At 72.1% G+C, this 56,550-nt stretch carries 53 protein-coding genes, 2 tRNA genes and 3 pseudogenes; 11 read left to right on the top strand and 47 right to left on the bottom strand.

Going from position 1 to position 56,550, the window contains the following annotated elements:
- The first annotated feature begins 39 nt into the window (after positions 1-39).
- Positions 40-471 carry a transcriptional repressor gene (locus AB0B01_RS07145; protein ID WP_361713757.1) on the top strand — a complete coding sequence of 144 codons (432 nt, stop codon included), beginning with the start codon at positions 40-42 and terminating at the stop codon, positions 469-471.
- Here AB0B01_RS07145 and AB0B01_RS07140 read toward each other — a convergent pair.
- The 6 genes from AB0B01_RS07140 to leuA all read right to left on the bottom strand — a co-directional run bounded on the left by AB0B01_RS07140 (position 468) and on the right by leuA (position 7,593).
- Positions 468-629 carry a YcxB family protein gene (locus AB0B01_RS07140; RefSeq protein WP_361713755.1) on the bottom strand — a complete coding sequence of 54 codons (162 nt, stop codon included), beginning with the start codon at positions 627-629 and terminating at the stop codon, positions 468-470. The two genes, AB0B01_RS07145 and AB0B01_RS07140, sit on opposite strands and share 4 nt — an antisense overlap.
- A gap of 399 nt (positions 630-1,028) precedes the next feature.
- A complete protein-coding gene (locus AB0B01_RS07135; protein WP_361713753.1) occupies positions 1,029-1,850 on the bottom strand; it encodes an isoprenyl transferase in 822 nt (273 codons plus the stop codon).
- A gap of 11 nt (positions 1,851-1,861) precedes the next feature.
- Positions 1,862-2,608: a DNA repair protein RecO gene (gene recO, locus AB0B01_RS07130; protein WP_361713751.1), complete on the bottom strand. Its 747-nt coding sequence runs from the start codon at positions 2,606-2,608 to the stop codon at positions 1,862-1,864.
- 85 nt (positions 2,609-2,693) lie between these two features.
- Positions 2,694-4,364 (bottom strand): nucleobase:cation symporter-2 family protein, encoded by a 1,671-nt coding sequence (locus AB0B01_RS07125; protein ID WP_361713750.1) that lies wholly within the window; start codon positions 4,362-4,364, stop codon positions 2,694-2,696.
- 580 nt (positions 4,365-4,944) lie between these two features.
- Complete coding sequence (locus AB0B01_RS07120) at positions 4,945-5,640, bottom strand: TerB family tellurite resistance protein (protein WP_361713748.1); 696 nt, start codon at positions 5,638-5,640, stop codon at positions 4,945-4,947.
- A 189-nt stretch (positions 5,641-5,829) separates the two neighbouring features.
- Entirely contained in the window at positions 5,830-7,593 is a 1,764-nt protein-coding gene (gene leuA, locus AB0B01_RS07115) for a 2-isopropylmalate synthase (protein WP_361713746.1), read from the bottom strand.
- Positions 7,594-7,958: 365 nt separating this feature from the next.
- Between leuA and AB0B01_RS07110 the strand changes: the two genes are divergently transcribed.
- From AB0B01_RS07110 to AB0B01_RS07100, 3 genes are all read left to right on the top strand, one after another.
- Complete coding sequence (locus tag AB0B01_RS07110) at positions 7,959-9,026, top strand: M4 family metallopeptidase (RefSeq protein ID WP_361713744.1); 1,068 nt, start codon at positions 7,959-7,961, stop codon at positions 9,024-9,026.
- Positions 9,027-9,036: 10 nt separating this feature from the next.
- On the top strand, positions 9,037-9,306 hold the full coding sequence (locus AB0B01_RS07105) for a protealysin inhibitor emfourin (protein ID WP_361713742.1): 270 nt from the start codon (positions 9,037-9,039) through the stop codon (positions 9,304-9,306).
- 109 nt (positions 9,307-9,415) lie between these two features.
- Complete coding sequence (locus AB0B01_RS07100; protein ID WP_361713740.1) at positions 9,416-10,105, top strand: methyltransferase domain-containing protein; 690 nt, start codon at positions 9,416-9,418, stop codon at positions 10,103-10,105.
- A gap of 37 nt (positions 10,106-10,142) precedes the next feature.
- Here the strand turns inward: AB0B01_RS07100 and era are convergent, their stop codons facing one another.
- Positions 10,143-11,084, bottom strand: coding sequence for a GTPase Era (gene era / locus AB0B01_RS07095; RefSeq protein ID WP_361713738.1), 942 nt, complete (start codon positions 11,082-11,084; stop codon positions 10,143-10,145).
- 355 nt (positions 11,085-11,439) lie between these two features.
- Complete coding sequence (locus AB0B01_RS07090; protein ID WP_361713737.1) at positions 11,440-12,459, bottom strand: helix-turn-helix domain-containing protein; 1,020 nt, start codon at positions 12,457-12,459, stop codon at positions 11,440-11,442.
- Positions 12,460-12,595: 136 nt separating this feature from the next.
- Here AB0B01_RS07090 and AB0B01_RS07085 point away from each other — a divergent pair, with 136 nt between their 5' ends.
- Positions 12,596-13,837, top strand: coding sequence for an MFS transporter (locus AB0B01_RS07085; protein ID WP_361713900.1), 1,242 nt, complete (start codon positions 12,596-12,598; stop codon positions 13,835-13,837).
- A 57-nt stretch (positions 13,838-13,894) separates the two neighbouring features.
- Here AB0B01_RS07085 and AB0B01_RS07080 read toward each other — a convergent pair whose 3' ends face one another.
- The 12 genes from AB0B01_RS07080 to hrcA form a co-directional block, all read right to left on the bottom strand.
- Positions 13,895-14,251, bottom strand: coding sequence for a cytidine deaminase (locus tag AB0B01_RS07080; RefSeq protein WP_361713735.1), 357 nt, complete (start codon positions 14,249-14,251; stop codon positions 13,895-13,897).
- 243 nt (positions 14,252-14,494) lie between these two features.
- The gene (locus tag AB0B01_RS07075; protein ID WP_361713733.1) at positions 14,495-14,848 is read right to left on the bottom strand and encodes an MmcQ/YjbR family DNA-binding protein; all 354 of its coding nucleotides are present in this window, start codon (positions 14,846-14,848) and stop codon (positions 14,495-14,497) included.
- Positions 14,845-16,149 (bottom strand): hemolysin family protein, encoded by a 1,305-nt coding sequence (locus AB0B01_RS07070; protein WP_361713731.1) that lies wholly within the window; start codon positions 16,147-16,149, stop codon positions 14,845-14,847. The genes AB0B01_RS07075 and AB0B01_RS07070 overlap by 4 nt, the downstream gene beginning before the upstream one ends.
- The gene (gene ybeY, locus AB0B01_RS07065; protein WP_361713729.1) at positions 16,146-16,643 is read right to left on the bottom strand and encodes an rRNA maturation RNase YbeY; all 498 of its coding nucleotides are present in this window, start codon (positions 16,641-16,643) and stop codon (positions 16,146-16,148) included. The genes AB0B01_RS07070 and ybeY overlap by 4 nt, the downstream gene beginning before the upstream one ends.
- A gap of 13 nt (positions 16,644-16,656) precedes the next feature.
- On the bottom strand, positions 16,657-17,703 hold the full coding sequence (locus AB0B01_RS07060; protein ID WP_356852206.1) for a PhoH family protein: 1,047 nt from the start codon (positions 17,701-17,703) through the stop codon (positions 16,657-16,659).
- Between the two features lie 212 nt (positions 17,704-17,915).
- Entirely contained in the window at positions 17,916-19,013 is a 1,098-nt protein-coding gene (locus tag AB0B01_RS07055; RefSeq protein ID WP_361713727.1) for a PfkB family carbohydrate kinase, read from the bottom strand.
- A 144-nt stretch (positions 19,014-19,157) separates the two neighbouring features.
- Positions 19,158-20,063, bottom strand: a complete 906-nt coding sequence (locus tag AB0B01_RS07050) for a ribonuclease Z (protein WP_361713725.1) — start codon at positions 20,061-20,063, stop codon at positions 19,158-19,160.
- Between the two features lie 3 nt (positions 20,064-20,066).
- On the bottom strand, positions 20,067-20,426 hold the full coding sequence (locus tag AB0B01_RS07045; protein ID WP_361713723.1) for a histidine triad nucleotide-binding protein: 360 nt from the start codon (positions 20,424-20,426) through the stop codon (positions 20,067-20,069).
- 83 nt (positions 20,427-20,509) lie between these two features.
- Positions 20,510-21,253, bottom strand: coding sequence for a 16S rRNA (uracil(1498)-N(3))-methyltransferase (locus AB0B01_RS07040; protein ID WP_361713721.1), 744 nt, complete (start codon positions 21,251-21,253; stop codon positions 20,510-20,512).
- Positions 21,250-22,341, bottom strand: a complete 1,092-nt coding sequence (locus AB0B01_RS07035) for a nitronate monooxygenase (protein ID WP_361713719.1) — start codon at positions 22,339-22,341, stop codon at positions 21,250-21,252. The genes AB0B01_RS07040 and AB0B01_RS07035 overlap by 4 nt, the downstream gene beginning before the upstream one ends.
- Before the next feature lie 169 nt (positions 22,342-22,510).
- Entirely contained in the window at positions 22,511-23,650 is a 1,140-nt protein-coding gene (dnaJ, locus tag AB0B01_RS07030) for a molecular chaperone DnaJ (RefSeq protein ID WP_361713718.1), read from the bottom strand.
- The gene (gene hrcA / locus AB0B01_RS07025; protein ID WP_361713716.1) at positions 23,651-24,667 is read right to left on the bottom strand and encodes a heat-inducible transcriptional repressor HrcA; all 1,017 of its coding nucleotides are present in this window, start codon (positions 24,665-24,667) and stop codon (positions 23,651-23,653) included. It lies immediately after the preceding gene.
- 136 nt (positions 24,668-24,803) lie between these two features.
- Here hrcA and AB0B01_RS07020 point away from each other — a divergent pair, with 136 nt between their 5' ends.
- Together AB0B01_RS07020 and AB0B01_RS07015 are read left to right on the top strand one after the other, a co-directional pair.
- The gene (locus tag AB0B01_RS07020; RefSeq protein WP_361713714.1) at positions 24,804-25,529 is read left to right on the top strand and encodes an MBL fold metallo-hydrolase; all 726 of its coding nucleotides are present in this window, start codon (positions 24,804-24,806) and stop codon (positions 25,527-25,529) included.
- 28 nt (positions 25,530-25,557) lie between these two features.
- A complete protein-coding gene (locus AB0B01_RS07015; RefSeq protein WP_361713712.1) occupies positions 25,558-26,358 on the top strand; it encodes a DUF3097 domain-containing protein in 801 nt (266 codons plus the stop codon).
- 6 nt (positions 26,359-26,364) lie between these two features.
- Here the strand turns inward: AB0B01_RS07015 and AB0B01_RS07010 are convergent, their stop codons facing one another.
- The 4 genes from AB0B01_RS07010 to lepA form a co-directional block, all read right to left on the bottom strand.
- Positions 26,365-26,502 (bottom strand): hypothetical protein, encoded by a 138-nt coding sequence (locus tag AB0B01_RS07010; protein ID WP_361713710.1) that lies wholly within the window; start codon positions 26,500-26,502, stop codon positions 26,365-26,367.
- Between the two features lie 110 nt (positions 26,503-26,612).
- Positions 26,613-27,845, bottom strand: a complete 1,233-nt coding sequence (gene hemW / locus AB0B01_RS07005; protein WP_361713709.1) for a radical SAM family heme chaperone HemW — start codon at positions 27,843-27,845, stop codon at positions 26,613-26,615.
- Between the two features lie 116 nt (positions 27,846-27,961).
- The gene (locus AB0B01_RS07000) at positions 27,962-29,854 is read right to left on the bottom strand and encodes a long-chain fatty acid--CoA ligase (RefSeq protein ID WP_361713707.1); all 1,893 of its coding nucleotides are present in this window, start codon (positions 29,852-29,854) and stop codon (positions 27,962-27,964) included.
- Between the two features lie 251 nt (positions 29,855-30,105).
- Positions 30,106-31,971 carry a translation elongation factor 4 gene (gene lepA, locus AB0B01_RS06995; RefSeq protein WP_361713705.1) on the bottom strand — a complete coding sequence of 622 codons (1,866 nt, stop codon included), beginning with the start codon at positions 31,969-31,971 and terminating at the stop codon, positions 30,106-30,108.
- A 226-nt stretch (positions 31,972-32,197) separates the two neighbouring features.
- On the opposite strand from lepA, the gene rpsT reads away from it, so the two are divergent.
- Positions 32,198-32,464, top strand: coding sequence for a 30S ribosomal protein S20 (gene rpsT, locus AB0B01_RS06990; protein WP_356852183.1), 267 nt, complete (start codon positions 32,198-32,200; stop codon positions 32,462-32,464).
- A 318-nt stretch (positions 32,465-32,782) separates the two neighbouring features.
- Here rpsT and holA read toward each other — a convergent pair whose 3' ends face one another.
- Positions 32,783-33,781, bottom strand: coding sequence for a DNA polymerase III subunit delta (gene holA / locus AB0B01_RS06985; RefSeq protein ID WP_361713703.1), 999 nt, complete (start codon positions 33,779-33,781; stop codon positions 32,783-32,785).
- A gap of 76 nt (positions 33,782-33,857) precedes the next feature.
- On the opposite strand from holA, the gene AB0B01_RS06980 reads away from it, so the two are divergent.
- Entirely contained in the window at positions 33,858-34,100 is a 243-nt protein-coding gene (locus AB0B01_RS06980; RefSeq protein ID WP_361713701.1) for a hypothetical protein, read from the top strand.
- A 29-nt stretch (positions 34,101-34,129) separates the two neighbouring features.
- Here the strand turns inward: AB0B01_RS06980 and AB0B01_RS06975 are convergent, their stop codons facing one another.
- The 14 genes and pseudogenes from AB0B01_RS06975 to AB0B01_RS06910 form a co-directional block, all read right to left on the bottom strand.
- Positions 34,130-35,011: a YceI family protein gene (locus AB0B01_RS06975; protein ID WP_361713699.1), complete on the bottom strand. Its 882-nt coding sequence runs from the start codon at positions 35,009-35,011 to the stop codon at positions 34,130-34,132.
- A 136-nt stretch (positions 35,012-35,147) separates the two neighbouring features.
- Positions 35,148-37,520, bottom strand: a pseudogene (locus tag AB0B01_RS06970) (ComEC/Rec2 family competence protein); the annotation flags it as partial.
- Positions 37,517-38,494: a ComEA family DNA-binding protein gene (locus AB0B01_RS06965; RefSeq protein ID WP_361713697.1), complete on the bottom strand. Its 978-nt coding sequence runs from the start codon at positions 38,492-38,494 to the stop codon at positions 37,517-37,519. The pseudogene AB0B01_RS06970 and the gene AB0B01_RS06965, both read right to left, overlap by 4 nt.
- A 154-nt stretch (positions 38,495-38,648) precedes the next feature.
- Positions 38,649-39,494: a DegV family protein gene (locus tag AB0B01_RS06960; protein ID WP_361713695.1), complete on the bottom strand. Its 846-nt coding sequence runs from the start codon at positions 39,492-39,494 to the stop codon at positions 38,649-38,651.
- A 201-nt stretch (positions 39,495-39,695) separates the two neighbouring features.
- Positions 39,696-40,439: a hypothetical protein gene (locus tag AB0B01_RS06955; protein ID WP_361713693.1), complete on the bottom strand. Its 744-nt coding sequence runs from the start codon at positions 40,437-40,439 to the stop codon at positions 39,696-39,698.
- Positions 40,440-40,568: 129 nt separating this feature from the next.
- Complete coding sequence (leuS, locus tag AB0B01_RS06950; protein ID WP_361713691.1) at positions 40,569-43,442, bottom strand: leucine--tRNA ligase; 2,874 nt, start codon at positions 43,440-43,442, stop codon at positions 40,569-40,571.
- Between the two features lie 248 nt (positions 43,443-43,690).
- Positions 43,691-43,763, bottom strand: a tRNA-Ala gene (locus AB0B01_RS06945).
- Positions 43,764-43,979: 216 nt separating this feature from the next.
- Complete coding sequence (locus AB0B01_RS06940; RefSeq protein ID WP_007264019.1) at positions 43,980-44,213, bottom strand: hypothetical protein; 234 nt, start codon at positions 44,211-44,213, stop codon at positions 43,980-43,982.
- A 150-nt stretch (positions 44,214-44,363) separates the two neighbouring features.
- Positions 44,364-44,436: transfer RNA gene (locus tag AB0B01_RS06935), tRNA-Ala, on the bottom strand.
- 179 nt (positions 44,437-44,615) lie between these two features.
- On the bottom strand, positions 44,616-45,299 hold the full coding sequence (locus AB0B01_RS06930; RefSeq protein ID WP_361713898.1) for a histidine phosphatase family protein: 684 nt from the start codon (positions 45,297-45,299) through the stop codon (positions 44,616-44,618).
- A complete protein-coding gene (gene rsfS / locus AB0B01_RS06925) occupies positions 45,296-45,742 on the bottom strand; it encodes a ribosome silencing factor (RefSeq protein ID WP_361713689.1) in 447 nt (148 codons plus the stop codon). Before rsfS ends, AB0B01_RS06930 begins: the two co-directional genes overlap by 4 nt.
- A 108-nt stretch (positions 45,743-45,850) precedes the next feature.
- Positions 45,851-47,557, bottom strand: a complete 1,707-nt coding sequence (locus tag AB0B01_RS06920; protein WP_361713687.1) for a LytR C-terminal domain-containing protein — start codon at positions 47,555-47,557, stop codon at positions 45,851-45,853.
- Positions 47,558-47,580: 23 nt separating this feature from the next.
- Entirely contained in the window at positions 47,581-48,198 is a 618-nt protein-coding gene (gene nadD, locus AB0B01_RS06915; protein ID WP_361713685.1) for a nicotinate-nucleotide adenylyltransferase, read from the bottom strand.
- An 89-nt stretch (positions 48,199-48,287) separates the two neighbouring features.
- The gene (locus AB0B01_RS06910; protein WP_361713684.1) at positions 48,288-48,455 is read right to left on the bottom strand and encodes a hypothetical protein; all 168 of its coding nucleotides are present in this window, start codon (positions 48,453-48,455) and stop codon (positions 48,288-48,290) included.
- A gap of 141 nt (positions 48,456-48,596) precedes the next feature.
- Between AB0B01_RS06910 and AB0B01_RS06905 the strand changes: the two genes are divergently transcribed.
- On the top strand, positions 48,597-49,691 hold the full coding sequence (locus tag AB0B01_RS06905) for a M48 family metallopeptidase (RefSeq protein ID WP_361713682.1): 1,095 nt from the start codon (positions 48,597-48,599) through the stop codon (positions 49,689-49,691).
- On the opposite strand, the gene AB0B01_RS06900 is transcribed toward AB0B01_RS06905, so the two are convergent.
- The 7 genes from AB0B01_RS06900 to AB0B01_RS06870 form a co-directional block, all read right to left on the bottom strand.
- Positions 49,675-50,826, bottom strand: coding sequence for a hypothetical protein (locus AB0B01_RS06900; RefSeq protein WP_361713681.1), 1,152 nt, complete (start codon positions 50,824-50,826; stop codon positions 49,675-49,677). The two genes, AB0B01_RS06905 and AB0B01_RS06900, sit on opposite strands and share 17 nt — an antisense overlap.
- Positions 50,827-50,896: 70 nt before the next feature.
- Positions 50,897-51,448: a hypothetical protein gene (locus AB0B01_RS06895; protein ID WP_361713679.1), complete on the bottom strand. Its 552-nt coding sequence runs from the start codon at positions 51,446-51,448 to the stop codon at positions 50,897-50,899.
- Between the two features lie 76 nt (positions 51,449-51,524).
- Entirely contained in the window at positions 51,525-52,802 is a 1,278-nt protein-coding gene (locus AB0B01_RS06890) for a glutamate-5-semialdehyde dehydrogenase (RefSeq protein WP_361713677.1), read from the bottom strand.
- Positions 52,803-52,950: 148 nt separating this feature from the next.
- On the bottom strand, positions 52,951-53,367 hold the full coding sequence (locus AB0B01_RS06885; protein ID WP_361713675.1) for a hypothetical protein: 417 nt from the start codon (positions 53,365-53,367) through the stop codon (positions 52,951-52,953).
- A gap of 61 nt (positions 53,368-53,428) precedes the next feature.
- Positions 53,429-54,556 (bottom strand): glutamate 5-kinase, encoded by a 1,128-nt coding sequence (gene proB, locus AB0B01_RS06880; protein WP_361713673.1) that lies wholly within the window; start codon positions 54,554-54,556, stop codon positions 53,429-53,431.
- Positions 54,557-54,651: 95 nt separating this feature from the next.
- Positions 54,652-55,074 (bottom strand): GtrA family protein, encoded by a 423-nt coding sequence (locus tag AB0B01_RS06875; RefSeq protein WP_361713671.1) that lies wholly within the window; start codon positions 55,072-55,074, stop codon positions 54,652-54,654.
- Positions 55,075-55,077: 3 nt separating this feature from the next.
- Positions 55,078-56,106, bottom strand: coding sequence for a glycosyltransferase family 2 protein (locus tag AB0B01_RS06870; protein ID WP_361713670.1), 1,029 nt, complete (start codon positions 56,104-56,106; stop codon positions 55,078-55,080).
- A 158-nt stretch (positions 56,107-56,264) separates the two neighbouring features.
- On the opposite strand from AB0B01_RS06870, the pseudogene AB0B01_RS06865 reads away from it, so the two are divergent.
- A pseudogene (locus AB0B01_RS06865) lies at positions 56,265-56,465 on the top strand (glycosyltransferase); the annotation flags it as partial.
- Here the strand turns inward: AB0B01_RS06865 and AB0B01_RS06860 are convergent.
- A pseudogene (locus AB0B01_RS06860) lies at positions 56,457-56,550 on the bottom strand (small secreted protein); the annotation flags it as partial. The pseudogenes AB0B01_RS06865 and AB0B01_RS06860 overlap by 9 nt on opposite strands.

Raw genomic sequence — 56,550 nt, 5'->3', positions numbered from 1 at the left:
CCTGGCACAATGGGCCGAGGCCGATACGAGGAGGAACCGGTGGCGACTGCGCCTGGCGAGACGAATACCGCGCCAGTACGAGGACGATCCACCCGGCAGCGGGCAGCCGTGGCGGCGGCGCTGGACGAGGTGGACGAGTTCCGCAGCGCCCAGGAGCTGCACGACATGCTCAAGCACCGCGGGGATTCCGTGGGCCTGACCACCGTGTACCGCACCCTCCAGTCCCTCGCCGACGCGGGCGAGGTCGATGTGCTGCGCACCAGCGACGGCGAGTCGGTCTACCGACGGTGCTCCACCGGGGACCACCACCACCACCTGGTCTGCCGCAAGTGCGGCAAGGCCGTCGAGGTGGAGGGCCCGGCGGTGGAGAAGTGGGCGGAGGCCATCGCGGCCGAGCACGGCTATGTGAACGTCGCCCACACGGTGGAAATCTTCGGCACCTGTGCCGACTGCGCGGCCGCCGCCTCCTAGCGCCTTCGCAGGTTCCGGTCGATCAGGGCCCGTACCCGCTCCAGCTCGGCGGGGGTCAGGGCGCCCCGCTTGGGCAGCCAGGCCAGGTCGCCGGTCCCGTGGTACGCGAAGACGAAGAGGCCGCGGGTCTCGGCCCAGCCGGTCAGCTGGTGCCACACGGTGCGGCGGCGGTCCCGTCGGGCCGGTGGTTCACCATTCCCGTCTCGGAGACGGTGCAGCGGTACCCGGGGTAGTGCGAGGCACGGGCGCGCATCCGGCGCGTCGTCCGCCACCACTCCAGCGCCAGGCAGACGCCGCCGAGGCAGTTCCCACCCCGGCCGCGAAGGCCAGCCCGGCCGGGTCCGTCTCCCGGCCGTGCCGGACCGCGATCACCGCGCACACCACCAGCGGGAGCAGCAGCAGCCGCAGCAGCAGCCGCCTGCGGCCCCGCGGCGACCCGACAGCGAGCCACCGCAGCACCTCGCGCACGTCACCGCGGTCGCTCCGCAGTGCAGCTCCACCGCCTCGGCGCTTCCCGGGGCCTCCCTCATGTCCATGACGGCAGGGCGTAACCGGCGTCAGCCGGCCGGGGACTCGGGCTGGTTCGGCACCGCGCCGCCGAAGCGGCGGTCGCGCTGGGCGTACTCCAGGCAGGCCTGCCAGAGGTTGCGGCGGTCGAAGTCGGGCCACAGCACGTCCTGGAAGACCATCTCGGCGTACGCGCTCTGCCAGAGCAGGTAGTTGGAGGTGCGCTGCTCGCCGCTCGGGCGCAGGAAGAGGTCCACGTCCGGCATGTCCGGGTAGTACATGTACTTCGCGAAGGTCTTCTCGTTGACCTTCGACGGGTCCAGCCTGCCCGCGGCGACATCGCGTGCGATCGCCTGAGCCGCGTCCGCGATCTCCGCGCGGCCGCCGTAGTTCACGCAGAAGTACAGCGTCATCGCGTCGTTGTCGACGGTCTGCTCCTGGGCGACCTGGAGCTCCTGGACGACCGACTTCCACATCTTCGGCATGCGGCCGACCCAGCGGATGCGGATGCCCAGCTCGTTCATCTCGTCGCGGCGGCGCCGGATGACATCGCGGTTGAAGTTCATCAGGAAGCGGACCTCGTCGGGCGAGCGCTTCCAGTTCTCCGTCGAGAAGGCGTACAGGGAGAGGTTCTTGACGCCCATCTCCAGGCAGCCCTTGAGCACGTCCAGTACGACGCCCTCGCCGACCTTGTGTCCCTCGGTGCGCGGCAGTCCGCGTTCCTTGGCCCAGCGGCCGTTGCCGTCCATGACCACCGCGACGTGGTTCGGGACGAGCTCGCTCGGGATCTTCGGCGGGCGCTCACCGGACGGGTGCGGCTCGGGAACCTTGTACTCCCTGCGAGAGCGTCCCAGAATCCCGCGTCGTGCCATGTGCCCAGCTCCTATTTCTCGACGTATCGCAGGGAGCGTAGCCCGCGCTCCAGATGCCAGTGCAAGTAGGCGGAAACGAGCCCGCTGCCCTCCCGCACGTACCGCGCCTCGCACGCGTCCGCATGCCCCCAGTCGCCCGTCAGCAGGGCGCTGAGCAGGGCGATGGCCTCCGACGAGGGTACGACGCTGCCGGCCACCCGGCAGTCCCCGCATATGACCCCGCCCGCGGCGACGGAGAAGTGGCGGTTGGGCCCGTGGATCCCGCACCTCGCACAGTCCGTGAAGCTGGGCGCGTAGCCGTTGACGGCGAGCGAGCGCAGCAGGAAGGCGTCGAGGATGAGGTTCGGCTCGTGTTCCCCGCGGGAAAGCGTGCGCAGGGCGCCGATGAGCAGCAGGTACTGCTGGACGGCGGGCTCGCCCTCGTTCTCGGTGAACCGCTCGGCGGTCTCCAGCATCGCGGTGCCGGCGGTGTAGCGGGCGTAGTCGGTGACGATGCCGTTGCCGTACGGGGCGATGATCTCGGTCTGGGTGCACAGCGGGAGGCTGCGGCCCACCAGTTCGCTGCCGCGGGCGAAGAACTGCACATCGGCGTGGGAGAAAGGTTCCAGCCGGGCGCCGAACTTGGACTTCGTGCGCCGGACCCCGCGGGCGACGGCCCGCACCCTGCCGTGGCCGCGGGTGAGGAGCGTGATGATGCGGTCCGCCTCACCCAGCTTCTGGGTGCGCAGCACGATGCCGTCGTCGCGGAACAGACTCATGGAGCCATTGTCCCCTGTGCGGGCACGGCGTCGGCCCCCCGCCCGGACACGGGTCCGGGCGGGGGACCGACGCCCCTTGGGAGGGTCAGGATGCCGGTGCGGCCTCCTCGTCCGCGTCCGCCTTCGCGGGTCCGACGACGGCTGCGGCCACGGCGGCGCCGACCGTGGCCTCGGCCACCGTCGCGGCTTCGCCGCCGTCCGCCTTCGCCTCGGGTGCCGCGGCCGCCGCGGGCGCCTTGTCGGCCTTGGGCGCCGCGTCCGGTGCGGCAGCCTCGGCCGCCGCCTCGGTCTGCGGCTCGGTCTCGGCCGGAGCCTCTGCACCGGCTTCGGCCTCGGTCTGTGCCGGGGCCGCCGCCTGGGCGGGCACCGCTGCCGCGGCGACCGCGGAGCCGTGCGCATCGTCCTTGGCCAGCCCGTTGAAGACCAGGTTCAGCACGATCGCGGACGTGGCACCGAGCGTCACGCCGCTGTTGAGGAGCGAGGAGAGGTCCGTGTCCATGTGGTCCTTGAAGAGGACCGGGACGGTGGCGGGGAGCAGGGCGAAGGCCAGGGAGACACCCACGACCAGCGCGTTCTTCTCCTCCTTCAGGTCCACCTTGGCCAGGGTCTGGATACCGGCCAGGGCCACCATCGCGAACATGACCGTCGCGGCGCCGCCGAGGACCCCGTGCGGGACGGCGGCGACGATGGCCGCGGCCTTCGGGAGCAGCCCGAGGATGATCATGAACACGCCCGCGGCGACCACGACGAACCGGCTCTTGACCTTGGTCATCCGGACCAGGCCGACGTTCTCGGCGAAGGCGACGTACGGGAAGGAGTTGAGGACGCCGCCGAGCGCGGTCGCGGCCCCGTCGGCACGCAGGGCGCGGGCCACGGTCTCGCTGTCGATGTCCTTGCCGACGATGTCGCCGACCGCGTACGTGTCACCGGTCGTCTCGACCATGGTGATCAGCATCACGATCAGCATCAGGAGGATCGGGAACCAGGCGAACTTCGGGGCTCCGTAGTGGAACGGGGTGGTGACACCGACCCACTCCGCGTGGGTCACGTCCCCGAACGCGGCATCCCCGAGCAGGAAGGCGACGAGCGTGCCGCCGACCAGGCCGAGCAGGATGGAGATGCTGGACAGGAAGGGCTTGCCGAGCTTCATCAGGACGAGGATGAAGAGCATGGTGCCGCCGGCGTAGGCGAAGTTCTTCGGGTCGCCGAAGCCGGGACTCCCGAGGCCGCCCGCGGCGTCGTTCAGGCCGACCGGGATCAGCACGATGCCGAGCACCGTGATCACCGTGCCGGTGACCACCGGCGGGAAGAGCCGCATGACGGTGCGGAACGCCTTGGCGGGCAGCCAGGCGAAGGCGAAGGTGGCGAGGCCGGCCGTGATCACCGCGCCGTAGATGACGAGGAGGCCGGCCGTCCCGCCGCCCGCTCCCAGCCCGATCGCGATCATCGGGGACACCGCGGTGAAGGTCACGCCCTGGATCAGCGGCAGGCGCGCACCGATGCGGCCCATGCCCCAGGCCTGGATGATCGAGGCGATACCGCAGGTGAACAGGTCTGCGTTGATCAGATAGACGAGCTGCTCCGTGGTGAGCCCGAGGGCGCCGCCCACGATGATCGGAACGATCACCGCGCCGGCATAGAACGCGAGTACGTGCTGGAAGCCGTACAGGGCGAGCTTGGGGAGGGGGAGCACCTCGTCGACCGGGTGGGTGCTCTGCTCTCCGTCGGCGGAGAGCCGGGCGGCGACACGTGCCATTGCCTTGCCCTTCAAGAAGTGGGTGATCGAGAGGAATCTGGTTATCCCTGGCCGGAGTGGGTCGCTATCCCGTTGGTCCGCCGGGGTTGTCAGTGCGTTCTCGTGAAGCGAAGCCGCGCTGTGTTACCGGCGGCGTCTCGTCATGTGACCGGAATTGAACGCCTGTGGGAGGGCTCACAGATATCGGAGACTTCGACAAATTGTTGACCTCTGACGGGTCCTGATCTGTGGGTTTCTCCAGTAGCCGTCCCAGCCCCGGAAGGCGTATGGGAAAAGGCGGTCGAACGGACCGGTCACTCGCACGCCGCCGCCCGTTCTACGCGCGGCCAACTGCACGAACGCGCGGCCGCGCCGGTCGGCGGGCTCCCACCCGGGGCCTCGCTCCGGCCGTCCGAGGGGTGGGACGGCCCCCGCGCCCGTCGGGCCCCGGCACGCTCGATTCCGGCCGCGCGAGGCCGGATTGTTACCTCCACTCGGCCCGTTTCGGGCGGATTCGGGCCGCCTTCCTCACGCAGGAGGCCCGGCTCGGGACGCGTGGCACGCATCCCGGGCCGGGCCCGACGCCTCTGAACCGGGAGGGCTACGGCGCACGCACCGCCGACAGCAGGCGGGCCACCTCGTCCGTGCCGAGCCTCAGCGCCGTCCCCACCGTGGCCAGCACCTCGCGCTCCGCCGGGATGTACGGCCCGTCCGCGAGGGCGATCCGGGCGCCCTGCAGCAGGAGCGACTCCCGGCCCGGTCCGGCGAGGTGCGGGGCCAGCGGCTCCAGCGCCTCGTGGAGCTCTATGGCCAGCGCCGCGCCGCAGCATTCGGGGTCGTCGTAGAGCCCGAGCCTGCCCTCGTCGGTGGCCAAGGCCGCCACCAGGGACTCCAACTGCTCCTCCGTGCAGTCCTGGAAGCCCGCCGCCCGTACGGCCGACACGGCGGCCTCCAGGGCGCTGCGCGAGGCCGTACCGCCGGCCGCCAGCACGGCCAGCGCCACGGTGTGCACGGCGTCGCGCAGCATCGCCGAGAAGCGGGTGGTGGTGAGGTGGTCGAGGACCTCCGTGTCGAAGCGCTCGCGGCAGCCGTGGCACTCGACGATCGGCCCGACGTGGCCGCGCGGCAGCAGCGGGACGCCGAGGACGGTGAACCGGCGGCGCCCGGTGCGTCGGCGGTAGTTGCGGTCGCCACCGCAGCCGGGGCAGAAGAACTCCCCGTCACCCACGGTGCTCCAGGTGGTACGGAGGCCCCAGACCCTCACCTTCCGGCCGTCCCCACCCCGAACTGGCAGCACGTCGCACCTCCGTAGCCTTCCGGCAGCATCGCCGGGTTGGCGTGATGTTAGCCACATCGGTGAGGATGCGTCAGTCGTGTGACAGGACAACCTCGCGCCGGACTCGGACTTGGCCGAACTGCGCCCCCGGAAACGGCGGTGCCCCGCCCCGCCCCGGAGGGGCGGCACGGGGCCCGGACGTGCAGGGGGTCAGCGGCCCGCGCGGTTGACGGCGGAGATGACCGCCTTCAGGGAGGCGCGAGTGGTGTTGGCGTCGATGCCGATGCCCCACAGGACGCGGCCGTCGATCGCGCACTCGATGTACGAGGCTGCCACGGCCGAGGCGCCCTCGCTCATCGTGTGCTCGGTGTAGTCCAGCAGTCGGGCGTCGATGCCGATGCCGGCCAGAGCGTCGAAGAACGCGGAGATCGGACCGTTGCCGGTGCCGTTCAGGACCGTTTCCACACCGTCCACGACCGCCTCGACGGTCAGCGTGTCCGTACCGTCCTTGTCGGTGGCCGTCGAGCCCGAGCGCAGCTGGATGCGGCCCCACGGGTTCTCCGGGTTGGGCAGGTACTCGTCCTGGAAGACGGACCAGATCGCCTTCGGCGTGACCTCGCCGCCCTCGGCGTCGGTCTTGGCCTGGATGATGCGCGAGAACTCGATCTGCATGCGGCGCGGCAGGTCCAGCTTGTGGTCGTTCTTCAGGACGTACGCGATGCCGCCCTTGCCGGACTGCGAGTTGACGCGGATGACCGCCTCGTAGGAGCGGCCGACGTCCTTCGGGTCGATCGGCAGGTACGGGACCGCCCACTCGATCTCGTCCACGGTCTTGCCCTGGGCGGCCGCGTCGGCCTCCATGGCGTCGAAGCCCTTCTTGATGGCGTCCTGGTGGGAGCCGGAGAAGGCGGTGTAGACCAGGTCGCCCGCGTAGGGGTGGCGCGGGTGGACCTCCATCTGGTTGCAGTACTCGCTGGTGCGGCGGATCTCGTCGATCTGCGAGAAGTCGATCTGCGGGTCGATGCCCTGGGAGAAGAGGTTCATGCCCAGCGTGATCAGGTCGACGTTGCCCGTGCGCTCGCCCTGCCCGAACAGGCAGCCCTCGATGCGGTCGGCGCCGGCCATCAGGGCCAGCTCGGCGGCCGCCACGGCGGTGCCGCGGTCGTTGTGCGGGTGCACGGAGATGCAGATGTGCTCGCGGCGGGTCAGGTGGCGGGCCATCCACTCGAAGCGGTCCGCGTGCGTGGACGGCGTCGAGCGCTCCACGGTGGCCGGCAGGTTCAGGATGATCTCGCGGCCCGGGCCGGGCTGCCAGACGTCGCAGACGGCCTCGCAGACCTCCAGGGCGAAGTCCAGCTCGGTGTCGGTGAAGATCTCGGGGCTGTACTGGTAGCCGAAGGTGGTCTCCGGGCCCAGCAGCTTGTCGGCGTACTCCATGACCAGGCGGGTGCCGTCGACGGCGATCTGCTTGATCTGCTCCTTGGAGCCGCGGAAGACGACTCGGCGGAAGGTCGGGGCGGTCGCGTTGTACAGGTGCACGGTGGCCCGCTTTGCGCCGACCAGGGACTCCACGGTCCGCTCGATCAGGTCCTCGCGGGCCTGGGTCAGCACGGAGATGGTCACGTCGTCCGGGATCGCGCCCTCTTCGATGATGGAGCGTACGAAGGCGAAGTCGGTCTCACCGGAGGACGGGAAGCCGACCTCGATCTCCTTGTAGCCCATGCGCACCAGCAGGTCGAACATCTCGCGCTTGCGGGCGGGGGTCATGGGGTCGATCAGCGACTGGTTGCCGTCGCGCAGGTCGGTCGACAGCCAGCGGGGAGCCTTGGTGACACGGGCGTCCGGCCAGGTGCGGTCCGGCAGGTCCACCTGCTCGTAGAAGCCGTACTTGTGGATCGGCATGCCGGAGGACCGCTGCGTGTGGGTCGCGTTCGTGATCGGCGTGGGGCGACCGGCGAAAGTGTGCTGGCTCATGGCGTAGGGCTCCTCGCGTGTCCGCGTTAGTTCGCTGGGACGGCCGACGGACGGGTCGTAAAATCCGCAACACCAAACTCCGCGGGGAGGGGGTCGGCCTACGACTACAGGCCCTCGCCGCGGCAGCTAAGGAGAAGCAGCCCGAAACGCATGATGGGCCGAGACTAGCTGAGCCGCGCCGTACGCGGGGACCTGTTTCAGTATGCAAGACCTACGTGTCCGATTTGTACTGAATGTGAGTTACGCCTCCTCTCACCCCGCCAGGTCAGGCGGATCCGTCAATGCGGTGCGACGGCTTTCAGACAACCGAATGAATCATGGTTGCAGGTAGTGACAGCCCTATGACGCACTGCCACATTGCCGGGATGGATGCCTCCCACGTTCTCCGCCACCACCCCGTCTTCTGCACGGTGGTCCCGCCCCACCTGCTCGACAAGATCGCCCAGGCCGGGACCGCCCGGCGCGCGGACGCCGCACAGCGCACCCTGGAACAGGACGCCCTGCTGCGCACCCGCCGCCGTGTCACGGCCGTGCGCGCGCTCGCCGTGACCCCTGCCGAACCCGCCGGCGACGACCCGCGCCGGACCGTCTACGACGCCCAGCACCGCACGCGGCTGCCCGGGAAGAAGGTGCGCGGGGAGGGGGAGGCGGCAAGCAAGGACGCCACCGTCAACCGCGCGTACGCGGGGCTCGGGGCCACGTACGAGCTCTTCCTCAAGGCCTACGGGCGCCGGTCGATCGACGGCTCCGGGCTGGCGCTGGACGCGAGCGTCCACTACGGCGAGGACTACAACAACGCCTTCTGGGACGGGCAGCAGATGGTCTTCGGCGACGGGGACGGCGATCTGTTCGTCGACTTCACCGTCTCGGTGGACGTGATCGGGCACGAGCTCACCCACGGCGTCACGCAGTACACGGCCAACCTCCAGTACCACGGGCAGTCGGGCGCGCTGAACGAGTCGATGTCCGACGTCTTCGGCTCCCTGATCAAGCAGTACTCGCTGGACCAGACGGCCGAGCAGGCCGACTGGCTGATCGGCGCCGGGCTGCTGGGGCCGAGCGTCAGCGGCGTCGCCCTGCGCTCGATGAAGGCGCCGGGGACGGCGTACGACGACGACGAGCTCGGCAAGGACCCGCAGCCGGCCACCATGGACGGCTATGTGCACACCAGCCGGGACAACGGCGGGGTCCACATCAACTCGGGCATCCCCAACCACGCCTTCTACCTCGCGGCCACCGAGCTCGGCGGCAAGGCGTGGGAGCGGGCCGGGAGGATCTGGTACGACACGCTGACCGGAGGCGAGCTCGCCCCGGACGCGGACTTCGCGGACTTCGCCCGGCTGTCGACCGCGACGGCCGTGTCCCTGTACGGCGAGGGCGGTGCGGAGCACCAGGCACTCCAGAAGGCGTGGTCGACGGTCGGCCTGGGGTAGAAGGCCGGGCATGCGGATCGTTGTGGTGCGGACGGGCGGTTTCACCGGCATCGAGCGCCGGGCCGAGGTGGACACCTCGGGCCGGCCCGACGAGGAGGAGTGGCGGGCCCTGGCCCTCGCGGCGCTGGTGCCCGCTCCGCCGGGGCTTCCCGCGGACCGGGTCCGGGACGGGTTCTCGTACCGGATCACGGTGGACGGCCGGGCCGTGCTCTGCCATGACCCGAATCTCTCGGACGCACAGCGGACGCTGATCTCGCGCGTGCTCAAGGAGGGCGCCTGAGTCCGTACGGCGGGGTCCGTTTTTGCCGGAACGGCAAGGTTCCTTGGCGGGGCGCGGGGCGGCGGCGCAGCATCGGGCTGTCCGCTCACCGCACGGGAAGAAGCCCCGCATGACACAGCAGCACCACGACCACGACCAGCACGCCCGCCACGCCGACCGCGTTGCCGAAGGGGGCGCGGGCGAGGAGTACTGGAACGACCGCTACCGCGAGAGCACCCGCGTCTGGAGCGGCAACCCCAACGCCGCTCTGGTCCGGGAGGTTGCGCAGCTCGCCCCGGGCAGGGCGCTCGACCTCGGCTGCGGGGAGGGCGCCGACGCCGTCTGGCTGGCCCGCCAGGGCTGGCGGGTGACCGGCACCGACATCTCCGGCGTCGCCCTGGAACGGGCGGCCGCCCATGCCGCCGAGGCGGGGGTCGCCGACCGCGTCGACTGGCAGCGGCACGACCTCGCGGAGTCCTTCCCGGCCGGGGAGTTCGACCTGGTCTCCGCCTGTTTCCTGCACACGTACGGGGAGTTTCCGCGCGACCGGATCCTGCGGACGGCCGCCGCTGCGGTGGCCCCCGGCGGGGTCCTGCTGGTCGTCGGCCACGCCGGCTGGGCGCCCTGGCAGACCGAGGAACGCCCCGAGGTGCACTTCCCGACCCCGGACGAGGTGCTGGCGCAGCTGGAACTGCCCGACGGCGCCTGGGAGGTCCTGCTCGCGGAGGAACACGTACGGGTCCAGGACCAGCCCGACGGCCGGCCCGGAACCCGTACGGACAACGCGGTGAAGGTACGGCGGCTCGCCCAGGCCTCTTGACCCGTGTCGTCGGACCCGGCGGCCGCGGCGGCTGGGCTCAGAAGCCGAGCTTGCGCAGCTGCTTGGGGTCGCGCTGCCAGTCCTTGGCGACCTTCACGTGCAGGTCCAGGAAGACCGGAGTGCCGAGCAGCGCCTCGATGTGCTTGCGCGACTTCATCCCGACCTCCTTGAGGCGGGAGCCCTTCGGGCCGATGATGATCCCCTTCTGGCTCGGCCGCTCGATGTAGACGTTCGCGTGGATGTCCAGCAGCGGCCGGTCCGCGGGGCGGTTCTCCCGGGGGATCATCTCCTCGACGACCACGGCGATGGAGTGCGGCAGCTCGTCCCGTACGCCTTCCAGCGCGGCCTCGCGGATCAGCTCGGCCACCATCACCATCTCGGGCTCGTCGGTGAGGTCGCCCTCCGGGTAGAGCGGGGGGCTCTCCGGCAGAAGCGGCGCGATCAGGTCCGCGAGCAGCTGGACCTGGTTGTCGCCGACCGCCGAGACGGGGACGATCTCGGCCCACTCGATGCCGAGCTCCGCGCCGAGCTGGTGGATCGCGAGGAGCTGCTCGGCCAGGGCCTTGGAGTCGACCAGGTCGGTCTTGGTCACGATCGCGATCTTGGGGGTCTTCTTGATCCCCGCGAGTTCCTTCGCGATGAACTTGTCACCGGGGCCGAGCTTCTGGTCGGCCGGCAGGCAGAAGCCGATGACGTCGACCTCGGCCCAGGTGGTCCGCACGATGTCGTTGAGCCGCTCGCCGAGGAGCGTGCGCGGCTTGTGCAGGCCGGGCGTGTCCACCAGAACGAGCTGGGCGTCGGGGCGGTGCACGATGCCGCGGACGGTGTGGCGGGTGGTCTGCGGCCGGTTGGAGGTGATCGCGACCTTGGTACCCACGAGTGCGTTGGTCAGGGTCGACTTCCCCGCGTTGGGGCGGCCGACGAAGCAGGCGAAGCCCGCACGGTGCGGGCCGGTGGACTCGGGGGAACGATCGCTCATACGGGCCATTCTCCCCGATGCCGCCCCCGGCGCCGACCAGGCCGCGGCGGCGGGGGCGGGCACGGGCCACGACAGGGTCGGCAGCAGGGTCGCCGTGTACACGCCCGGCTGGGTGCCGGGGCCACCCGGAGCACGCCCGGGCTGCCGGCGGCGCAGCGGCTCGGGCTCCCCGGGGCGGCCGTGCACGAGGGGGCCGGCCGGCGCGCCGCCCGGGGACCGGACGGCGCCGGGTCCGGTGAAGTCCGTCACCCTGCCGGTCAGCGACCACCCCGCGGTCTGCCCCACGCGACCGTGATCGTGACCGTCCCGATCCGGCCGGGGGCCGCTCCCCCTCGGCGGCGGCCGGCGGGAGAGGTCAATGCTCGGATCCACCCTCTCCTGATGGACCGTCAGGAGAGGTCGCGGTGCGGCCCCTGGCGCGGAAGGTGCGCCGGTAGGCCGTCGGGCTCACGCCCAGCGCCGCCTGGACGTGCTTGCGCAGCGACTGCGCCGTCCCGAAGCCGGCCTCCCGCGCCACCTGTTCCATCGGCAGCTCGGTGCGTTCCAGCAGCCGCCGGGCCCGCTCCACCCGCTGCCCGGTGATCCATTCGCCGGGGCTGATCCCCGCCTCCTCGCGGAACCGGCGCGTGAAGGTCCGTACGGACATGGCCTCCTGGCGCGCGAGGTCCACCAGGCGCACCGGCTCGTGCAGCCGGTCCAGCACCCAGGCGCGGGCTGCGGCGGTGCTGGCGAGCTGCGGCTGCGGCACCGGGCGCTCGATGAACTGGGCCTGCCCGCCGTCGCGGTGGGGCGGTACGACCGTGCGCCGGGCCACCTCGTTGGCGACGGCGGCGCCGTGGTCGCGGCGCACGATGTGCAGGCACAGGTCGATGCCCGCGGCGACTCCGGCGGAGGTCAGCACGTCCCCGTCGTCGGTGTAGAGCACGCCGGGATCCACCCGTACGGCCGGGAAGAGGCCCTGGAAGTGCTCGGCGGAGGCCCAGTGGGTGGTGGCGGGGCGGCCGTCGAGGTATCCCGCGGCGGCCAGGACGTAGCCGCCCGTGCAGATGGAGACGAGCCGGGTGCCGGCCCGGATGTGGGTGAGGGCGGCGGCGAGCTCGTCGGTCAGCCGCCCCTTCTCGTACACCGGGCCGAGCTCGTACGAGGCGGGCACGACCACCGTGTCGGCCGTGGCGAGCAGTTCCGGCCCGTGCTCGACGTCGATGGCGAAGTCGGCGTCGGTGCGCACCGGCCCGGGGGCGAGGGCGCAGGTGAGGATCTCGTAGAGCGGCGTCCCGGTGGAATCCCTGGCCCGGCCGAAGATCCGGTGCGGGATGCCGAGCTCGAAGGGCAGCAGCCCGGTCAGTGCGAGGACGACGACACGGTGAGGGACCATGGCCCGATCGTATCGAAGGGTGTCGTTCAGGCCACTGTCGTACGGGGGCGCCCGGCCGGAAGCTGTCGGGGTGACGCAGACAGCCCCCGCCTCCACGCCCGCCCCGGCCCCCGCCCGCACCGCCGGGCCCGGACGTATCCACCGCGCCTGGTTCGTCGCGGTCGTCACCTTCGTGACGATCATCGGAGCCGCGGCCTTCGCCTCCCTGCCCGGTCTGCTCATCGAGCCGCTGCACGAGGAGTTCGACTGGTCGCGCGGGACGATCGGCTTCGCGGTCTCGGTGAACCTCGCGCTGTACGGGCTCACGGCCCCCTTCGCCGCCGCGCTGATGGACCGTTTCGGCATCCGCCGGGTCGTGGCGCTGGCCCTGCTGGTGATCTCCGGAGGGTCCGTCGCCACCGTGTGGATGACCGCGGCCTGGCAGCTGGTGCTGTTCTGGGGCGTGCTCGTGGGGCTCGGCAGCGGCTCGATGGCGCTGGCCTTCGCGGCGACGGTGACCAACCGCTGGTTCACCGCCCGGCGGGGCCTGGTCACCGGGATCCTGACCGCGGCCGGGGCCTCCGGTCAGCTGGTCTTCCTGCCGCTGCTGTCCTGGCTGGTGGAGCACCACGGCTGGCGGCCGGCGGCCGTGACGGTCTCGCTGGCGGCGCTGTCCGTGGCCCCGTTCGTGTGGCTGCTGCTGCGGGACCACCCGGCGGACGTGGGCCTCGCCCCGTACGGGGGTGCGTACGTGCCGAAGCCCGCCCCGGTCCCGGGCGCGGCCCGCCGAGCCGTGACGGTGCTGTTCAAGGCGGCGCGGACGGGGCCGTTCTGGCTGCTGGCGGGCACTTTCGCGATCTGCGGGGCCTCGACCAACGGTCTGGTCAAGACCCACTTCGTGCCGGCTGCCCACGACCACGGCATGCCCGTGACCGCGGCGGCCGGACTGCTCGCGGTGATCGGCGTCTTCGACGTGGTGGGCACCGTGGCCTCCGGCTGGTTCACCGACCGCTTCGAGGCGCGGCGGCTGCTGGCCGTCTACTACGCCCTGCGGGGCGTCTCGCTCCTCTTCCTGCCGCTGCTGCTGGCGCCGTCCGTGCACCCGCCGATGGTCTTCTTCATCGTCTTCTACGGCCTCGACTGGGTCGCGACCGTGCCGCCCACGGTCGCCCTGTGCCGTGAGCACTACGGGGAGGACAGCGCGATCGTCTTCGGCTGGGTCCTGGCCTCGCACCAGGTGGGCGCCGCGCTGGTGGCGTTCCTGGGCGGACTGGCGCGGGACGTGTTCGGCTCGTACGACGTCGTCTGGTACGCCTCGGGCGCGCTGTGCGCGATGGCCGCGCTGATGGCGATGGTCATCCGCCGCCGTCCCGTACCCGCCGCCGCGGCGGCGGCGTAACGGCAGCAGCGGCAGCGGACGGCCGGGGTGGGCGGGGGCGGCGGCGGGCGGGGTGACTCAGCCGCCGGCCGGGGTGGTCGACCTGAGCGTGCCGTCGGGGGAGGCCAGCAGGACCGGGGTCGCCGGGCCGCCGAGGTCGCGGACCGCGGCCCGGTCGGCGTCGGCCACCGTCTGCGCCGCGCTGACGACGGCTGCCGCCTCCAGGGACTCGGCCCCGCTCGCCACGGCCATGGCGACGGCGGTCTGGAGCGCGCTCAGCTTCAGGGACTCCAGCTCCACCGTGCCGGCGACGTACGTACGACCCGTCTCGTCGCGCACCGCCGCCCCCTCGGGCACGCCGTTGCGGGCCCGGGCGCTGCGCGCCAGCGTGATGATCTTGGTGTCCTCGGGGTTGACCCCGGTGCTGTCGGTCATGGCGAAAGCATATGGAGCGCCTCGGCGGGGCCGTTGCACGGCCCCGCCGAGGCGCTCTCCCCTCCATCCCCCGTGCCCCCCGGGTCCACGCACTGTGGGGGACTAAACCTACGGCTTACATAAGGAAATCCCGCGCCCGGAAGGTCACTCGCCTCAGTGACCTTCGTCCCACAGACATTCCGGGCGCCGCACTCAAAGCCGGTAGGGGGTGGGGGCCGGTCGGGGTCACGGCCGCCTCGGGGGTCAGGGCCGGTCCAGCCGCAGCCGCTCCGCCCTCGGCAGGCCCGCGACCACCAGGTCGTACGAGTCCTCGACGAGCTCCCGGACCATCGCCTCCGGCAGTCCGCCCACGGTCACCGTGTTCCAGTGCCGCTTGTTCATGTGCCAGCCCGGCGCGACCGCCTCGTGCTCCGCGCGCAGCCGCACCGCGAGCTCCGGTTCGCACTTCAGGTTCACCCTCAGCGGGTCCCCGTCCAGCGCCGACAGCGCGAACACCTTGCCCAGCACCTTGAAGACGGAGGTCTCGGCGTTGAACGGGAACTCCTCCACCGCCGCGTTGAAACCCAGGCAGAAGGCGCGCAGTTCGGCCGGGGTCACTCCCCCGCCCCGCCCTCTTCCCCGGCCGCGGGGAGCGGCTCCACCAGCACCGTCACGATCTTGTTGCGGCGCCCCGCCGGGGACTCCGCCGTCAGCCGCAGCGGCCGCCCGTCCGGCAGTTCCACCACCGCCGAGGCGCCCGCGATCGGCACCCGCCCCAGGGCCTTGGCGAGCAGGCCGCCGACGGTCTCCACGTCCTCGTCGTCGAAGTCCTCGACCTTGAACAGCTCGCCGAGGTCGGTGATGTCCAGACGCGCCGTGACGCGGTAGTGGTCCTCACCCAGGTCCTCGACGGGGGCGAGCTCGCGGTCGTACTCGTCGGTGATCTCGCCGACGATCTCCTCCAGGATGTCCTCGATGGTGACGATGCCCGCGGTACCGCCGTACTCGTCGATGACGACCGCCACGTGGTTGCGCACCTGCTGCATCTCCCGCAGCAGGTCACCGGCGTTCTTGGTGTCCGGCACGAACACCGCGGGCCGCATCGCCGTCGAGACCAGGTCGCTCTCCGCGTCCCGGCTGACGTGCGTCTTGCGGACCAGGTCCTTCAAGTACACGATCCCGACGATGTCGTCCTCGTTCTCGCCGGTCACCGGGATCCGCGAGAAACCGGACCGCAGAGCCAGCGTGGTCGCCTGACGGATCGTCTTGTACCGCTCGATGCAGATCAGGTCCGTCCGCGGCACCATCACCTCGCGCACCAGGGTGTCCCCCAGCTCGAAGACCTGGTGCACCATCCGGCGCTCCTCGTCCTCGATCAGCGACTCCTTCTCCGCCAGGTCGACCAGGGCCCGCAGCTCCGCCTCGGAGGCGAACGGGCCCTTGCGGAAGCCCTTTCCGGGCGTGAGCGCGTTGCCGATGAGGATCAGCAGCTGCGGGATCGGCCCCATCACGCGGGCGAGCGGGACGAGGACGTACGCGGCGGCCGTCGCCGTGTTGAGGGGGTGCTGGCGGCCGATGGTGCGCGGGGAGACCCCGACGGCCACGAAGGACACGAGCACCATCACCGCGATCGCGACGAGCAGCGCCTTCCAGTTCTCGCCGAACTCGTCCAGGCAGACGTACGTGACGAGCACGCCCGCCGCCATCTCGCAGGTGACCCGGACCAGCAGCGCCACGTTCAGGTAGCGGGTCGGGTCGCCGGCGACCTGGGCGAGCTTCTCGCTGCCCCGCCGGCCCTCGCGTACGGCCTGCTCGGCGCGGAAGCTGGAGACCCGGGCGATCCCGGCCTCGGCGCACGCCGCGAACCAGGCCACGACGACCAGCAGCACCGCGCCGGTGATCAGCTGGGGGGCGGTCACGAGACGGTCGGGGCCGGGGACGGACCGGTCATGCCGCGCTCGGAGCGCCAGCCGTCGACGATGGCCGCCTGGAGGCCGAACATCTCGGCCTTCTCGTCCGGCTCCTCGTGGTCGTACCCGAGCAGGTGCAGCACCCCGTGCACGGTCAGGAGCTGGAGCTCCTCGTCCATGGAGTGCTGCGTCGGGGCGTCCTGGCCCTGCTTCTTCGCGACCTCGGGGCAGAGCACGATGTCGCCGAGGAGCCCCTGCGGGGGCTCCTCGTCGTCCTTCGCCGGCGGACGGAGCTCGTCCATCGGGAAGGACATGACGTCGGTGGGTCCGGGCAGATCCATCCACTGGACGTGCAGCTGCTCCATCGCCGCCTCGTCGACGACGATGACGGAGAGCTCGGAGAGCGGGTGGATCCGCATCCGGGTGAGCGCGTAGCGGGCGATGTCGAGGATCGCCTGCTCGTCGACCTCGGTTCCGGACTCGTTGTTGACGTCGATCGACATGGTGCGCTGGGTTCTACTTCCGCTGGTAGCCGTTCCGGGACGGGTTGGCGTCCTGGCTGTCGTCGTACTTCTCGTACGCGTCGACGATACGGCCGACCAGCTTGTGCCGGACGACATCCTCGGACGTGAGCCGCGAGAAGTGGATGTCCGGAACGCCTTCCAGGATCGACTGGACCTGGCGCAGACCCGACTTGGTGCCGCCGGGAAGGTCGACCTGGGTGATGTCACCCGTGATGACGATCTTCGAATCGAAGCCGAGCCGGGTCAGGAACATCTTCATCTGCTCCGGGCTCGTGTTCTGCGCCTCGTCGAGGACGACGAAGGCCTCGTTGAGGGTGCGGCCGCGCATGTAGGCGAGCGGGGCCACCTCGATGGTCCCGGCGGCCATGAGCCGGGGGATCCGGTCCGGGTCGATCATGTCGTGCAGGGCGTCGTACAGCGGCCGCAGGTACGGGTCGATCTTGTCGAAGAGCGTGCCCGGCAGGAAGCCGAGCCGCTCCCCCGCCTCGACGGCGGGGCGGGTCAGGATGATCCGGCTGACCTGCTTGGACTGCAGGGCCTGGACGGCCTTGGCCATGGCGAGGTAGGTCTTGCCGGTACCGGCGGGGCCGATGCCGAACACGATCGTGTTCTTGTCGATCGCGTCGACGTACCGCTTCTGGTTGAGGGTCTTGGGGCGGATGGTGCGGCCGCGGCTGGAGAGGATGTTCTGGGTGAGCACCTCGGCCGGGGTCTCGTCCGGCCCGTTGCCGTTGTCGCTCGCCTTGAGCATGGCGATCGAGCGTTCCACTGCGTCCTCCGTCATCGGCTGCCCGGTGCGGAGCACCAGCATCATCTCGTCGAACAGGCGCTGGATCAGTGCGACTTCCGCCGCTTCGCCGACCGCGCTGACCTGGTTGCCCCGGACGTGTATGTCGACGTCCGGGAAGGCCCGCTCGATCACGCGCAGCAGGGCGTCGCCGGAGCCGAGCACGGCCACCATCGGGTGCCGGGCCGGAACGGTGAAATGGGCGCGCGCCTGGCCCGGCGCCGGGGTCTGGGCTGTGGGTGTCTGAGTCATGGGCCGGCACTGTGGCCTGCACATACCTCCTGCTGAGGGGCCGCGCCGATCGACGACCTCCGGAGTACCAGGGTACGTCGCCGCCCGCACATCCCCGAGGCCTTTTCCAGGCCCCCCGAAGCCGGGGCGGCGGGGGCGCGGTCCCCGAGCCGGACCGGCGCGTGGTGGGGCGGGGCTCGCCGGGCCACCGGCGGAGCCCGGCCGCCGGCTAGCTAGGCGGTGTGGCGGAAGCCGATCGTGGGGACCGCCCGGCGCCGCGGCGCCGCCTCCGCCCCCGGCGGGATCAGCTCGTCCAGGAAGCGGTACCGCCCCCGCAGGGCCTCCGGGGCCGTGCGCCACCAGTGGGCCACCTCCGGCCACCCCGGGGCCGACAGGGAGCCCCCGAACTCCTGGACCGACAGGGCGGCCGTCAGGCCGGCGAAGGCCAGCCGGTCGGCCAGCGGCCAGCCGGCCAGGGTGCCCGTGACGAAGCCCGCCACGTAGACGTCGCCCGCCCCCGTCGGGTCCAGCGCGTCCACCGCGATCCCCGGCACCTCCGCCGTCTCGCCCGTGCGCCCGTCCACCGCGTACGAGCCCTCCGCCCCCATGGTCACCACCGCCACCGGCACCCGGTCCGCCAGCGCCCGCGCCGCCGCCCTCGGACAGTCGGTCCGCGTGTACCGCATCGCCTCGCCCGCGTTCGGCAGGAAGGCCTCGCAGTGCTCCAGGTCGGCCAGTGCCCCGAGGTCCCACCGCCCGCTCCCGTCCCAGCCCACGTCCGCGAAGACGCGCGCCCCGCGCCGGGCGGCCTCCCCGATCCAGCCGTCCCTGCGGCCCGGCCCCAGCGAGGCCACCGCCGCCCGGGTGCGCACCGGGCACAGCGGGAACGGCCCGGTGCCCGCGGGGGGCGGAGCCTCGTGGCCGTGCGAGACCATCGTGCGCTCGCCCTCGTACGCCATCGAGACGGTGACCGGGCTGTGCCAGCCGGGGATGGTGCGCGATCGGGAGAGGTCGATGCCCTCGCCCTGCTCCAGGACGTCCCAGCAGTACTCGCCGTAGTGGTCGTCCCCGAACGCCGCGGCCAGCGACGTCCGCAGCCCGAGCCGGGCCAGCGCCGTGGCCATGTTGGCCACGCCGCCGGGGCTGGAGCCCATGCCGCGCGCCCAGGACTCCGTACCGCGCACGGGGGCCGAGTCGAGGCCGGTGAAGATGATGTCGAGGAAGACCGTGCCGGTCAGGAAGACGTCGCAGCCGGGTTCCTGCGGGTCGCGCAGCGGACCGAGGGGATCCACGGCTGCGTCGCGGCTGGTGAGGCTGTCCCGACTGGTCACGGTGTACTCCCCGTTGGTGCGAAGGCTCGTTTCTGCAAGCGGGCATCGGTGGAAAGCTGCCAGCCCTGCCCGTCCCCGGGTGGACCAAACCCCAGTGTGGCGCACCTCTCACCGACTGTGCCGTCTCCGTGGCGTCGTCCGCCCTCAGGACCGCTTCGGCAGGGGAACCCGTACGAGGTCCGCGGCGATCGTGAGCTCGCCCTCGAAACCGGCCTCGCGGGCCCGGCGTTCGAACTCCGAGGGATCGGAGTAGCGCTGCGAGAAGTGCGTCAGCACGAGGTGGCGTACGCCCGCGTCGCGCGCGACCCGTGCCGCCTGCCCGGCGGTCAGGTGCCCGTGCTCCACGGCCAGCGGCTCGTCCTCGTCGAGGAACGTCGACTCGATGACCAGCATGTCGCAGCCCTCGGCGAGCTCGGCCACGCCGGAGCAGAGCCGGGTGTCCATGACGAAGGCGAAGCTCTGCCCGGGCCGGTGCTCGCTGACCTCGTCGAGCGCGATCCCGTTCAGGCTCCCCTCGCGCTGGATCCGGCCCACGTCGGGGCCCTTGATCCCGTGCCGCCCGAGCAGTTCGGGCACCATCCGGCGTCCGTCGGGCTCGGTGAGCCGGTAGCCGAAGGACTCCACGGGGTGGGAGAGCCTGCGGGCCTCCAGCCGGTACGAGGCCCCCTGGGCCAGCGTCCCGTCCCCGGCCACGGCCTCCTCGCGCAGCTGCACGGTCTCCCGGTAGGCGGTGGCGTACCGCAGCCGGTCGAAGAACTTCTGCCCGGAGGCCGGGTAGTGCGCGGTGACGGGGTGCGGGACCCGGTCGAGGTTGATGCGCTGGATCACCCCGGCGAGTCCGAGGCTGTGGTCACCGTGGAAGTGGGTGACGCAGATCCGGTGGATGTCGTGCGCGGCCACCCCCGCCCGGACCATCTGGCGCTGGGTGCCCTCGCCCGGGTCGAAGAGGATGCCCTCGCCGTCCCAGCGCAGCAGGTAGCCGTTGTGGTTGCGGTGGCGGGTGGGCACCTGGCTGGCGGTGCCCAGCACCACGAACTCGCGTACGGACACGGCTTATCCCGGGGGCCACTGGAGGCCGCGGCCGCCCAGGAGGTGCGCATGCGTGTGGAAGACCGTCTGGCCCGCCCCGACGCCCGTGTTGAACACGATCCGGTAGCCGTGGTCGTCGATCTTCTCCTCGGCGGCGATCTCCCCGGCCACGCGCAGCAGGTCGGCGGTGATCACCGGTTCGGCGGCGGCGAGCGCGGCGGCGTCCGGGTAGTGCACGCGGGGGATGACGAGCACGTGGGTGGGTGCCTGCGGATTGATGTCGCGGAAGGCGACGGTCGTCTCGGTCTCCTTGACGAGGGTCGCCGGGACCTTTCCCGCGACGATCTTGCAGAACAGGCAGTCCTCCTGCGGTTCCCCGGCCATTGCTTCGCCTTCCGTGACGGTGACGCGTGAAAGTTGATCAGCTCGGGCATCGTATCCGGCGGCGCCCGCGCCCTCACGGGGTTTCAGGACCAGCGCCCCGAGCGGGCCAGCAGCACCGCCGCCGCCGCCGTGCCCGCGGTGGAGGTCCGCAGCACCGAGCGGCCCAGACGGTACGGGTGCGCGCCGACCGCCGCGAAGGCCGCCAGCTCCTCCGGGGAGACGCCCCCCTCGGGGCCGACCACCAGGACGACGGAGCCCTCGGCCGGAAGCTCGGCGGCGGCCAGGGCCTGCGAGGGCGCGTCCCGGTCCTCGTGCAGGACCATCGCCAGGTCCGCCTCGGCCAGCAGCGCCGCCACCTGCTTGGTGGACAGGGCCTCCGCCACCTCGGGGAAGCGGACCCGGCGGGACTGCTTGCCCGCCTCCCGGGCCGTGGCCCGCCACTTGGCGAGGGACTTGGCGCCCCGTTCGCCGCGCCACTGGGTGATGCAGCGCGAGGCCTGCCAGGGGACGATCGCGTCCACGCCGGTCTCGGTCATCGTCTCGACCGCCACCTCGCCCCGGTCTCCCTTGGGGAGGGCCTGCACGACGGTGATGCGCAGGGCCGGCTCCGCCTCCCGGCCCGTGGCGGACACCGAGACGACGAGCCGGTCCTTGCCCTCGGCCGCCTTGACGACGCCCTCCGCCCAGCCGCCGCGGCCGTCCGTGAGGACCACCGCCTCGCCCGGGCCGAGCCGCTTCACGGACACCGCGTGCCGGCCCTCCGGGCCGTCCAGCACGCACTCCGGCCCCGCGGGGACCTCCTCGACCACGAACACGGGGGCGGTCATGACGTACTCCTCTTCTGCATGTCGTTCAACGCACTCTGGGCCTCGGCCAGTTCCGCCGCCAGCACCTCCACCAGCTCCCCGGCCGGCAGCGCCCGGGCCAGCCGGTGGCCCTGGCCCGCCCACAGCGCCATCCCCTGGGGGTCCCCGGCGTCGGCGGCCGCCTTGCGCAGTCCTGCCGTCATGTGGTGGATCTGCGGGTACGCGGCGGGCGCGTACGGCCCGTGCTCGCGCATGAAGCGGTTCACCAGGCCGCGGGCCGGCCGTCCGGAGAAGGCCCGGGTCAGCTCCGTGTGCGCGAACAGCGGGTCGGTGAGCGCCCTCTTGTGCAGCGGGTGCGCCCCCGACTCGGGGCACACCAGGAACGCCGTGCCGAGCTGCGCCGCGTCCGCGCCCGCCGCCAGCAGCGCCGCGATCTGCGAGCCGCGCATCAGACCGCCCGCCGCGATGATCGGCAGGGCCGCGGCCTCGCGTACCTGCGCCACCAGCGCGAGCAGTCCCACGCCCGCCGTGCCGTCGGCCTGCGGGTCGTCGCGGTGGGTGCCCTGGTGGCCGCCGGCCTCGATGCCCTGGACGCACAGGGCGTCGGCACCGGCGGCCTGCACGGCGCGCGCCTCGTCGACCGAGGTCACGGTGACGACGGTGTACGTGCCGACCTTGCGCAGGGAGGCGAAGACCGCGGGGGCGGGGCAGCCGTAGGTGAAGGAGACCACGGGGACCGGGTCTTCGAGGAGGATCGCCAGCTTGGCGTCGTAGCCGTCGTCGCTGGTGCCGATGATGTCCTCGTCGGCGAGGGAGACGCCGTACCAGTTGGCCTCGCCGGCCAGCTGCCCCCGGTACGCCTCCACGGCGGCCGGGTCGACGTAGCCGGTCTGCGGCATGAAGAGGTTCACGCCGAACGGCCGCCGGGTGAGTGCGCGCAGCCGCTTGATCTCCTGGTACATGCCGTCGGCGGTCTTGTAGCCGCCGGCCAGGAAGCCCAGCGCGCCCGCCTCGCACACGGCGGCGGCGAGCGGCGGACAGGAGGCGCCGCCCGCCATGGGAGCCTGCACGATCGGGTATGGGGAGAGACCGTTCGGTGCGGAGGACATGGACTGCATCGTGCCATGTCCCGCTCATGGGGCCGAATCATGGCATTCGCCTGGCATAGTCCGCTTCCCGGCGGCTCTCCGCGCGGCCCCGCGGCCCATGCGCCGAGCCCGGTCCGGGGCACCCCCGGACCGGGCTCGTACGTGCTCTGGCGCGTGGCGCAGCAGCCGGTCAGCGGCCGTTGAAGGCGTCCTTCAGGCGGCTGAAAAGGCCCTGCTGGCCCGGCGCGAACTGGCCCATCGGCCGCTCTTCACCGCGCAGCTTCGCGAGCTGGCGCAGCAGCTCCTCCTGCTGGGCGTCGAGCTTCGCCGGGGTCATGACCTCGACGTGGACGATCAGGTCGCCGCGCCCGCCGCCGCGCAGGTGGGTGACCCCGCGACCGTGCAGCGGGATCGACTGGCCGGACTGGGTGCCGGGCCGGATGTCGATCTCCTCCATGCCGTCCAGGGTCTCCAGCGGGCACTTCGTGCCCAGGGCCGCAGCCGTCATCGGGATCGTCACCGTGCAGTGCAGGTCGTCCCCGCGCCGCTGGAAGACCGGGTGCGGGAGCTCGTGGATCTCCACGTACAGGTCGCCGGCGGGGCCGCCGCCCGGGCCGACCTCGCCCTCGCCCGCGAGCTGGATCCGGGTGCCGTTCTCGACACCGGCCGGGATCTTGACCGTGAGGCTGCGGCGGGAGCGGACCCGGCCGTCGCCCGCACACTCGGGGCACGGGGTCGGGACCACGGTGCCGAAGCCCTGGCACTGCGGGCAGGGGCGCGAGGTCATGACCTGGCCCAGGAAGGACCGAGTGACCTGCGACACCTCACCACGACCACGGCACATGTCACACGTCTGCGCCGAGGTGCCGGGGGCCGCGCCCTCGCCGGAGCAGGTGGTGCACACGACGGCCGTGTCGACCTGGATGTCCTTGGTCGTCCCGAAGGCCGCCTCGTCCAGCTCCAGGTCGAGGCGGATCATGGCGTCCTGGCCGCGGCGGGTCCGCGAGCGCGGGCCGCGCTGCGAGGCCTGGCCGAAGAAGGCGTCCATGATGTCGGAGAAGTTGCCGAAGCCTCCGGCCCCGAACCCGCCCGCGCCGCCGCCACCGCCCGAGGAGGACAGCGGGTCGCCACCGAGGTCGTAGACCTGCTTCTTCTGCGGGTCCGAGAGGACCTCGTAAGCCGCGTTGATCTCCTTGAAGCGCTCCTGCGTCTTCGGGTCCGGATTCACGTCCGGGTGGAGTTCGCGGGCAAGACGGCGGAAGGCCTTCTTGATCTCGTCCTGGGATGCGTCGCGGCGCACGCCGAGAACGGCGTAGTAGTCCGTGGCCACTTACGACTCCGCCAGGATCTGTCCGACGTAACGTGCCACTGCGCGTACCGCTCCCATCGTTCCGGGGTAGTCCATGCGGGTCGGTCCGACCACGCCCATTTTGGCGACAGTTTCGCCGCCCGAACCGTAGCCGACGGAGACGACGGACGTGGAGTTCAGCCCCTCGTAGGCGTTCTCGTGCCCGATCCGTACGGCCATCCCCGACTCGTTGGCCTCGCCCAGCAGCTTGAGGAGCACGACCTGCTCCTCCAGCGCTTCGAGCACCGGCCTGATCGTCAGGGGAAAATCGTGTCCGAAGCGGGTGAGATTGGCGGTGCCGCCGATCATCAGCCGCTCCTCGGCCTCCTCGACCAGGGTCTCCAGCAGGGTCGCGAGCACCGTCGAGACCGTGCCGCGGTCCTCAAGCTCGAAGGACTCCGGGAGGTCCTGTACGAGCTGCGGCACGTCGGTGAACCGGCGGCCGACGACCCGGCTGTTGAGCCGCGCCCGCAGGTCCGCGAGCGAGGTCTCGCCGAAGGGGGCCTGGCAGTCGACGAGCCGCTGCTCGACCCGGCCGGTGTCCGTGATCAGGACCAGCATCAGCCGGGCCGGCGCCAGCGAGAGCAGTTCCACGTGCCGGACGGTGGACCGGGTCAGGCTCGGGTACTGGACGATGGCGACCTGCCGCGTGAGCTGCGCCAGCAGCCGTACGGTGCGCCCCACGACGTCGTCGAGGTCGACGGCCCCGTCGAGGAAGTTCTGGATGGCCCGGCGCTCCGGCGTCGACAGCGGCTTGACCCCCGCCAGCTTGTCGACGAAGAGGCGGTAGCCCTTGTCGGTGGGGATCCGGCCGGCGCTGGTGTGGGGCTGGGCGATGTAGCCCTCCTCCTCCAGCACGGCCATGTCGTTGCGCACGGTGGCGGGCGACACGCCCAGCCGGTGCCGCTCGGTGAGCGCCTTGGAGCCGACCGGCTCCTCCGTCCCGACGTAGTCCTGGACGATGGCGCGCAGCACCTCAAGTCTGCGTTCGCTGAGCATGGCGCACACCTCCAGTGGTCGTCGTCGCTGCTGCCGGCTGGCACTCGCATCGTTCGAGTGCCAGCGATCCCCCGGCCAGTGTACGGCCGGGCGGTACACCCCCGGCAAGGGCGGCCCGCCAGGGTAGCGTCGCGGCATGGAACTGCGATGGGAAGAGGCCGGCTGGGAGCGCTTGACCGGACGGACCGGGCGGCGGCGGCTTCCGGTGTGGGACTGCACGGCGGGGCTGGTGGTGGGCAACGAATCCGTGCTCCTGATCGACCCCGGTTCCTCCGTGCGCGAGGGCGCGCAGCTGCGGGCCGAGGCGGAGCGGCTGACGGGTCGGCGCGTGACCCATATCGCATTCACCCACGGACATTTCGATCACGTCCTGGGCGCCTCCTCCTTCGCCGGGGCCGAGGTCTACGGGGCGGTCGGGCTGGACTCCGCGCTGTCGGCGGGCCGCGCGGAACTGCGGGAGGACGCGGTCCGGCACGGGCTGGCGGAGGCCGACGCGACCGAGGCGGTGGACGTGCTGGTGCTGCCGAAGCACCTGGTGTCGGGCGAGTGGACGCTGGAGCTGGGCGGCTTGCAGGTGCTGCTGGCCAATGTGGGGCCCGGGCACACCCGCTACGACCTGGCGGTCTGCGTGCCGGGCGAGCGCGAAGTGGTCTTCTGCGGGGACCTGGTGGAGGAGTCGGGTGCACCGCAGGCGGGCCGTGACGCCGTGCCCGCGCAGTGGCCGGCGGCGATCGACCGGCTGCTGTCGCTGGGCGGGGAGGACGCACTGTACGTGCCGGGTCACGGAGCGGTGGTCTCCGCCGCCTTCGTCCGTGCGCAACGCGACACACTCCGGGGGCTGTTCGGCGTGTCGGACGGCTGAGCGCGGGGGCTCTTCTACTGTCGGCCGGATGCGTGAGTACTCCCCCGACCTGACCCCGCAGTGGAAGCGCGCCAAGGCCGTGCCCGAGGTGCCGGCCGAGCCCGGCCTGGTGGTCGAGGCGGCGGACACGGACTTCTGCGGCGCGGTGGTGGCCTGCGAGGCCGGCACGGTGACCCTGGAGGACCGCTTCGGCAAGCGGCGGGTGTTCCCGTTGGCGCCCCGGGGGTTCCTGCTGGAGGGCGCGGTGGTGACGCTGACCCGTCCGGTGCGGGCGCCGAAGGGTCCCGGGCGGACCGCGTCGGGCTCGGTGGCGGTGCCGGGGGCGCGGGCGCGGGTGGCCCGGGCCGGGCGGATCTACGTCGAGGGGCGGCACGACGCGGAGCTCGTGGAGCGGGTCTGGGGCGACGACCTGCGGATCGAGGGCGTGGTGGTGGAGTACCTGGAGGGCGTCGACGACCTGCCCTCGGTCGTGGCGGAGTTCGGCCCGGCCCCGGACGCCCGGCTGGGCATCCTGGTCGACCACCTGGTCCCGGGCTCGAAGGAGTCCCGTATCGCGGCCTCGGTCGTCTCGCCGGACGTGCTGGTGGTCGGACACCCGTACGTGGACGTCTGGCAGGCCGTGAAACCGTCCGCGCTGGGCATCGCGGCCTGGCCGGTGGTCCCGCCGGGGCAGGACTGGAAGACGGGCGTCTGCCGGGCCCTGGGCTGGCCGGAGAACACCGGCGCCGCCTGGCAGCACATCCTGTCCCGGGTGCACTCGTACAAGGACCTGGAGCCCGCCCTGCTCGGCCGCGTCGAAGAGCTGATCGACTTCGTGACGGCGCCCTGACGCGGGCTACGGCAGGGTGCCGAACTCCGAGGTGTCGAGCGTGACGCCCAGGACGTCGAGCGGGACCGGCTCTGCGAACTTGCTGGTCCGCTCGGTACGGTAGTCGGCGTCCTCTCCGGCGCCGAAGGGTTCGGTGAGCACCACGCACTTGGCCTGGAAGGGCGGGGATCTGCCGCTGCACGAACATGACGACCAGATAGGGACAGGCCAGGCCGCACCTGCCCCCATCCGCAGCGATTCCCTCCGGGGAGTGATCAGTCGACCAGGTCCCGCACCACCGCATCGGCCAGCAGCCGCCCGCGCAGGGTCAGGACCGCGCGCCCGGCCTCGTACGGGGCCGCCTCCAGCAACCCGTCGGCCAGCGCCTTCCCGGCCGCCTTGAGCCCCGCCGGGGCCAGCAGGGACAGCGGGACGCCGTCCACCAGCCGCAGCTCCAGCAGGATCCGCTCGACGCGGCGGTCCTCCTCCGTGAGGAGTTCGCGGCCCGCCCCGGGGGAGCGCCCTTCCGCCAGCGCGGCGGCATAGGCGCCGGGGTGCTTCACGTTCCACCAGCGCACGCCGCCGACGTGGCTGTGCGCGCCGGGGCCGGCGCCCCACCAGTCGGCGCCGCGCCAGTACAGCTCGTTGTGCAGGCAGCGGCCCGCCTGCGAGGTGGCCCAGTTCGAGACCTCGTACCAGGAGTACCCGGCCTCGGCCATGACCGCGTCGGCGATCAGGTAACGGTCGGCGTGGACGTCGTCGTCCGTCATCGGGACCTCGCCGCGGCGGATCCGCCGCGCCAGCTGCGTGCCCTCCTCGACGATCAGCGCGTACGCCGAGACGTGGTCCGGCCCGGCCGCGAGAGCCGCCTCCAGGGAGTCCCGCCAGTCCTGGTCCGACTCCCCCGGCGTGCCGTAGATCAAGTCCAGGTTGACGTGCTCGAAGCCCGCCGCACGGGCCTCGGCGACGCAGGCCTGCGGGCGTCCGGGGGTGTGGGTGCGGTCCAGCACCTTCAGGACGTGCTGCTTGGCGCTCTGCATGCCGAAGGAGACCCGGTTGAAGCCGCCGGCCCGCAGCTCCGCGAGGTACGCCGGATCGACCGACTCCGGATTCGCCTCCGTGGTGATCTCGGCGTCCTCCGCGAGGCCGAACTCCTCGCGGATCGCCGCCAGCATCCGTACGAGGTCCCCGGCGGGCAGCAGCGTCGGCGTGCCACCGCCCACGAACACCGTCCGCACGGCCCTCGGGTCGTCCCCGAGGACCTTCCGGGCGAGGCGGACCTCCTGGATCAGGGTGTCGGCGTAGTTCTCCCGGGAGGCGAGCACGCCGCCGGTGCCGCGCAGCTCCGAGGCGGTGTACGTGTTGAAGTCGCAGTACCCGCAGCGCGTGGCGCAGTACGGGACGTGCAGGTAGAACCCGAGCGGCCGGTCCCCGGCTCCCGCCAGGGCATGCGACGGCAGGGAGCCGTCTTCGGGCACGGGGACACCGTCGGGCAGTGCGGAAGGCATGCCCCCATTGTCCCGCACCCCGAACCGGGCCCCGGACGCCTGCCCGGGGCCGGCCGGCACGGCGGACCGGGCGCCGGGCCGGGCCCGGCCCCGCCCTGCCGGGCCCGCCGCGGGGGCTACGCCTCGCGCGAGCCCTCGTACATCTCCTCGATCAGGTGCTTGAACTCACGCTCGACCACGGGCCGCTTCAGCTTGAGGCTGGGGGTCAGGTCGCCGTGCTCGACGTCCAGGTCGCGCGGCAGGATCCGGAACTTCTTCACCGTCTGCCACCGCTGCAGGCCCTCGTTCAGGGTCTGTACGTAGGTCTCGACCAGCCGGTTGGTCTCCGGCGCGGCCAGCACCTCCCCGTACGTCCTGCCCTCCAGCCCGTTCTCGGCGGCCCAGCCCAGGATGGCCGGCTCGTCGAGGGCGATCAGGGCGGTGCAGAAGTTCCGGTCGGCGCCGTGCACGACGATGCTCGACACGTAGGGGCAGATCGCCTTGAACTGGCCCTCGATCTCGGCCGGCGCGACGTACTTGCCGCCCGAGGTCTTGATCAGGTCCTTCTTGCGGTCGGTGATGCGCAGGTAGCCGTCGGGCGAGAGCTCGCCGATGTCGCCCGTGTGCAGCCAGCCGTCCTCCTCCAGCACCTCGGCGGTCTTCTCGGGCTGGCCGTGGTAGCCCTGCATGATGCCGGGGCCGCGCAGGAGGATCTCGCCGTCGTCGGCGATGCGGACCTCGGTGCCGGGGAGCGGCTTGCCGACGGTGCCCGTGCGGTAGGCCTCGCCCGGGTTGACGAAGGAGGCGGCGCTGGACTCGGTGAGCCCGTAGCCCTCCAGGATGTTGATGCCGGCGCCGGAGAAGAAGTAGCCGATCTCGGGGGCGAGGGCGGAGGCGCCGGAGACCGCGGCGCGCAGCCGGCCGCCGAAGGCCTCGCGGAGCTTGGAGTAGACGAGCGCGTCGGCGATCTTGTGCTTGGTGGCGAGGCCGAAGGGGACGGTGGCGTTGCCGGTGCGGCGGTGGTTGTCCTGCCTGGTCTTGGCGTACTCGCGGGCGACGCCGACCGACCACTGGAAGATCTTGTACTTGGCGCCGCCGCCGGCCCGGGCCTTGGCCGCGACCCCGTTGTAGACCTTCTCGAAGATGCGCGGGACGGCCGCCATGTAGGTCGGCTGGACCACCGGCAGGTTCTCGATGATCTTGTCGATCCGGCCGTCGACGGCGGTGACGTGTCCGACCTCGATCTGCCCGGAGGTCAGCACCTTGCCGAAGACGTGGGCGAGCGGCAGCCACAGGTACTGGACGTCGTCGCTGGAGATCATGCCGGTGGCCACGGTCGCCTTGGCCATGTAGGACCAGTTGTCGTGGGGCAGCCGTACGCCCTTGGGGCGGCCGGTGGTGCCGGAGGTGTAGATGAGGGTGGCGAGCTGGTCGGCGGTGATGGCCGCGATCCGCTTCTCGACCGCGCCCGGGTGCTGGGCCAGGTAATCCTTGCCGCGCGCCTCCAGGTCGGCGAGGGAGAGCACCCAGCCCTCCGGGTCGCCCTCGGCCGGCACCGCGTCGGCGGCCTCCACGACCACGACGTGGGCGAGCTCGGGCAGGTCGGCGCGCCGCTCGCGGGCCTTGGCCAGCTGGGCGGCGTCCTCGGCGATCAGCACGCGGCTGTCCGAGTCGGCGAGGATGAACGCCGACTCCTCGGCGTTCGTGCTCGGGTAGATCGTCGTGACGGCACCGCCGGCGCACATCACGCCGAGGTCGGCGAGGATCCACTCGACGCGGGTGTTGGAGGCGAGCGCGACCCTGTTCTCCGGCTGGAGGCCGAGGTCGATCAGGCCGGCGGCGATGGCGAAGACCCGCTCGGCCGCCTGGCCCCAGCTCAGCGACTTCCAGTCGTCGGGGCCGCCGTGGCCGTCCGCCGCAGGCACCGGGTACCGGTAGGCCTCGGCGTTCGGCGTGGCGCCGACACGCTCAAGGAAGAGGGCCGCCACGGTGGGCGGGCGGTTCTCGATCAGGGTCTGTGTGTCGCTCACGGACGTCCTCCGGACCACGCGGCAGGGCCTGTCATTCAAGGCGGTGAATGAAGGCTTCCAACAGGGCTTGCAACCAGGGCTGCGACCAAGGTGGCGGCCAAGGCTTGTAACTGGCGAGTAACCAACGGGTGTGATCAGACTAGGGGCCCTCCGGCTGGCGCGTAAGAGCCCCTGAGCCGCCGATTCATAACGAAACAGGCCCCTGCGACGGCGCGCGGAGGCCTGTTTCGTATGCCATGGGGCGGGTGTGGCTACTTCTTCTTGCCACCGGACTCGTCGCTGGACAGGACGGCGATGAAGGCCTCCTGGGGGACCTCCACGGAGCCGACCATCTTCATGCGCTTCTTGCCTTCCTTCTGCTTCTCCAGCAGCTTCCGCTTACGGGAGATGTCACCGCCGTAGCACTTGGCGAGGACGTCCTTGCGGATGGCGCGGATGGTCTCGCGGGCGATGACGCGGGAGCCGACGGCCGCCTGGATCGGCACCTCGAAGGCCTGCCGCGGGATGAGCTCGCGCAGCTTGGCGACCAGGCGCACGCCGTAGGCGTAGGCGGCGTCCTTGTGGCAGACGGCGGAGAAGGCGTCGACCTTGTCGCCGTGCAGCAGGATGTCGACCTTGACCAGGCTGGAGGCCTGCTCGCCGGTGGGCTCGTAGTCGAGGGAGGCGTAACCGCGCGTCTTGGACTTCAGCTGGTCGAAGAAGTCGAAGACGATCTCCGCGAGCGGGAGCGTGTAGCGGATCTCGACCCGGTCCTCGGAGAGGTAGTCCATGCCGAGCAGGGTGCCGCGGCGCTGCTGGCAGAGCTCCATGATGGCGCCGATGAACTCGGTCGGCGCGAGCACGGTGGCCCGTACGACCGGCTCGAACACGTCCTTGATCTTGCCCTCGGGGAACTCGCTCGGGTTGGTGACGGTGACCTCCTTGCCGTCCTCCAGCACCACCCGGTAGACCACGTTGGGCGCGGTGGCGATCAGGTCGAGGCCGAACTCGCGCTCCAGGCGCTCGCGGACCACGTCCAGGTGCAGCAGGCCGAGGAAGCCGACGCGGAAGCCGAAGCCGAGCGCCGCCGAGGTCTCCGGCTCGTAGACGAGCGCGGCGTCGTTGAGCTGGAGCTTGTCCAGGGCCTCGCGCAGGTCCGGGTAGTCCGAACCGTCGAGCGGGTACAGGCCCGAGAAGACCATCGGCTTCGGGTCCTTGTAGCCGCCGAGGGCCTCGGTCGCGCCGTTGTGCAGGCTGGTGATCGTGTCACCGACCTTGGACTGGCGGACGTCCTTCACGCCGGTGATGATGTAGCCCACCTCGCCGACGCCGATGCCGTCGGCCGGGGTCATCTCCGGGGAGGAGACGCCGATCTCCAGCAGCTCGTGGGTGGCGCCGGTGGACATCATCTTGATGCGCTCGCGCTTGTTGAGCTGGCCGTCGACCACACGGACGTACGTCACGACGCCGCGGTACGAGTCGTAGACCGAGTCGAAGATCATCGCGCGGGCGGGGGCGTCCTTGACGCCGACCGGGGCCGGAACGGTGGCGACGACCTTGTCGAGCAGCACGTCCACGCCCAGACCGGTCTTCGCGGACACCCGCAGGACGTCCTCGGGCTGGCAGCCGACCAGGTTCGCGAGCTCCTCGGCGAACTTCTCCGGCTGCGCGGCCGGCAGGTCGATCTTGTTCAGCACGGGGACGATCGCCAGGTCGTTCTCCATCGCCAGGTACAGGTTGGCGAGGGTCTGCGCCTCGATGCCCTGGGCGGCGTCGACCAGGAGGATCGTGCCCTCGCACGCCGCGAGGGAGCGCGAGACCTCGTAGGTGAAGTCGACGTGCCCGGGGGTGTCGATCATGTTCAGGATGTGCGTCTTGCCCTGGTCGTCGCCCGTGGTGGGCGCCCAGGGCAGTCGGACCGCCTGGGACTTGATCGTGATGCCGCGCTCACGCTCGATGTCCATCCGGTCGAGGTACTGGGCGCGCATCTGCCGCTGGTCGACGACACCGGTGAGCTGGAGCATCCGGTCGGCAAGGGTCGACTTGCCGTGGTCGATGTGCGCGATGATGCAGAAGTTGCGGATCAGCGCCGGGTCGGTACGGCTCGGCTCGGGCACGTGGCTGGGGATCGCGGGCACGCAGTGTCCTGATTCTCGGGTCGCAGTCGGAAGCGTTGTCTGAGCGTCGGTCTTCGCGACAGTTCGGGTCTGTAGGCAGGTTCCCATGGTCCCATGAACGAGGCAGTGCGCTCGGTTTGGGCCGGTCGGAGCGCGCCTGGTAGCCTGGGCAGCTGTGTCTCGTATGCCCTCTCAGCTGTCGGGACACAATCCGAAGATCAAACTCTGAACCTGAAAAGGCTCTTTCGTGGCGAACATCAAGTCCCAGATCAAGCGGAACAAGACGAACGAGAAGGCCCGCCTTCGCAACAAGTCCGTCAAGTCCGAGCTCAAGACCTTCATCCGCAAGGCCACCGAGGCCGTTGCCGCCGGTGACGTCGAGAAGGCCACCGCGGCCGTTCGCGTCGCTTCGCGGAAGCTGGACAAGGCCGTCTCGAAGGGTGTCATCCACAAGAACGCCGCCGCCAACAAGAAGTCGGCGCTGGCCTCCAAGGTGGGCTCCCTCCAGGGCTGAGCTACCTGATGTGAAAGCCGGGTAGGGACCCAGCGGGCCCTCTCTTCCGCTCCCGACCGGCACTCCGCGCCGCACGCGGCCTGCGTTCGCCACGCGGGTGCGGCGCACACCAGCAGAAGCCGAAGGCCCCGTTCCCCACCCTTCCCCAGGGCGGAGACCGGGGCCTTCGGCATGGGCTTGCACCGCAGTGCCGGCAGTTGCCGACGGGCCCGGCGGGGCAGGCGGCCGGCCCGGGCCGGCGGGCCGGCGCAAGCGGCCCCGCCCAGGGCGGGGCGTCCGGGGCCGGGGCGGGGCCGGGCGCCGGGCGCCGGGCCGGGCTCAGTGTGCGGAGCGGCGGGGGCGGGCCGCGCGGGCGACGGCTACGACCGCCTTCTCCAGCGCGTACTCGGGGTCGTCGCCCCCGCCCTTGACGCCGGCGTCGGCGTCCGCGACGGCGCGCAGGGCGTCCGCGACGCCGTCCGCCGACCAGCCGCGCATCTGCTGCCGCACCCGGTCGATCTTCCACGGCGGCATGCCGAGGTCCCGGGCGAGATCGCCGGGCCGGGCCCCGCGCGGCGCCGAGGCCAGCTTTCCGATCGCCCGGACCGCCTGCGCCAGGGCGCTGGTGATCAGGACGGGCGCCACTCCCGTGGACAGCGACCACCGCAGGGCTTCGAGCGCCTCCGCCGCCCGCCCCTCGACCGCCCGGTCGGCGACCGTGAAGCTGGAGGCCTCCGCCCGGCCGGTGTAGTAGCGGCCGACCACGGACTCGTCGATGGTCCCCTCGACGTCCGCGCACAGCTGCGCCACCGCGCTCGCCAGCTCCCGCAGGTCGCTGCCGATCGCGTCGACCAGCGTCTGGCACGCCTCCGGGGTCGCCGACCGCCCCAGCGTGCGGAACTCGCCCCGTACGAACGAGAGCCGGTCCGCCGCCTTCGTCATCTTCGGGCAGGCGATCTCCCGCGCCCCCGCCTTGCGCGCCGCGTCGAGCAAGCCCTTGCCCTTGACGCCGCCCGCGTGGAGGAGGACGAGGGCGATCTCCTCGAACGGCGCCGCGAGGTACGCCTTCACCTCCTTGACCGTGTCCGCGGACAGGTCCTGCGCATTGCGCACGACCAGCACCTTGCGCTCGGAGAAGAGCGAAGGGCTGGTCAGCTCGGCGAGCGTGCCGGGCTGGAGCTGCTCGGGGGCGAGATCGCGCACGTCCGTGTCGGGGTCGGCGGCGCGGGCAGCCGCCACCACCTCCCGCACGGCGCGGTCGAGCAGCAGGTCCTCCTGCCCCACCGCGAGGGTGAACGGGGCGAGCGGATCGTCGGTGGAGTTCTTCCTGGTGGCCATCGCCTCCAGCATCCCACGCCGCACTGACAGCCCCCCGCGCCGCGGCCCCCCTCACCGCATACTTGAGAATGGTCGCGTGAATGTGCGACATGTGCTGGTGCTGCCCGACCGCGACGCCGCCGAGGAGGTGGCCCAGGAGGTGACCGACCGCTTCGGCCTCCCGGAGGAACCGCAGTTGGTCCGCGACGCCCTGGCCGGTGAGGACGACGCCGAGGACGCCCAGTGGCTGGTCGTCGTCGAGGACCCCCAGGAGCGGCTCGACGCAGCCCTCCTGGACGGCCTCGCCGGCGCGTACGAGGGCTGGCTGGAGGCCCCGTAGGCCCTCCGCCGGACCTCCGCCGGTCTCCCCTACGCCTTGTGGACGATCTGGACGTCCAGCGTCACGTCCACGCTCGAACCGATCGCCGCGACCCCATGGGCCAGCACCGACTGCCAGTTCAAGGCGAAGTCCTCGCGGTGCAGCTCGGCGGTGGCCCGGCAGGCGGCGCGCGGTTCGCCCTCCAGGCCCGTGCCGAGCCCGAGGTACTCGGTGTCCAGGGTCACGGAGCGGCTGACCCCGTGGAGGGTCAGGGCGCCCGCGACGGCCCAGCGGCTGCCGCTGCGGTGGATGAAGCGCTCGCTGTAGAACTCCACCGTCGGATACCGGGCCGCGTCCAGGAATTCGGCGGAGCGCAGGTGGTCGTCCCGCATCCGCAGACCGGTGTCGATGCTGGCCGCGTCGATGATCACGTGCATGGAGGAGTCCTCCATGCGGTCGGCGATCCGCACCGCGCCCGCAAGGGTGTTGAACCTGCCGCGGATCCGCGCGAAACCGATGTGCCGGGCCGTGAACGCGACGCACGAGTGCGCCGGGTCGAGCTCCCAGTGGCCGGGCTGCGGCAACAGCGGCGGTTCCACCGCGTCCAGGACGATCTCCGCGGTGCCCGCCTGCGCCGGATCCCCCACGAGCGTCGCCCCGTGGAACGGCGCGTAGCCCTCGGCGGTGACGAGGAGCCGGTACTCCCCCTCCGGCACGGCCGCCGTGAACCCGCCGTACGGGTCCGTCTCGCCGCTGACGATGCGCCGGCCTATCGGGTCGGTGACTTCGAACCTCGCCTGCCGGACCGGCTGGTGGACCGTGTCGAGGACGCGGCAGCTGAGCAGGCGTGCCGCATGAGGCAGCGTCAGTGTCACAGTGGAATTCGGGCCGGCACTTCCGGCCGTATCCAACCCCCGTCGGCGACCGAACATGGTTGATGCACCCCCGTGCTGTGTGGACTTGTACCGCTCTGGCGAAAACGCATTCGATCATGCTGTCGGGTTGGGGGCAAACAGAAGCGGGCCGCCCCGTCCGCCCGTGTCGTCGGCGCCGCCGGCCGGACGGGAACGCCCGCAGGAGCGGGCCGCTCCCGCTCACGGCGATCGAGCCGTCGGTGTCCGTGCGCAGAACGGTGGCCCCCCTCGACCGCAGCCGCGCGAGCGTGCCCGCCGCGGGATGCCCGTAGCGGTTGCCCTCGCCGACCGGGACGAGCGCCAGCCGGGGCCGGATCCGGTCCTGCAGGCCCGGATCCTGATGGGCCGAGCCGTGGTGGGCGACCTTCAGGACGTCGACCGGCCCCAGGTCCGGACGGCCGCTCAGGAGCGCCTGCTGCGCAGGGGGTTCGAGGTCGCCGAGCAGCAGCAGGGTGAGGCCGGCGCTGCGCACCAGCAGGGCCACGCTCGCGTCGTTGGGCCCCTCGGGCGGCGGACCCTCCGGCGGCGGCCACAGCACCTCCCATTCCAGCGCTCCGACCCTGCGCCGCTCGCCCGCCTTCGCCGGTACGACGGGCACCCGGGCGGCGGCCGCGGTCCGGCGGACGAACGCGGCCTGCCCGGCCGGCTCCTCCAGTGTGGTGGTCTGGATCACCCCCACGGTCCTGCCCCGCAGCACCCCGGCCAGGCCGCCGACGTGGTCGGCATGGAAGTGCGTCAGCAGGAGCAGCGGCACCCGGTACACCCCCAGGGCGCGCAGGCACGCGTCCACCGGGCCGGGTTCCGGACCGGCGTCCACCACGACGGCCGCACCCGCTCCCGCGGCGAGGACGGCGGCGTCCCCCTGCCCCACCGCGCACTGCACGTAACTCCAGTCGGGCGGGGGCCAGCCGGTGAGCGTACGGGTCAACTGCGGCGGCCGCAGCAGGGTGAGCAGCAGCAGCACCGCCAGGCCCGAGCACACCCACGGCCGGTGCACCAGCCGGGCCCCCAGCACCACGACGGCGAGGGTGACCACGGCCAGCAGCAGGCCCCCGGACACCCCGCCCGGCCAGGCGAACTCGGCTCCGGGCAGCCGGGCCCCGGTCCTGGCGACGGCCGCGATCCACCCGGCGGGCACCCCCGCGCACCGCGCGATCAGCTCGGCGGCGGGCATGCACAGCGGGGCGGCGGCCAGTACCGCAAAGCCGAGCACGGTCGCGGGACCCGCCGCGAGCTCGGCCAGCAGGTTGCACGGCACCGCCACGAGGCTCACCCGCGCCGACAGCACAGCCACCACCGGTGCGCACACCGCCTGCGCCGCGGCGGCTGCCCCCAGCGCCTCCGCGAAGCGCGGCCGCATCCCGCGCCGCCGCAGGGCTTCGCTCCACCGGGGGCCGAGCGTCAGCAGGGCCCCGGTGGCCAGGACCGAGAGCAGGAAGCCGGGGCTGCGGGCCATCCACGGGTCCCAGAGCACCAGCAGCAGCACGGCCGCGGCCAAGGCGGGGACGAGGGATCTGCGCCGCCCGGTGGCCAGGGCCAGCAGGGTCACCGTCCCGCAGGCCGCGGCCCGCAGCACGCTCGGCTCCGCCCGGCACACCACGACGAACGCCAGCGTCAGCGCCGTCCCGCACAGGGCGGTCGCCCGCAGCGAGAGCCCGAGCCGGGGCGCGAGCCCGCTCCGCTCCGCCTGCTGGGCACGGGCCGGCGGGCCGATCAGCAGGAACAGCACCACGGTCAGGTTGGACCCGGAGACGGCCAGCAGATGCAGCAGGTCGGTGGCCCGGAACGCCTCGTCCAGGTCGGGCGGCACCCGCGCGGTGTCCCCGACCACCAGCCCGGGCAGCAGGGCCCTGGCATCCGGCGCGAGCCCCTCGGTGGCTTCGCGCAGCCCGGCCCGCAGCCTCCCGGCGGCCCGCTGGAGGGCGTCGGGCCCGCCGGCCACCCGCGGCGGGGTGTCTTCGGCGGGGCGCAGCAGCGCCACGGCCCGCTCCCCTGCCCGGCCCGGAGCCAGCCGGGCAACCACCTCCACCCGCGTGGAGGGCAGCAGCCGGGCCCACTGCGAGTGCCCGGCCACGACCCGTACGGGGGTCTCGACGCGACTCTGCGTCCCGTCGGGCCCGGTCACCCGGGTCAGTACGGCGTCCAGCACCACCGCGGGCGACCCGCTCCCGCTCCGGGCGGTTCGCGGGTCGGAGCTGACGGTGAGCTCGGCCAGCACCCTGGCCCGCTCTCCGGCGAGTCCCACGACCGGCCCGGCCCGTGCCTCGGCCTGCTGGAGGCCCGCCACCCCGGCCCCCGCCGAGGCGGCGAGCAGAGCCAGGGCCGCGGCGGTACCGAGCTTCCACAGCCGCTCCGGACGCCGGCACCCGCCCAGTACCAACAGTCCGGCGCCGATGACGCCGAGCCCCACCCCGACGGCGGTCCGACCGGCCGGCGCACCGAGCGCGAGGGCGGCCCCCGCCCACGCGGCCAGCGCCGGCACGGCAAGGCGCAGATCCACCGGGCCCGGCGCCTCGGGGCGGTTCACGGCCGCACCAGCTTGCGCAGGTCGGAGAAGCGCCGCTCCCCGATGCCGTCCACCTGGCGGAGCTCCTCCACGGACCGGAAACCGCCGCGGGCGGTCCGGAAGTCCACGATGTGCTGCGCCAGCACCGGCCCGACCCCGGGCAGGCCGTCCAACTGCTCGACGGTGGCCGTGCCCAGGCTCAGCGGGCCGGGAGCCGGACTCGCCCCGGCTCCGCCCGGGAGGGGCTGCGCGGGGGCGCCCACCAGCACCTGTTCGCCGTCCACCAGCACCCGGGCCCGGTTGAGCCCGGTGGTGTCGGTGCCCGGCCGCACGCCCCCGGCGGCGGCCAGCGCATCCTCCACCCGCGAACCGGCGGGCAGCCTGCGCACCCCCGGGTCACGCACCTTGCCGCTGACATCCACCACGACGCCCGCGCCCCCGGTACCGGCCGGCGGTCCAGTAGCCCCCTCGGGCCCGCCCGCCGAGGCCGGTCCCGCCGTCGGCGCGACCACCGCCGGGGCGGTCACCGGCTCCGGTCGGCCCGACCAGTACTGCTGGACCCCGAAGGCCACCGCGGCGGCCAGCACCACCGCCACCGCTGCCACAGCACGCGGCTCCACCCCGCACCGGGCCTGCAACCACATCGGCAGCCGCTCGCGGACGGCAAGCCATCGCAAGGCCGCCCCGGACACCGCACGCGGCGGCTCCGGCCCGGGCCCGGCCACCCGATCCGGCCCGGGATCCGGCGCGGCCCCGGGATCCGCGGCGACCGGCGCCCGGACCGGATCCGGCGGGGGCCCAGGCACGGGCACCTGCGGCGGGCCGCTGCCCCCGAGCAGGGCCTCCGCCCGGCGGCGTACCGCCACGGCCCCCGGCTCGGGGGGCGGGACCGGCCGGCGACCGCGGCGGTGTCGGAGCCGGCCGTCGGAGAGACGGGGACGACCGGGGCCGCTGGTGGCGCCGGCGGGATGCGAACGTCGTGTGCGAAGAGTCATGCCACGACGGTAGGGGCCCCTCCCCCACCCCGCTCGGACCCCTCAATTCCGGTGCATAACCCGTCCGTTGTGGATAACTCCACCACCCGTTCCGGTGCCCGGGGGAGGCAGTGGCGGGCGCCCGCCGCGGGCCGGGCCCGGTACGAAGCCGAGCTCAGTGGGGCGAGACGACCGCCGCCAGCAGCCCCGGTCCGGTGTGCGCGCCGATCACCGCGCCGACCTCGCTGACGTGCAGCTCGACCAGGCCGGGGATGCGTTCACGCAGCCGCTCGGCGAGCTTCTCGGCCCGCTCCGGCGCCGCCAGGTGGTGCACGGCCACGTCGACGCTGCCCGTTCCGGCGCGCTCGACCGCCAGCTCTTCCAGCCGGGCGATGGCCTTGGAGGCCGTACGCACCTTCTCCAGCATCTCGATGCGCCCACCGTCCAGCGTGAGCAGCGGCTTGACGGCGAGAGCCGAGCCGAGGAGGGCCTTCGCGGCGCCGATGCGGCCGCCCCGGCGCAGGTAGTCCAGGGTGTCGACGTAGAAGTAGGCCGACATGTCGGCGGCCCGCTTCTCAGCGGCGGCCACGGCCTCGTCCAGGGTTCCGCCTGCGTCGGCCGTCTCGGCGGCGGCGAGGGCGCAGAAGCCGAGGGCCATCGCGACCATGCCGGTGTCGACCACGCGCACGGGCACCCGCGCGGTCTTGGCGGCGAGCACGGCGGCGTCGTAGGTGCCGGAGAACTCGGCGGACAGGTGCAGGCTGACGATCCCGGTCGCACCGGCCTCCGCAGCCGCCTCGTAGGCGCGGGCGAACTCTTCGGGGCTGGGCCTGGACGTGGTGACCGAGCGGCGCTTCTGGAGGGCCAGGGCGAGGCTGCGGGCCGAGATTTCGGTGCCCTCTTCGAGGGCCTCCCCGCCAAGGACCACGGTCAGCGGGACGGAGGTGATCCCGTGCCGCGTCAGGGCCTGTGGGGGCAGGTAGGCCGTGGAATCGGTGACGATCGCGACATGGCGGGACATGAGCCGGAGGTTACCGCCAGTGGGGGCGGGACGGCACCCTGTGCCCGGGACCCGGATCATGCCTCACCGGCCCGCGCCGTACGGAAGGCACCCCAACTCGCCGCCCCCACACCGCGACCCGTCCCGGCGACCCGGCCCAAAGGGGCCGCGTTCCCGCCCGAATCCCACGACCGAACCCGGCGACGGCCGGACGGCGGCGGCTCAGGTCGTCGATTCCGGGCGCGGGGCCTTCTGCCAGGGGTAGCGAACGGTCGGCGCCGCGGGATCCAGGGCCTGAGGCCGGTCCGCGGACGGAGCCTGTCCCTGCCCCTCCGACGGCGCCCCGCCGCCCTGTCCCTGCGCCTGCGTCGCGTCCCAGGCCGCTGCGGCCGCCGCCAGGTCGTCCACCGGCTCCCGGGACCAGTCCCGCAGCGCGCCCGACTCCATCTTGATCTGCTCCGACAGCACCGACAGCTCGTCCTCCGCGAAGCGGCGGGCGCGGTCCCTGGCGGCCCAGCGCAGGGAGTCCGCCGCCTGCGTGATCTTCCCCACCCGTTCCCGCAGGTCAGGCAGGTTGTCGGCGATGCGCTTGCGGTCCGGCTCCTGCTCCAGCCGCTTCAGCTCGTCGTCCAGCTCGCGCCCGTGGGCACTGAGCCGCTCGAACAGCCCGATCGACTCCTTCAACGAGGCATCCGTCTGAACCCCCTGGTGCAAGGCCTGCTGCGTGGCACGCATGGACGTCCGCAGGTCCAGCCGCAGCTGCGCCAAGGCGCCCGCGACGCCGACCTGGCCGAGGCTCCGAGCCTTCAAGGTGGTGTCCTCCACGGTCCGCCGGGCCTGGTGGATCGTACGGTCCACCCCCCGCTTCGCCGCGCCGACCGCCTTCACGGTGGCCCACAGCCCCAGGCCCATGAAGGCGAACAGCACCAACAGGGCCATGATGATGACCAACGCGCCCGCCTCCATGAGGTTCCCTTCCCCTACTGCTTGCCGTCCCCTCCACCGTAAACGCCACGGGCAGGCCAGGGGTTCCGAACGAACCCCCAACCTGCCCGTACGGGAAGACCCCTAGCCCGGAAGATCCGGTCCGGCGCCTCAGACGACGATGTTCACCAGCTTCGGCGCCCGCACGATCACCTTGCGGATCTCCGCACCGCCCAGCGCCGCCACGACCGCCTCGTCGGTCAGCGCCAGCTGCTCCAGGTCACCCTCGGAGATCGCCGGCGGTACCTCCAGCCGGGCCTTGACCTTGCCCTTGATCTGGACGACGCAGGTCACGCTCTCGTCCACGACGTACGCCGGGTCGGCGACCGGGAAGTCCTGGTGGACGACCGACTCGGTGTGCCCCAGGCGGTGCCACAGCTCCTCCGCGATGTGCGGGGCCAGCGGGGCGATCAGCAGGACCAGGCGCTCCGCGACCGAGCGCTCCAGCGGGCGACCCGCCTTCGTCAGGAAGTTGTTCAGCTCGGTGATCTTGGCGATGGCGGTGTTGAACCGCAGGCCCGCCATGTCCGAGCCGGCCCCGTCGATCGCCTTGTGCAGCGCCCGCAGCGTCTCCTCGCCCGGCTCGGCGTCGACGACGGTGACCTGGCCGGTCTCCTCGTCCACGACGTTGCGCCACAGGCGCTGCAGCAGCCGGTACTGGCCCACCACGGCCCGGGTGTCCCACGGGCGCGAGACGTCCAGCGGGCCCATCGCCATCTCGTACAGACGCAGGGTGTCCGCGCCGTACTCCTCGCAGATCTCGTCCGGGGTGACCGCGTTCTTCAGGGACTTGCCCATCTTGCCGTGCTCGCGCTTGACCGGCTTGTCCTGGTGGAAGTAGCCGCCGTCGCGCTCCTCGACCTCGGCCGCCGGGACGTACACGCCGCGCTCGTCGGTGTAGGCGTACGCCTGGATCATGCCCTGGTTGAACAGCTTGTGGAACGGCTCGGCCGAGGAGACGTGGCCCAGGTCGAACAGCACCTTCGACCAGAAGCGCGCGTACAGCAGGTGCAGCACCGCGTGCTCGGCGCCGCCGACGTACAGGTCGACACCGCCGTGCGGGGCGCCCTCGCGCGGCCCCATCCAGTACTGCTCGATCTCCGGGTCCACCAGGGAGGAGTCGTTGTGCGGGTCCAGGTAGCGCAGCTCGTACCAGCAGGAACCGGCCCAGTTCGGCATGGTGTTGGTCTCGCGGCGGTACGAGCGCACGCCGCGGCCGTCGCCCAGGTCCAGCTCGACGTTGACCCAGTCGGACTTCCGCGACAGCGGGGTCTCGGGCTGGGAGGCGGCGTCGTCCGGCTCGAAGGTGCGCGGCGAGTAGTCCTCGACCTCGGGCAGCTCCAGAGGCAGCATCGACTCGGGCAGCGGGTGGGCGACGCCGTCCTCGTCGTAGACGATGGGGAAGGGCTCGCCCCAGTACCGCTGGCGGCTGAACAGCCAGTCGCGCAGCCGGAAGTTGACGGTGCCCTCACCGATGCCCTGCTCGGCCAGCCACGCCGTGATGGCGGACTTGGCCTCGACGACGCCCAGGCCGTCCAGGGAGATGCCCTCGCCGGTCGAGTTCACGATGGTGCCGTCGTAGGAGGTGAACGCGTCGTCCCACTCCGCCGGGTCGGCGTCGCGGTCGTCCGAGGGCTCCACGACGCAGCGCATCGGCAGCTCGAAGGCCCGCGCGAAGGCGAAGTCGCGGGAGTCGTGCGCCGGGACGGCCATGATCGCGCCGGTGCCGTAGCCCATCAGCACGTAGTCCGCGATGAAGACGGGGACCAGGTCGCCGCTGACCGGGTTGGTGGCGTAGGCGCCGGTGAAGACACCGGTCTTGTCCTTGGCCTCGGCCTGGCGCTCCACGTCCGACTTCTGGGCGGCCTGCTTGCGGTACGCGTCCACGGCTTCGCCCGGGGTCGCCGCGCCGCCGGTCCACACCTGGTGGGTGCCCTCGGGCCACTCGGCGGGGACGATCTTCTCGACCAGCTCGTGCTCGGGCGCCAGCACCATGTACGTGGCGCCGAACAGGGTGTCGGGGCGGGTGGTGAAGACGGTGATCGCGCCGGCGTCGCCGACCTGGAAGTCGACGCGCGCGCCCTCACTGCGGCCGATCCAGTTGCGCTGCTGCAGCTTGATGGCCTCGGGCCAGTCCAGCGCGTCCAGGTCGTCCAGCAGCCGGTCGGCGTAGGCGGTGATCCGCATGTTCCACTGGCTCAGCTTGGCCTTGAAGACCGGGAAGTTGCCGCGCTCGGAGCGGCCGTCCGCGGTGACCTCCTCGTTGGCCAGTACGGTGCCCAGCCCGGGGCACCAGTTCACCGGCGCGTCCGAGGCGTACGCCAGCCGGTACTCGTTCAGTACATCGGCCCGCTCGCCCGCGGTCAGCTCGGCCCACGCGCGCCCGCCGGGCACCTCGCGGGAGCCGTTCTCGAAGGCGGTGACCAGCTCGGCGATGGGCCGGGCCTTGCGCGCGTCGGCGTCGTACCAGGAGTTGTAGATCTGCAGGAAGATCCACTGGGTCCACTTGTAGTAGTCCGGGTCGATCGTCGCGAACGACCGGCGCTTGTCATGGCCCAGACCCAGCCGGCGCAGCTGGACCTTCATGTTCTCGATGTTCGCCTCGGTGGAGACGCGCGGGTGCGTGCCGGTCTGGACGGCGTACTGCTCGGCCGGCAGGCCGAAGGCGTCGAAGCCCAGGGTGTGCAGGACGTTGTGGCCGGTCATCCGCTGGTGGCGGGCGAAGACGTCCGTGGCGATGTAGCCGAGCGGGTGGCCGACGTGCAGGCCCGCACCGGAGGGGTACGGGAACATGTCCATGATGAACTTCTTGGGACGGGCGACGACCGCCGGGTCCCCGGCCAGGTCACCGGTCGGGTTCGGGGCCTCGTAGGTGCCCTGCGCGTCCCATACGTCCTGCCAGCGTGCCTCGATGTCGGCGGCCAGGGCAGCCGTGTAACGGTGCGCCTCGGCCGCCTCGGGGGCCGGGGTGTTCGTCTCGCTCATGATTCCTGAAGCTCCATCGATCGTCTCTGCCGTCTCTGCCTGCCCAAACGAAAAAACCCCTCGCACAGGAGGGGGCGCCGCGCCGATGCCGACCGTCTCGAAGGGTCGGCACTGATCAGCGCGGCTCGGTAAGCAGAAGGCGTACGGCACGCATGGCGTCAGGGTACCGCAGCGGTCCCCGCAGCCGCTCGACCGTTCCGCACAACGAGAAGCGGGCCACCCGATCCGGGTGACCCGCTTCTTCACTGTGGAGCTAAGGAGAATTGAACTCCTGACCTCCTGCATGCCATGCAGGCGCTCTACCAACTGAGCTATAGCCCCTTGCTTCTCTGCCGCCGGGCTCCTGCTCGGTTTCCCTTGCCGGTTCCCCCTGGCGACATCGAGAACATTACACGGTCATGGCCCAGGTCCAAAAATCGGTTTCCGGGCGAGGGGATTTGCCCGATTCGCCCCGTCGCGGCCAGCCCACGTCCCGGACCGCGCCCCGGACCGCGGCCCGGGCCCGACCCGGACACCGCCCGGAGGCGGGAACGCCGTCTAGGCCCTGGCGAACTGGTAGAACCGCTTGAGCGTGCAGTGCTCGTCGAGCAGCCGGCCGTAGATCGGCTCGCCCTCCAGCTCGCGGTACGTCTCGATCGGGTCGCCTTTTATGATCAACGCCCGTGCGCATTCCTCGCACCAGTACTGGTAGTCGGGGTTGACCGGTTCCATGTCCCGCACGATCGGCGTGCCGTTGTTGCACCAGTCGCACCGCCGCCGGTGTGCACCCATCCGTCAGCGACTCCCTCCCACGTCGGGCCGTCGACTCCCCCTTCGGCTGTCCGATTCTGCCACGCGGGCGCGGGGCAGGTCAGCCGGCGCAGAGGACGGAAGGGACAAACAGAAGAATCCCGCCCCCTGTTGGGGACGGGATCCTGATTGTGGAGCTAAGGAGAATTGAACTCCTGACCTCCTGCATGCCATGCAGGCGCTCTACCAACTGAGCTATAGCCCCGCTCTCCGCCGCGCTCCCCCCGTTTCCGGTGTTCCGCGCTGCGAACAAGAAGAACTTTAGCCTGTGACCAGCCGGAAAGTGAAATCCGGGTGGGAACGGCCCCCGGACGGCCGTCAGGCCGCCGTCAGTCGTCCCGCAGCCGTCCGTCCGGTCGTCCGCCGGCCGCCCGTCGGCGTGCGTCAGTCGTCGTCGCCGAGCACCGGTTCCGGCAGCGTGCCGGCGTTGTGCTCCAGCAGGCGCCAGCCGCGCGCGCCCTCACCGAGGACGGACCAGCAGCAGTTGGAGAGCCCGCCCAGGCCCTCCCAGTAGTGCGCCTCCAGGCCGAGCAGCCGCCCGATGGTCGTGCGGATGGTCCCGCCGTGGCTGACCACGACGAGCGTGCCGCTCTGCGGCAGCCGGTCCGCGTGCTCCAGCACCACCGGCGCCGCCCGGTCGGCGACCTCGGTCTCCAGCTCGCCGCCGCCCCGGCGGACGGGCTCGCCGCGCTTCCACGCCGCGTACTGCTCGCCGTACTTCCCGAGGATCTCCTCGTGCGTGAGGCCCTGCCACTCGCCGGCGTACGTCTCGCGCAGCGCCGCGTCGTGCGCCACGGGCAGGCCGGTGACGGAGGCCAGCTCGGCCGCCGTGGCCGAGGCCCGCCGGAGGTCGGAGGCCACGATGGCGTCCGGCTTCAGCGAGGCGAGGAGCCGGGCGGCCCGGCGCGCCTGCGCCCGGCCCGTCTCGGTCAGCTCGATGTCCGTGGAGCCCTGGAAGCGGCGCTCCAGATTCCAGGCCGTCTGCCCGTGCCGCCACAGGACGATCTTGCGGCCGGTCTTCGAACCGTTCGTCGTGCCGCTGGTGCCGCTCGTGCTGGTCGTGCTCAGAACAGATCACCGTCCAGTTCGTCGTCGCCGGCCGCCTCCCGCAGCTTGGCGTGCTCCTCGGCCTTGCCCTTGGTCAGCTTGGCGTCCTCGGGCAGCTCGATCTCGGGGCAGTCCTTCCACAGGCGCTCCAGCGCGTAGAAGACGCGCTCCTCGCTGTGCTGCACGTGGACGACGATGTCGACGTAGTCGAGCAGGATCCAGCGGGCGTCGCGGTCGCCCTCCCGGCGCACCGGCTTGGCCCCGAGCTCCTTCTGCAGGCGCTCCTCGATCTCGTCGACGATCGACTTGACCTGGCGGTCGTTGGGCGCCGAAGCGAGCAGGAAGGCGTCGGTGATCGACAGCACGTCGCTGACGTCGTACGCGATGATGTCGTGCGCGAGCCGGTCGGCCGCGGCCTGGGCGGCGGTCGTGATGAGCTCGATGGAGCGGTCCGTGGCGGTCACTGGCCATGCTTTCGGGTTGGCGGGCAGATCCCTACAAGGGTCTCATGTACCGCCGACACCGCCCGCGCGCAGCGTTCCGCGCGGGCGGTGGCACGGCCGGGGGCCGGCTCAGGACGGTTTGTAGTCCTTGCCCAGGGTGACCACGACGTCGGCGTTCACGGCGTTCTCGGCCTTCTTCACGACCGTCTCCGGCAGGCCCAGCGTCTTGGCGACATCGACCGCCCTGGCCCGCTGTGCGTCGTCCTGGTACGTGATCTGCGTGGTGGACTGCGTCTTGTCGGCCCTGCCGCCGTCCACGAAGGTGTAGCCGCCGTTCAGCAGGGCCGCCTTCGCCGCGATCTGCGTCTTCTCGTCGCCGGTGGCGTCCTTGAGCCCGACGCGGGGGGCGGTGCCGGCCTGGGCGGCCGTGAAGCTGCCGCCGAGCACCTCCTTGACGACGTTCTTGCTGCTGTCGTCGGTGAGCGTGCCGTCCGGCTTCACCGCGAGGACGTCGGTGCGGTACGCGCCCTCCTTGGCGTGCTCGCCGAGTTTGGCGAGCAGGGCCCCGAGGGTCTGGGCGTTCAGGGCCGGGTCGAGGATCTGGCCCATGCTCTCGACGGTGACGGTGGCCGACTTCGGGTCGCCGGGGACCTTGCGCAGCACGCCGTAGAGCACCTTGCCCAGGCGGTCCAGCTGCTTGGCCTCCGGCTCGCCCTGCGCCCGGTAGGTGGCGTACGCGACGGCCATCGCGCCGCTGAGGTGCTGCTTCTGGCCCTGTGCGACGGCCGGGGTCTTGGCGGCCTCGTCAGCCGGGACCGCGGTGTCGGTGTCGGCCTCGATGCCGCCGACCAGCTCGACCAGGTTCTCCAGGAAGGGGGTGTCCAGGCGCCAGGTGCCGCCGATGTGGGTGCCGAGGACCGAGTCGAGGGACTCGCGCACGCCGAGACCGCCGTCCTCGACCGCCTTGCCGAGCGGCCCGCCCGTCCCGTCGTCCTTGGGGACGTTGAAGGTGTTCGGCACCAGGACGGTGGCGCCCTTCTGCGTGGTCACGTTGTCGACGAGCAGCGCCGTGGAAGTGCCGCCCTTCTTCGTGTTGTGGAGGTGGACGACGATCATGTCGCGCTTCTGCGGCCCGGAGGCGGCCGCGGTGTCCTTCTTCCGGCCGGGGCCGTCGAGGAACGGCAGCTTGCCCGCGTACCAGAGGTAGCCGACACCGCCGACGAGCAGCAGGGCGAGGACGACGACCAGCGCGACCACCCGCTTGCGCCCGCGGCGGCGGGCCTCCTCGCGGCGCTCTGTGCGGCTCTCGGTGAACTTGAGCCAGTCGATGACGTCCTCGGAGTCCTCGTCCGGCTGGTCGATGAAGGCGAACTGCTCGGTGCGGTAGTCCGGGGTGTCCTGCGCCGACTCGGCGCGGCGCGGCTCGGGGACCTGGGCGGCCCTGCGCGGCTCGGGCTCCGGATCCGCCGGGGGCCCGGCGGGCTCCGGGGCGGTCTGCTGCGGGATCCACTGCTGGGCCTGGCGGGTGTCGTAGCCGTAGGAGGGAGCCTGGGCGGCCTGGGCCTCCTGGGGCCGGGGGTACTGCTGCTGCCCGTAGTCCGCGGCGGCGGGCTGCTGGGGGTAGTACTGCTGCCCGTCGTAGCCCTGGTATTCGTAGCCGTACTGCTCGCTCTGCTGCTGACTCTGCTGCTGTCCGTAGTGCTGCTCGTACTGCGGGTCAGGCGGGGCGGGCTGCGCGGGCACCTGGCCGTACACCGGCCGCCCGTACGCGTCGTAGCCGATGAACTGCTGCTCCTGGGCGGCGTACGGGTCGTACGGCTGCTGTCGGTCGTCCACCGAGGGCCCCTCTCTCCGGAAGCTCAGGCTCCCCGGTACAGCTCACGCTTGTCGATGTAGCGCACCACACCGTCGGGCACCAGGTACCAGACCGGGTCCCCCTTGGCGACCCGAGCACGGCAGTCCGTGGACGAGATCGCCAGTGCGGGCACCTCGACCAGGGAGACCCCGCCCTCGGGCAGTCCGTCGTCGGTGAGGACGTGGCCCGGCCGGGTCACTCCGATGAAATGGGCGAGCGAGAACAGCTCGTCGGCGTTGCGCCAGGTCAGGATCTGTGCGAGGGCGTCGGCGCCGGTGATGAAGAACAGGTCGGCGTCCTGGTTGAGCGCGCTCAGGTCCCGCAGGGTGTCGATCGTGTACGTCGGCCCGCCGCGGTCGATGTCGATGCGGCTCACCGAGAACTGGGGGTTCGAGGCCGTCGCGATGACCGTCATCAGGTAGCGGTCCTCGGCCGGGGACACGGCCCGCTGCGACTTCTGCCACGGCTGGCCCGTCGGCACGAACACCACCTCGTCGAGGTGGAACAGGGCGGCCACCTCGCTGGCGGCCACCAGGTGTCCGTGGTGGATCGGGTCGAACGTCCCGCCCATCACGCCGAGCCGGCGCTTGACCGGGCCGGTAGGCATCTCCTGCTCTCCCATGAGCGCAGAGCCTACTGGCCCGGTGGAGCGAGCCGGACCGGCCTTCGGGCTCGTACGCGACACGCGGGCGCGACGGCGTCGGCCGGGCTCTAGCGGTCGCGGTTCAGGCGCGTGGTCACCCAGAGCAGGAGCAGCAGGATGAACAGCGCGCCGCCGCCGGTCAGGTACGGGTTCAGGCTTGCGTGGTTGCCGCCGTGCTGCTCGGCACCCTCCGAGGCGAGAACGACCAGGTTGTGGGCGGTGGAGGAGAGGCTCATCAGGCAGGTACCTATCGAGTCGGGGAGCGAGCGGAGACTTCGCTCACATCGTATGCGGGGGCCTGGGGCACGCTCACGCCGACTCAGGCGTTGGAGAGGATAGACGCACGTGCAGACTGGCCGATCGAGGGGGAGGGCGTCATGAGCGGGACGGTTTTCGAGAAGGCACCGGCGCGGGACCGCAGGAGGTTCCCGGGGATTTCCTCACGGGCGTACGAGCACCCGGCGGACCGCTCGGCGCTGGTCGCGCTGCGCAAGCTGAGCGGGTTCGACACCGTCTTCAAGGCCCTGAGCGGGCTGCTTCCGGAGCGCAGCCTGCGGCTGCTGTTCCTGTCGGACTCGGTGCGGGTGGGCGAGACGCAGTTCCCGCACCTGTACGCCATGCTCCGCGACGCCTGTTACATCCTGGACCTGGAGAAGGTCCCGCAGATGTACGTGCAGCAGGACCCGAAGCCGAATGCCATGTGCATCGGACTGGACGAGCCGATCATCGTCGTGACCACGGCCCTGGTGGAGCTGCTGGACGAGGAGGAGATGCGGGCGGTGGTGGGCCACGAGGTGGGCCACGCGCTGTCGGGGCACTCCGTGTACCGCACCGTGCTGCTGTTCCTGACGGGCCTCGCGCTGAAGGTCGCCTGGATCCCGCTGGGCAATGTGGCGATCATGGCGATCGTGACGGCGCTGCGGGAGTGGTTCCGCAAGTCGGAGCTGTCGGCGGACCGGGCGGGGCTGCTCGTCGGGCAGGACGTGAACGCCTCGATGCGGGGGCTGATGAAGCTGGCGGGCGGCCACCACCTCCACGAGATGAATGTGGACGCCTTCCTGGCCCAGGCCGAGGAGTACGAGCAGAGCGGCGACCTGCGCGACTCGGTGCTGAAGATCCTCAACATGCTGCCGCGGACGCATCCCTTCACGACCGTGCGGGCCGCGGAGCTGAAGAAGTGGTCGCAGAGCCGGGACCACCAGCGGATCATGGACGGGCACTACCCGCGGCGGGACGAGGACCCGGACACCTCGGTGACGGACTCGTTCCGGGAGTCCGCCGCGCACTACGCCGAGTCGGTGCGCACCAGCAAGGATCCGCTGATGAAGCTCGTGGGCGACATCGCCGGCGGGGCGGGCGACCTGGGCGGCCGGCTCCGCGACAAGTTCACGGGAGCCGCCGGTGCGGGAGCCGCCCGTGCCTCCGACCCGGACGCGGACGGCAAGGGCAAGGGGACTACGGGGCAGGGCTGACGGGCTGCGTCGGCGGCGTGCTCGCCGTCGGCGCCAGTACGCCGCAGAGCCCGGCGGTGCGGCGGGGGTGCCCGCTGGCGTACGGGTCGCTCGCGGGCGGGCCGACCGTGGTCGGGCCGGCTCCGGCCAGGAGCGGGCGGAAGCCTGCGGCGGGGTCGGTGGCGCAGTCGTGCGGGCCGGCCATCACGTAGGCGGTCACCAGCTCCGCCCGCCGGACCGCGAGGTCTTCCCGGTCGAAGCGCAGCCGCAGCTCGCGCCGGACCGTGAAGAGCGAGGCACCGTCGGCGGCGGCCGGGGCCCCGGTGGCGGGGCGCACCGCGTACACGAAGGTGTGGTCGGTGAACACCTCCAGCACGTCCGGGGACACCTCGTCGAAGACGAGGGTGCCGCTCACCCGGACCCGGGAGTCGGCGAGGACGGCGGTGCCCGGGTCGAAGCGGACCAGCCAGCCGGTGGCCGCGTGGTGCCCGTCACCGGAGGGCGAGGTCATGCTGCGGTCGAACTGGGCCACCTGGTCCGGGTCGAGCAGGACCCTTACGGGCCGGGAAGCGGCGCCGGCCAGCACGTCCGGGTCCATGGAGGACTGCACCAGGTAGTCCTTGGCCACGGACAGGGCGGTGACGACCTGGGCGTCGGTGAAATGGGTGGTGCGGCGGACGGCGGGCAGGGTGATCCCGGCCGCCCCGACACGGTAGTCGGCGGCCGGGCCGGCCGCGTACAGGTCGATGGGGCGCCCGCCGGGCACGGGGGTGGTGGGCGCGAGGGGCACGACCGTGCTGGACAGCGGCTCGGTACGGGCCTCCCCCTGCGGCAGGGCCGGGTTGCGCAGGCCCATGTAGACGGCCGCGGCGAAGGCCACGGCGATCAGCAGCACGAGCACCATCCCCTGCCGCGCGCCCCGGCCCGGGGCGCCCGTCCGGGGCCGGGAGGGGCCGGCGCCCGACCAGATGGAGCGGCTGCGTACGGCCCGGGCATGCTCGCCCATGCGTTCCTCGGCGGAGTACTCCTGGAGCCGGGCAGCGCGGACGAAATCCTCGTCGAACACCACCGACCGGTACTCGTCCGACCGGAACTCCTCGTCGCCCCCGCCGATGCCTTCGGGGGTGCCGTCGGGTGGATCTCCTGGCACGGCCATTGCTTCTCCCCGCTGTCCCCGCTTCAGAGAAGCCCCCGGCTCCGCCGAGAAGAGGAGCGGGGTCGTACTTTCAGGGTTGGCGGCCGACGGGGTACATAAACGCTCCGGCGCCGGTGACTTCCGTCCGCGGGGTGCTGGCGGGCGCGGGGGCGGGTTCCGCCTCGCCCGAGGCGCTGCGGTAGACGGCGCTGAAGGCGAGGGCGACCATGCCCAGGCCCATCACGACGGCGAGGACCCAGGCGACCGGCCGGAGCCAGGGCGAGCGGCCGCGGTAAGGCCGCAGGCTGCCGCCGTAGGCCCCGTACGGTCCGTCTCCCCAGCCGCCGTGGCCGCGCTCCCAGCCGTCGGGCTCGTCGAGGCCGTACCCGTCGGCGTGGCCGTAGCCGTACCGGTCGTGGTCCTCGTCGGTCGTCCAGCCGCCTGCCACGGCGCGGGCGGCTTCCGCCTCGGCGCGCGCCAAGTCGGCGGCGCGCTGGCGCTCCGCGGCACTGGGTTCATGGATCTCGGCGCTCTGGACGAAGTCCTCGTCGAACACCACGGAGGCGAAGTCCTGATCCGCGCCTCCGCGGTCGTCGTCGGGCTCCCCGTCGTCCGGGAATTTGCCCCCCACGTCGTCCGGCACAGCATCAGCGTAGACCCGGTGGGCTGCTTTGGGCAGGGCATGCTCGAAATCCGGCCACCCGGTGTGCGGGGCCCGGTTACCGGATGTGACCGTCGCCGGTGACGATGTACTTGGTGGAGGTCAGTTCCGGAAGGCCCATGGGGCCGCGGGCGTGCAGCTTCTGGGTGGAGATGCCGATCTCGGCACCGAAGCCGAACTGTCCGCCGTCCGTGAACCGGGTGGAGGCGTTCACGGCCACGGTGGTCGAGTCGACCAGCTGGGTGAAGCGGCGTGCGGCGGCCTGCGAGGTGGTGACGATCGCCTCGGTGTGCCCGGAGGTCCAGCGGCGGATGTGGCCGACGGCGTCGTCGAGGGAGTCCACGACGGCGGCGGCGATGTCGTAGGAGAGGTACTCGGCGGCCCAGTCCTCGTCGGTGGCCGGGAGCGCGGTGGCCTTGGAGTCCTCGGCGGCCGCGAGGACACGTGCGTCGCCGTGGACGGTGACGCCGGCCTCGGCGAGGGCGTCGAGGGCCCGCGGCAGGAAGGCGTCCGCGATGTCGCGGTGGACGAGGAGGGTCTCGGCGGAGTTGCAGACGGAGGGCCGCTGCGCCTTGGAGTTGACGAGGATGTCCACGGCCATGTCGAGGTCGGCCTGGGCGTCCACGTAGACGTGGCAGTTGCCGGTACCGGTCTCGATGACCGGAACGGTGGACTCCTCGACGACGGTCTTGATGAGGGAGGCGCCGCCGCGCGGGATGAGGACGTCGACGAGGCCGCGGGCCCGCATCAGCTCGCGGACGGAGTCGCGGGACTCGCCGGGCACGAGCTGGATCGCGTCCGCGGGGATGCCGGTGCTCTCGACGGCGTCGCGCAGGATCGTGACCAGGGCGGTGTTGGAGGCGTAGGCGGAGGAGCTGCCGCGCAGGAGGACCGCGTTGCCGGACTTCAGGCACAGGGCGGCCGCGTCGACGGTGACGTTGGGGCGCGCCTCGTAGATGATGCCGACCACACCGAGGGGGACGCGGATCTGGCGCAGGTCGATGCCGTTGGGGAGGGTCGAGCCGCGGACGACCTCGCCGACGGGGTCGGGGAGGGCGGCGACGTCGCGCACATCGGAGGCGATGGCCGCGACGCGGTCGGGGGTGAGGGTGAGGCGGTCGACGACGGTCTCGCTGGTGCCGGCTGCGCGGGCCTTGGCGATGTCCTCGGCGTTGGCCTCGACGATCTCGGCCGTACGGGCCTCCAGCGCGTCCGCGATGGCCAGCAGGGCGGTGTCCTTGGCGGACCGCGGGAGCGGGGCGATGGCCGCGGCGGCGGTACGGGCGCGGTGTGCGGTGGCGAGGACGGGCGAGGCGGTGGCGTCGAGCGAGGTCATGCGGCCCAGGGTAATCCCCGGCCCCACCGGCCCGAGCGGGGTTTCCACCCCGCGAGACACCCCGACGGCCGGGGCCCGCGCCGCCGGGGCCCGCCCGGGCCTCCCCGGGCCCGGGGCCGCGGTCACCGGACGGAACGCGTGGAACGGGTCAGTACGGGTGTACGCCCACGGGGTGGGCCGGGGGCGGGCCGTAGCCCTCCGCCACGCGGAGGTGGTAGGTGGCGCGGTCGATGACCTCCAGGCCGACGATCTCCCACGGCGGGAGCTGCGCCGAGGAGCGGTGTTCGCCCCAGAGCCGCAGGGCGACGGCCGCCGCGTCGTGGAGGTCGCGGGCCTCCTCCCAGTACCGGATCTCCGCGTGGTCGTCGGCGTACCGGCTCGTCAGCAGGAAGGGATGGTCGTGTGCCAGTTGCTCCAGCCCGCGCCGCACCTCCGACAGCGGCGCCGGCTTGCCGGAGACGCTCAGGGTGACGTGCCAGAGGCGCGAGGCTTCGTCCTGTTCGTCCCCGCCGCCGCTGATGCTGGTCAGCGCTCGTCTCACCAGCCGCCTCCTGTCTGCGCCCATGCGTGTCCGCCCCTCACAGTTGACCAGTCCCCGGCCCTCCGCGCGGCGGTTTTGCCGAACCTCAGCCCTGCAGCAGGACCAGATCGTCCCGGTGGACGACCTCCCGTTCGTACTCCGGTCCGAGTTCCTGCGCCAGCTCGCGCGTGGAGCGCCCCAGCAGCTGCGGGAGTTCCCTGGCGTCGAAGTTGACGAGTCCCCGGGCGACGGCCCGGCCGTCGGGGGCGCGCAGTTCCACCGGGTCGCCGGCGGTGAACTCGCCCTCGACGGCCGCGATCCCGGCGGGCAGCAGCGAGCTGCCGCGCTCGGTGACCGCGCGGACGGCGCCCTCGTCGAGGACGAGGTGCCCCTGCGGGGTCGAGGCGTGCTGGAGCCACAGCAGGCGGTCCGCCGAGCGGCGCCCGGTGGCGTGGAAGAGGGTGCCCGTCGCGCGGGCGGACAGTGCGTCGGCCGCCTGGCTGGCGGAGGTGAGGACGACGGGGATCCCGGCCGCCGCGGCGATCCGCGCCGCCTCGACCTTGGTGACCATGCCACCGGTGCCGACCCCCGCCTTGCCGGCGCTGCCGATCGAGACGTGCGCGATGTCCTCGGGCCCGCGCACTTCCTCGATCCGGGTGGTTCCGGGCTGCGAGGGGTCGCCGTCGTAGAGGCCGTCGACGTCGGAGAGCAGGACGAGGAGGTCGGCGCGGACCAGGTGGGCGACGAGGGCGGCGAGCCGGTCGTTGTCGCCGAAGCGGATCTCGTCCGTGGCGACGGTGTCGTTCTCGTTGACGACCGGCAGTGCGCCCATGGCGAGCAGCTGGTCCAGGGTCCGGTACGCGTTGCGGTAGTGGGCGCGCCGGCTGGTGTCGTCGGTGGTCAGCAGGACCTGGCCGACACGGATGCCGTAGCGGGCGAAGGAGGCGGTGTACCGGGCCACGAGCAGGCCCTGGCCGACGCTCGCGGCGGCCTGCTGCCGGGCCAGGTCCTTGGGGCGCCGGCGCAGGCCGAGCGGGGAGAGCCCGGCGGCGATGGCCCCGCTGGAGACGAGGACGATCTCCTTCTCGCCGCCGCTGCGGGCCTTGGCCAGGACGTCGACCAGGGCGTCCACCCGGTCCGCGTCGAGTCCGCCGGCCGCGGTGGTCAGGGAGGAGGAGCCGACCTTGACCACGATCCTGCGGGCGTCCACGACACCCTGCCTAGCCGCTGACACGTCTGTCCCCTTGCCCCTTGCCGGTACGCCTTGCCGGTCCGTCTACGTCTGCCACCTCAATCTACGGGGTGGGCGCGAGCGCCTGCGCGGGGGTTTCAGACCGTGGACCGCGCCGACGGCGAGGGCTCCGGCTCCTCGGCCCGGGCGGCTCCCGGCACCAGGATCCTGCGGGAGAGCAGGTAGGTGAACGGGATGGCGACGACGGCGGCGACCAGCGGCGCGATCCGGGTGTCCATCCCGGCCCAGGTCACCAGGGCGTACAGGCCGGCGGACTGGATCACGTAGTTGGTGACGTTCGTCAGCGGGAAGAGCAGGAACTTCTTCCACGTCGGCTTCGTCCGGTAGGTGAAGTAGGTGTTCATGAAGAACGAGCCGACCATCGCCAGCAGGAAGGCCAGGGTGTAGGCGAGGAAGTACGGCATCCAGGGGTGCAGGAGCAGGTAGATGCCGAAGAAGGTGCCGGTGTTGACGCCGCCGACGAGGGCGAAGCGGAAGATCTGGCCGAGCTGCTCTCTCATCGTTCAGCGCCCGTCGCGCTCGGCGGAGACGGTCGGCCGGCCGGCCGACAGACCGCCCCGTTCGCGTTCCGCCCCGGCAGGCTGCGGGGCGGGCCGGGCGTGGGGGTCCGCGCCGTGCGCTTCCTTGACCAGGAAGTGCGGCCGGCGCTTGGTCTCGTAGTAGATACGTCCGATGTACTCGCCGATCAGGCCCAGCATGATCATCTGAACGCCGCCGATGCCGACGATGATCGCGACGAGGGTGACGTAGCCGGGGGCGTCGACCCCGTGGGTCATGGCCATGACGGCGATCCACAGCGCGTACAGGGCGACCAGCCCCACCAGCGACACGCCCGCCCAGATGCCGATGCGCAGCGGGCGGTTGTTGAAGGAGATCAGCCCGTCCATGGCGTAGTTCAGCAGGGAGCCGAACTTCCACTTCGTCTCGCCCGCCTCGCGCTGGGCGTTGCGGTAGTCGAAGTGGACGGTGTCGAAGCCGATCCAGGAGAAGAGCCCCTTGGAGAAGCGGTTGTACTCCGGCAGCGAGAGCAGGGCGTCGACGGCGGGCCGGGACAACATCCGGAAGTCGCCGACACCGTCGGTGAGTTCGACGTCGACCCAGCGGTTGACCCCGCGGTAGTAGAGGCGGCTGAGCACCGAGCGGACCTTCTTGTCGCCCTCGCGGGTGCGCCGGGCGATGATCTGGTCGTGGCCCTGCCGGTAGTAGTCGAGCATGGTCGCGATGAGCTCCGGCGGGTGCTGGAGGTCCGCGTCCATGATCACGACGGCGTCGCCGGTGGCTTCGCGCAGGCCGGCGAGCATGCCGGCCTCCTTGCCGAAATTGCGGCTGAAGGACACGTAGCGGGTACGGTCGCCGTGCTCGGCGGCGATCTTGCGGAGCTTGGCGAGGGTGGCGTCGCGGCTGCCGTCGTCGACGTAGCAGACCTCGTACTCGACGGGGAGGGAGTCCAGGACCCTGCGGATCTCGACGTCGAAGCTGTCGATGACGGCTTCTTCGTTGTAGCAAGGGACGACTACGGACAGCTTCGTCATGAACACTTCCTGCTGGGTCCGAACGGGTGATTGTCGGCGACCGGACCCGCCACTCACCTCTTCCTTAGAAGTATGCACGCCGAGGGTCGACCTGCCTGAGGTGAGTGCGGCACACGGTAGCTTGGACGGGATAAGCGGAATGGAACAAAGGGATCGAGGTGCACGTGCCTGACGTCTCCGTGGTCGTCATCGTCTACAACGACGCAGAGCGTCTGCCGACAGCCGTCCAGTCGGTTTTGGACCAGACCCTGCACGGGGTCGAAGTCGTGATCGTCGACGACTGCAGCAAGGACCGGTCATACTCGGTCGCCCAGGAGCTCGAAGCCGCACACCCGGGCAGGGTGCGGGCCTTCCGCGTCCTTGACCGGCGGGTCCCCGGCCGAGGTGAGGGCGGAGGCCATCGACTTGTATGCGTCCGAGATCTGCTGGAACGCCGCGGAGTCG

The sequence above is a fragment of the Streptomyces sp. NPDC044571 genome (assembly GCF_040647115.1).
GTDB lineage: Bacteria > Actinomycetota > Actinomycetes > Streptomycetales > Streptomycetaceae > Streptomyces.
The sequence above is the reverse complement of the archived record's forward strand: the minus strand, read 5'-3'. Positions and strand labels throughout refer to the sequence as shown.

Coding starts and splice junctions, on each gene's coding strand:
- AB0B01_RS07135 (WP_361713753.1), bottom strand. CDS start 1,850: ATGGCACGACGCGGGATTCTGGGACGCTCTCGCAGGGAGTACAAGGTT.
- recO (WP_361713751.1), bottom strand. CDS start 2,608: ATGAGTCTGTTCCGCGACGACGGCATCGTGCTGCGCACCCAGAAGCTG.
- AB0B01_RS07125 (WP_361713750.1), bottom strand. CDS start 4,364: ATGGCACGTGTCGCCGCCCGGCTCTCCGCCGACGGAGAGCAGAGCACC.
- leuA (WP_361713746.1), bottom strand. CDS start 7,593: ATGAGCCAGCACACTTTCGCCGGTCGCCCCACGCCGATCACGAACGCG.
- AB0B01_RS07110 (WP_361713744.1), top strand. CDS start 7,959: ATGGATGCCTCCCACGTTCTCCGCCACCACCCCGTCTTCTGCACGGTG.
- AB0B01_RS07105 (WP_361713742.1), top strand. CDS start 9,037: ATGCGGATCGTTGTGGTGCGGACGGGCGGTTTCACCGGCATCGAGCGC.
- AB0B01_RS07100 (WP_361713740.1), top strand. CDS start 9,416: ATGACACAGCAGCACCACGACCACGACCAGCACGCCCGCCACGCCGAC.
- era (WP_361713738.1), bottom strand. CDS start 11,084: ATGAGCGATCGTTCCCCCGAGTCCACCGGCCCGCACCGTGCGGGCTTC.
- AB0B01_RS07090 (WP_361713737.1), bottom strand. CDS start 12,459: ATGGTCCCTCACCGTGTCGTCGTCCTCGCACTGACCGGGCTGCTGCCC.
- AB0B01_RS07080 (WP_361713735.1), bottom strand. CDS start 14,251: ATGACCGACAGCACCGGGGTCAACCCCGAGGACACCAAGATCATCACG.
- ybeY (WP_361713729.1), bottom strand. CDS start 16,643: ATGTCGATCGACGTCAACAACGAGTCCGGAACCGAGGTCGACGAGCAG.
- AB0B01_RS07060 (WP_356852206.1), bottom strand. CDS start 17,703: ATGACTCAGACACCCACAGCCCAGACCCCGGCGCCGGGCCAGGCGCGC.
- AB0B01_RS07045 (WP_361713723.1), bottom strand. CDS start 20,426: ATGGCCGGGGAACCGCAGGAGGACTGCCTGTTCTGCAAGATCGTCGCG.
- AB0B01_RS07040 (WP_361713721.1), bottom strand. CDS start 21,253: ATGACCGCCCCCGTGTTCGTGGTCGAGGAGGTCCCCGCGGGGCCGGAG.
- AB0B01_RS07035 (WP_361713719.1), bottom strand. CDS start 22,341: ATGTCCTCCGCACCGAACGGTCTCTCCCCATACCCGATCGTGCAGGCT.
- hrcA (WP_361713716.1), bottom strand. CDS start 24,667: ATGCTCAGCGAACGCAGACTTGAGGTGCTGCGCGCCATCGTCCAGGAC.
- AB0B01_RS07020 (WP_361713714.1), top strand. CDS start 24,804: ATGGAACTGCGATGGGAAGAGGCCGGCTGGGAGCGCTTGACCGGACGG.
- AB0B01_RS07015 (WP_361713712.1), top strand. CDS start 25,558: ATGCGTGAGTACTCCCCCGACCTGACCCCGCAGTGGAAGCGCGCCAAG.
- hemW (WP_361713709.1), bottom strand. CDS start 27,845: ATGCCTTCCGCACTGCCCGACGGTGTCCCCGTGCCCGAAGACGGCTCC.
- holA (WP_361713703.1), bottom strand. CDS start 33,781: ATGGCCACCAGGAAGAACTCCACCGACGATCCGCTCGCCCCGTTCACC.
- AB0B01_RS06975 (WP_361713699.1), bottom strand. CDS start 35,011: ATGTTCGGTCGCCGACGGGGGTTGGATACGGCCGGAAGTGCCGGCCCG.
- AB0B01_RS06965 (WP_361713697.1), bottom strand. CDS start 38,494: ATGACTCTTCGCACACGACGTTCGCATCCCGCCGGCGCCACCAGCGGC.
- AB0B01_RS06960 (WP_361713695.1), bottom strand. CDS start 39,494: ATGTCCCGCCATGTCGCGATCGTCACCGATTCCACGGCCTACCTGCCC.
- AB0B01_RS06955 (WP_361713693.1), bottom strand. CDS start 40,439: ATGGAGGCGGGCGCGTTGGTCATCATCATGGCCCTGTTGGTGCTGTTC.
- leuS (WP_361713691.1), bottom strand. CDS start 43,442: ATGAGCGAGACGAACACCCCGGCCCCCGAGGCGGCCGAGGCGCACCGT.
- AB0B01_RS06940 (WP_007264019.1), bottom strand. CDS start 44,213: ATGGGTGCACACCGGCGGCGGTGCGACTGGTGCAACAACGGCACGCCG.
- nadD (WP_361713685.1), bottom strand. CDS start 48,198: ATGGGAGAGCAGGAGATGCCTACCGGCCCGGTCAAGCGCCGGCTCGGC.
- AB0B01_RS06910 (WP_361713684.1), bottom strand. CDS start 48,455: ATGAGCCTCTCCTCCACCGCCCACAACCTGGTCGTTCTCGCCTCGGAG.
- AB0B01_RS06905 (WP_361713682.1), top strand. CDS start 48,597: ATGAGCGGGACGGTTTTCGAGAAGGCACCGGCGCGGGACCGCAGGAGG.
- AB0B01_RS06900 (WP_361713681.1), bottom strand. CDS start 50,826: ATGGCCGTGCCAGGAGATCCACCCGACGGCACCCCCGAAGGCATCGGC.
- AB0B01_RS06890 (WP_361713677.1), bottom strand. CDS start 52,802: ATGACCTCGCTCGACGCCACCGCCTCGCCCGTCCTCGCCACCGCACAC.
- AB0B01_RS06885 (WP_361713675.1), bottom strand. CDS start 53,367: ATGGGCGCAGACAGGAGGCGGCTGGTGAGACGAGCGCTGACCAGCATC.
- AB0B01_RS06875 (WP_361713671.1), bottom strand. CDS start 55,074: ATGAGAGAGCAGCTCGGCCAGATCTTCCGCTTCGCCCTCGTCGGCGGC.
- AB0B01_RS06870 (WP_361713670.1), bottom strand. CDS start 56,106: ATGACGAAGCTGTCCGTAGTCGTCCCTTGCTACAACGAAGAAGCCGTC.